The 57671-nt window shown below is 64.1% G+C and carries 33 protein-coding genes (1 of these 33 running past the window's edge); 18 read left to right on the plus strand and 15 right to left on the minus strand.

Annotated features, from left to right (window positions below; all coding sequences use genetic code 11):
• Nucleotides 1-139 precede the first annotated feature (139 nt).
• Nucleotides 140-1738: a glycoside hydrolase family 68 protein gene (locus RQH14_RS16795; RefSeq protein ID WP_311214293.1), complete on the minus strand. Its 1599-nt coding sequence runs from the start codon at nt 1736-1738 to the stop codon at nt 140-142.
• A 462-nt stretch (nt 1739-2200) separates the two neighbouring features.
• Nucleotides 2201-3001, minus strand: a complete 801-nt coding sequence (locus RQH14_RS16800) for a purine-nucleoside phosphorylase (RefSeq protein WP_311214294.1) — start codon at nt 2999-3001, stop codon at nt 2201-2203.
• Nucleotides 3002-3123: 122 nt separating this feature from the next.
• On the opposite strand from RQH14_RS16800, the gene RQH14_RS16805 reads away from it, so the two are divergent.
• The gene (locus RQH14_RS16805) at nt 3124-4533 is read left to right on the plus strand and encodes an NAD(P)H-quinone dehydrogenase (RefSeq protein WP_172322620.1); all 1410 of its coding nucleotides are present in this window, start codon (nt 3124-3126) and stop codon (nt 4531-4533) included.
• A gap of 96 nt (nt 4534-4629) precedes the next feature.
• On the opposite strand, the gene RQH14_RS16810 is transcribed toward RQH14_RS16805, so the two are convergent.
• Genes RQH14_RS16810 through RQH14_RS16825 form a run of 4 tightly spaced genes read right to left on the minus strand, consistent with a single transcriptional unit; the run spans nt 4630 to nt 10603 of the window.
• Nucleotides 4630-5361, minus strand: coding sequence for an MBL fold metallo-hydrolase (locus RQH14_RS16810; RefSeq protein WP_311214295.1), 732 nt, complete (start codon nt 5359-5361; stop codon nt 4630-4632).
• A 53-nt stretch (nt 5362-5414) separates the two neighbouring features.
• Entirely contained in the window at nt 5415-6977 is a 1563-nt protein-coding gene (locus RQH14_RS16815) for an FAD-dependent oxidoreductase (protein ID WP_311214296.1), read from the minus strand.
• Nucleotides 6974-9190: a molybdopterin oxidoreductase family protein gene (locus RQH14_RS16820; protein WP_311214297.1), complete on the minus strand. Its 2217-nt coding sequence runs from the start codon at nt 9188-9190 to the stop codon at nt 6974-6976. The genes RQH14_RS16815 and RQH14_RS16820 overlap by 4 nt, the downstream gene beginning before the upstream one ends.
• Nucleotides 9191-10603, minus strand: a complete 1413-nt coding sequence (locus RQH14_RS16825) for an MFS transporter (RefSeq protein ID WP_311214298.1) — start codon at nt 10601-10603, stop codon at nt 9191-9193.
• A gap of 293 nt (nt 10604-10896) precedes the next feature.
• Here RQH14_RS16825 and RQH14_RS16830 point away from each other — a divergent pair, with 293 nt between their 5' ends.
• A complete protein-coding gene (locus RQH14_RS16830) occupies nt 10897-12306 on the plus strand; it encodes an MFS transporter (RefSeq protein ID WP_311214299.1) in 1410 nt (469 codons plus the stop codon).
• Nucleotides 12307-12374: 68 nt separating this feature from the next.
• Here RQH14_RS16830 and RQH14_RS16835 read toward each other — a convergent pair whose 3' ends face one another.
• The 6 genes from RQH14_RS16835 to RQH14_RS16860 form a co-directional block, all read right to left on the minus strand.
• Nucleotides 12375-14246, minus strand: coding sequence for a biotin carboxylase N-terminal domain-containing protein (locus RQH14_RS16835; RefSeq protein WP_311214300.1), 1872 nt, complete (start codon nt 14244-14246; stop codon nt 12375-12377).
• Between the two features lie 60 nt (nt 14247-14306).
• Nucleotides 14307-14984 carry a nucleoside triphosphate pyrophosphatase gene (locus RQH14_RS16840; protein WP_311214301.1) on the minus strand — a complete coding sequence of 226 codons (678 nt, stop codon included), beginning with the start codon at nt 14982-14984 and terminating at the stop codon, nt 14307-14309.
• A gap of 215 nt (nt 14985-15199) precedes the next feature.
• Entirely contained in the window at nt 15200-17719 is a 2520-nt protein-coding gene (locus RQH14_RS16845) for an MMPL family transporter (RefSeq protein WP_311214302.1), read from the minus strand.
• A gap of 1 nt (nt 17720) precedes the next feature.
• Nucleotides 17721-18443, minus strand: a complete 723-nt coding sequence (locus RQH14_RS16850; protein ID WP_311214303.1) for a TetR family transcriptional regulator — start codon at nt 18441-18443, stop codon at nt 17721-17723.
• Nucleotides 18444-18580: 137 nt separating this feature from the next.
• Complete coding sequence (locus tag RQH14_RS16855) at nt 18581-19012, minus strand: YbjQ family protein (protein ID WP_311214304.1); 432 nt, start codon at nt 19010-19012, stop codon at nt 18581-18583.
• A 92-nt stretch (nt 19013-19104) separates the two neighbouring features.
• On the minus strand, nt 19105-20538 hold the full coding sequence (locus tag RQH14_RS16860) for a dicarboxylate/amino acid:cation symporter (protein ID WP_311214305.1): 1434 nt from the start codon (nt 20536-20538) through the stop codon (nt 19105-19107).
• A 388-nt stretch (nt 20539-20926) separates the two neighbouring features.
• On the opposite strand from RQH14_RS16860, the gene RQH14_RS16865 reads away from it, so the two are divergent.
• A complete protein-coding gene (locus tag RQH14_RS16865) occupies nt 20927-21262 on the plus strand; it encodes a hypothetical protein (protein WP_311214306.1) in 336 nt (111 codons plus the stop codon).
• Nucleotides 21263-21320: 58 nt separating this feature from the next.
• On the opposite strand, the gene RQH14_RS16870 is transcribed toward RQH14_RS16865, so the two are convergent.
• The 3 genes from RQH14_RS16870 to RQH14_RS16880 form a co-directional block, all read right to left on the minus strand.
• Entirely contained in the window at nt 21321-23003 is a 1683-nt protein-coding gene (locus RQH14_RS16870; RefSeq protein ID WP_311214307.1) for a DUF885 domain-containing protein, read from the minus strand.
• 66 nt (nt 23004-23069) lie between these two features.
• A complete protein-coding gene (locus RQH14_RS16875; protein WP_311214369.1) occupies nt 23070-23309 on the minus strand; it encodes an acyl-CoA carboxylase subunit epsilon in 240 nt (79 codons plus the stop codon).
• Between the two features lie 2 nt (nt 23310-23311).
• Nucleotides 23312-24895: an acyl-CoA carboxylase subunit beta gene (locus RQH14_RS16880; protein ID WP_105693983.1), complete on the minus strand. Its 1584-nt coding sequence runs from the start codon at nt 24893-24895 to the stop codon at nt 23312-23314.
• 212 nt (nt 24896-25107) lie between these two features.
• Between RQH14_RS16880 and RQH14_RS16885 the strand changes: the two genes are divergently transcribed.
• The 15 genes from RQH14_RS16885 to RQH14_RS16955 form a co-directional block, all read left to right on the plus strand.
• Complete coding sequence (locus RQH14_RS16885; protein ID WP_311214308.1) at nt 25108-25986, plus strand: NAD(P)-dependent oxidoreductase; 879 nt, start codon at nt 25108-25110, stop codon at nt 25984-25986.
• 68 nt (nt 25987-26054) lie between these two features.
• Entirely contained in the window at nt 26055-26978 is a 924-nt protein-coding gene (locus tag RQH14_RS16890; protein WP_311214309.1) for a biotin--[acetyl-CoA-carboxylase] ligase, read from the plus strand.
• Nucleotides 26971-27564, plus strand: coding sequence for a PH domain-containing protein (locus tag RQH14_RS16895; RefSeq protein WP_311214310.1), 594 nt, complete (start codon nt 26971-26973; stop codon nt 27562-27564). The genes RQH14_RS16890 and RQH14_RS16895 overlap by 8 nt, the downstream gene beginning before the upstream one ends.
• Complete coding sequence (locus RQH14_RS16900) at nt 27554-28732, plus strand: adenylate/guanylate cyclase domain-containing protein (RefSeq protein WP_311214311.1); 1179 nt, start codon at nt 27554-27556, stop codon at nt 28730-28732. Before RQH14_RS16895 ends, RQH14_RS16900 begins: the two co-directional genes overlap by 11 nt.
• Before the next feature lie 296 nt (nt 28733-29028).
• A complete protein-coding gene (locus RQH14_RS16905; RefSeq protein WP_311214312.1) occupies nt 29029-35145 on the plus strand; it encodes an Ig-like domain-containing protein in 6117 nt (2038 codons plus the stop codon).
• A 157-nt stretch (nt 35146-35302) separates the two neighbouring features.
• A complete protein-coding gene (locus RQH14_RS16910; protein WP_311214313.1) occupies nt 35303-41500 on the plus strand; it encodes an Ig-like domain-containing protein in 6198 nt (2065 codons plus the stop codon).
• A 57-nt stretch (nt 41501-41557) separates the two neighbouring features.
• Nucleotides 41558-42529: a MoxR family ATPase gene (locus tag RQH14_RS16915; protein WP_089594270.1), complete on the plus strand. Its 972-nt coding sequence runs from the start codon at nt 41558-41560 to the stop codon at nt 42527-42529.
• A 72-nt stretch (nt 42530-42601) separates the two neighbouring features.
• Nucleotides 42602-44005: a DUF58 domain-containing protein gene (locus RQH14_RS16920; protein ID WP_311214314.1), complete on the plus strand. Its 1404-nt coding sequence runs from the start codon at nt 42602-42604 to the stop codon at nt 44003-44005.
• Nucleotides 44002-46494 carry a transglutaminase domain-containing protein gene (locus RQH14_RS16925; protein WP_311214315.1) on the plus strand — a complete coding sequence of 831 codons (2493 nt, stop codon included), beginning with the start codon at nt 44002-44004 and terminating at the stop codon, nt 46492-46494. The genes RQH14_RS16920 and RQH14_RS16925 overlap by 4 nt, the downstream gene beginning before the upstream one ends.
• On the plus strand, nt 46487-48073 hold the full coding sequence (locus tag RQH14_RS16930; RefSeq protein WP_311214316.1) for an RDD family protein: 1587 nt from the start codon (nt 46487-46489) through the stop codon (nt 48071-48073). Before RQH14_RS16925 ends, RQH14_RS16930 begins: the two co-directional genes overlap by 8 nt.
• Nucleotides 48070-48996, plus strand: coding sequence for a protein phosphatase 2C domain-containing protein (locus RQH14_RS16935; protein WP_311214317.1), 927 nt, complete (start codon nt 48070-48072; stop codon nt 48994-48996). The genes RQH14_RS16930 and RQH14_RS16935 overlap by 4 nt, the downstream gene beginning before the upstream one ends.
• Nucleotides 48983-50944, plus strand: coding sequence for a hypothetical protein (locus tag RQH14_RS16940; protein ID WP_311214318.1), 1962 nt, complete (start codon nt 48983-48985; stop codon nt 50942-50944). Before RQH14_RS16935 ends, RQH14_RS16940 begins: the two co-directional genes overlap by 14 nt.
• The gene (locus tag RQH14_RS16945) at nt 50941-52662 is read left to right on the plus strand and encodes a serine/threonine-protein kinase (protein ID WP_311214319.1); all 1722 of its coding nucleotides are present in this window, start codon (nt 50941-50943) and stop codon (nt 52660-52662) included. The genes RQH14_RS16940 and RQH14_RS16945 overlap by 4 nt, the downstream gene beginning before the upstream one ends.
• A gap of 45 nt (nt 52663-52707) precedes the next feature.
• Complete coding sequence (locus tag RQH14_RS16950; RefSeq protein WP_311214320.1) at nt 52708-53412, plus strand: hypothetical protein; 705 nt, start codon at nt 52708-52710, stop codon at nt 53410-53412.
• Nucleotides 53409-57671: the 5' portion of an FtsK/SpoIIIE domain-containing protein gene (locus RQH14_RS16955; RefSeq protein WP_311214321.1), read on the plus strand. Its footprint extends 192 nt past the window's final position; 4263 of the gene's 4455 nt are visible here — the first part of the coding sequence; the start codon lies at nt 53409-53411; its stop codon lies off the right edge, out of view. Before RQH14_RS16950 ends, RQH14_RS16955 begins: the two co-directional genes overlap by 4 nt.

Genomic DNA, 57671 nt, shown 5'->3' on the forward strand with positions numbered 1-57671 from the left:
CCCCCCCTTTTTTTTTTAATGATACGGCGACCACCGAGATCTACACCTACAAGATATCGTCGGCAGCGTCAGATGGTATAAAGAGACAGCTTCTGGAGCCGGCACCCTTGCCGTGGCCTGAGGGCCGGGGTGTTGCGGCCTACTTGTAGTGGCCTTCGCCGCCAACGCGGACGTTGGTGGGCAGGTAGCCAAACGGGCCAAGGCCGTTCTTGCCGAAGCTGCGGTCAACCTGCGTCACGCCGGCCTTGAAGTTCATCTTCACGGTGGGCGACAGGGAACCGCCGCGGACGCCGTCCACGTTGTCGATGAAGGACTGGACGAGCCCGCCGGGCTGCACGTAGTGCGAGTACGCCTGGAACTGCCGGCCGTTTTGGCGCGGGTCCGGACCTTCCGGAGCGTTGGCCTGCATGTTCAGGTCCGTAGGGGAGCCAAGGGCCAAGCCGCTGTTGTTGACCGGCTGGTAGTCGGAGCGGACGCCGTTGCCGACGAAACCGTAGACGCCGTCAGGGCCGCGCATGCCATCCGCGTACGTGAACTGGTGGCTGATGGTGAACAGGTAGTACTTGTTCTTGCCGTTCTCGTTCTGGATGAAGATCTGCGGACGCTCAGTCTGGTCGTTGACGCAGTTGGCGGACAAGATCGGCGGGAGGAAGCTCCACTTGGTCAGGTCCTTGTTGTCTGCGACTGCCAAGCCCACGTTCGCGGTCTGGTACCAAGCGCCGGTGCTGTTGACCTGGGCCAGAGTCTCCGCGTTGGGGTCGCCGGCCGCGTAGCCAAGGTCTTCCTGCTTGCACTTGTAGGAGCCGCGGGTGCCGCCGGTGTTTCCTTCGAAGACCATGAAGGTCTTGCCGGGGTGTGCCGGGTCGGCGAAGGTGTACGGGTCACGGAACGCGAAGCCGGGGTTCTGCGCCTTGTTCTGGTAGAGCTTTCCGTCCGGTTCCAGGAGCTTGGTGTGCTGGAAACCGTCGAAGGTCACGCCGTTCTGGTTGGCGTGGATGTTACCCAGGGCCTTGGCGATTGCGGCGTCGGGAGCGATGCCGCCGCCGCCTGCGTTCCGCTCGGCCACATCGTAGAACGTGGTGGCCGTGTAGAAGACGTTGATCTTGTTGCCCTGCATGAGGCGGGTGGAACCGGACCACTCCGTGTTGCCGATGGACGTGTTGTCCAGGAACAGGTGTCCGCCGTAGTTCCACTTGTCCTTGGCAGGATTGGCGTTGGTCTTGCGGAAGAAGTAGCCGATTCTGGCATTCCAGTGGCGCTGGTCGAAGCCGTAGCCCTCATGCCGGTCAGCCACCAAGGAGAAGACGACGTCCCAGCCCTTGTAGCTGATCTGGTTGGCATTCTCGTCGGTGAGGGACCAGGTGTCCCACACCCAGACGTCGTCGTTCATGGCCGGGAAGTCCTTGGGGATTTCCGGCATGGTGACGTTCGGGCTCATCGAGTTCTGGCCGGGCGCAACGTTGGGATTGCTCTGGGCCATGATCTGTTTGGCGTCGGCCCTCGTCCACTTGGACGTGAAGTCCGCCGCGGGATCGTACGCCTGCTGTGTGTGATTGGTAGGCAACGGGAAGCCGGGCGTGGGTGCCGGCATGGTGCTCGACGGCGGATCAGCCGGCAGGTTCGCCTGCGCGGCCGGCGTCACCAGCAGGATGCTGCCGGCCACGCTGGCTGCGGCTGCGAGGGCTACTGCCTGTCGCAGCCGGCGGCGCGGCCTTTGAGGGGTTGAGTGCGTGTTCATGCTTACTCTTCTCGCGGAGTGTTGGACTTCGTGGAGTGGGGCTCATGCCCTGACCCCCGGTTGGGGGTTCTCTACAACTGGGGCGTCCATCGATCCGCTGGAGGCATCACCGAGGGACGCCATCGTTTCGAGGTGCGGCGGAGCCTCGTGGGCCTCCACCGCGGTGGTACCGGCACGTCGACTTGCCGGGACACTTTCCACGCTAGACACGTGTTAGGTCGGACATCAAACGGTGTTGAGCGTGCGATTTGAGCTACCGGCGGGTATTTGCGCAAGCGTTTACATTGCCAACGGGCGCGCGTGCCACATGCTGGGGCGCGGGATCAAATGTTGCGCCATAAAACATATTTATCCTGAGAATTTGCTGTGCGTTTACTTCCGGTCCGGAATTGTTAGCGCGCACCCTCTTAATCAGCAAAGCGGGGCCACCATGGATGGTGGCCCCGCTTCCCGGTGACGCAGTCAGAGCTTGGCGATGATGTCCGCCAGGAGCTTGGAGATCCGCTTGCCGGCTGCCTGCCCGGCTTCCAGAACTTCGGCGTGGCTCAAAGGAACCGGGCTGATGCCGGCTGCAAGGTTGGTGACCAAGGAGATCCCGAAAACTTCCATTCCTGCATGGCGGCCGGCGATTGCTTCCAGCGCCGTGGACATGCCCACCAGGTCTGCGCCGATCCGCTTGGCGTACTGGACCTCTGCCGGTGTTTCGTAGTGCGGGCCGGTGAATTGTGCGTACACGCCTTCCTGCAGGGAAGCGTCCACTTCGCGGGCGAGGTCCCGGATGCGCGAGGAGTAGAGATCGGTGAGGTCAACAAATGTGGCGCCCTCAAGTGGTGAGGTAGCGGTGAGGTTGATGTGGTCGCTGATGAGGACGGGGGTGCCCGGTGTCCAGTCTTCGTTCAGCCCGCCGCAACCGTTGGTGAGTACCAATGTCTTGCAGCCGGCTGCGGCTGCGGTGCGCACGCCGTGGACCACGGACCGTACGCCGCGGCCTTCGTAGTAGTGGGTCCGCGCCCCGAGGACGAGCGCGCGCTTGCCCTCCTTGGTGAGGACGGAGCGGATGGTGCCAATATGGCCCACCACCGCCGGTTTGTGGAAACCGGGGACCTCCGAGGCGTTCAGGGTGGCGGTGGTTTCGCCGATGAGGTCGGCGGCCTCCGCCCAACCGGATCCGAGCACCAGGGCTACGTCATGGGACTCGATGCCGGTCTCCGCGGCGATGAAGTCTGCGGCGGCCTTCGCGGCCTCAAAGGGGTCTGTGTTCATCAGCTCAGTGTTACTCACTGGTACAAGCTACCCTGCAGCCGCAGGACTTTGGTAGGGACCCCTGCGCGGGTGAGGGTGGGCTGAGTGGCAGCCGACGCTGCAATGAGCGAGAATCGAGGATTGTGACCACCCAAGTTGACTTCAGTGCCCCCCGTATCGCGATCCTGGGAGGTGGTCCCGGCGGATATGAAGCTGCCATGGTGGCCGCCTCACTCGGCGCCCACGTCACCATTGTTGAGCGGGCGGGCCTTGGCGGCTCTGCCGTGCTGACCGACGTCGTGCCTTCCAAGACCCTCATTGCCACCGCCGACCTCATGACCCGCGTCGGTGAGGCGGACGAGTTGGGAGTGAAGTTCGACGGCGACGGCACGGCCTCGAAGCCCCGCGCCGACCTCAAGCACATCAACGACCGCGTGCTCAACCTTGCCCACGGACAGTCCGAGGACATCCGTGCCGGCCTGGAGCGCCTGGGCGTGGAAATCGTCATTGGGTCCGGCAAGCTGCTGGACAACAACACCATCGAGGTCCTGACCCTCGAAGGCACCCGCACCATTGATGCTGACGCCATCCTGCTGGCCGTCGGCGCCCACCCGCGCGAACTCCCCACTGCCAAGCCCGACGGTGAACGCATCCTCAACTGGGCTCAGATCTACAACCTGGACGAGCTCCCGGAAGAACTGATCGTGGTGGGATCCGGTGTTACCGGCGCCGAGTTCGCCTCCGCCTACAACGGACTGGGCTCCAAGGTCACGCTGATTTCCAGCCGGGACCAAGTTCTCCCGGGCGAGGACACTGATGCCGCCAAGCTGCTGGAAGGCGTCTTCGAACGTCGTGGCGTGAACGTTTTGTCCAAGTCACGCGCCAACGCAGTGGAGCGAACGGACGACGGCGTCAAGGTCACCTTGGGTGACGGATCGATTGTCACGGGTACGCACTGCTTGGTGTGTGTTGGTTCCATCCCGAACACGGCGGGCGTCGGCCTTGAGGAAGCCGGTGTGACCCTCACGGAGTCCGGCCACATCAAGGTTGACGGCGTTTCCCGCACTACCGCCCCCAACATCTATGCTGCCGGTGACTGCACAGGCGTGTTCGCCCTCGCATCCGTTGCGGCCATGCAGGGCCGTATCGCGATTGCCCACTTCATGGGCGACGGCGTGAAGCCGCTGAAGCTCAACCAGGTGGCGTCGAACATTTTCACCTCCCCTGAAATTGCCTCAGTGGGTGTGTCCGAGGCCGACCTCGCGTCCGGGAAGTACCAGGGCGACGTTGTGATGCTGTCCTTGCTCAGCAATGCCCGCGCCAAGATGCGCAACACCAAGGACGGCTTCGTCAAGATCATTGCCCGCAAGGGTTCCGGCACCGTGATCGGTGGCGTGGTGGTGGGCCCGAACGCGTCGGAGCTCATCTTCCCCATCTCCGTGGCCGTCACGCAGAAGCTCCACGTGGACGACGTCGCAAGCGCGTTCACGGTGTACCCGTCCCTCACGGGATCCATCTCGGAGGCCGCACGGCGCCTGCACGTGCACATGTAGTTTCGACGCCTACGCCCGTTTCGACGGTCCGCTGCACACCAGACGGTTCCTACCGTCTAACATGCAGCGAGCCATCGAAACGGGCGTTTCTGCTGTCTAGGCTTGCAGAGCGGCGACGGCTTCAGCCAACGGCAGGTGCAGGGCAGGACCATGGCCGGGCAGGATGACGTTGGCTTGGACACCCTCCAACTGCCGGGCAGAGGCCAACGCGGCAACAGGGTCAGAGTGGTACATCCGGTGCAGCATCTGGGGGCCGGATGTACTGCTGATCGGGTGGCCGGTGACGAAGGAGTCGCCCACGGCAATCGCTCCGGTGTCGGGCAGCAACAATGCGACATTGCCCGGGGTGTGCCCAGGGAGCGGGATTGCCTGGGGGTGGCCCGGCAGGCTATGGAGCTTCTCCGGCATCCAAGCTTCGGCGCGGGTGGCCGGCTCTGCCCGGAGGGCCTTGGCCTTGATGACGTGGAGCATCCACCGGAAAACGCGGGGACGCCATGCCCGGACCAGGACCTGGCCAAACGTGACCTGATGCTTCTCCTTGCCCTGAACGTGGGGTAATTCCCCGGGAGAGCAGAGGATGGGCGTGCCGAACGTCCGCGAGAAGTACGCCGCGGATCCTGTGTGGTCCACGTGCCCGTGCGTGATGAGCATGGCCTTCGCATCGGCAGGCTCCAAGCCCAGCCCTCTGATGGACTCGAGGACCAGGTCACGGTCGGCGGGGTAACCGCCGTCGATCACAATAAACCCGCCATCGTCACGGACAATGAGCCAATTGGACGCCGGTCCTTCCACGAAAAAGATCCCTGGAGCCTGCTCGGAGATGTTCACGTGAGAATTCTAAGTGCCCGCTTCGGAGCGGCAAGCCAAAAAACTACGCGGCGTCAGGCGGCAGCCGCTTGGAAGTGTTTTTCGATGATCCCCTTGATGTCCCCATGGCAGCCCCCGCAGCCCGTTCCGGCGCGGGTGGCTTTGGAAACCTCGCCCACGGTGCTGCAGCCGTCCAGGACTGAATCCTCGATGCTGGCCGCGCTGACCCCTGCGCAACGGCACACGGTCCGCTGGGGATCGTTGCTGGTGGCGCCGGTGTCCAGTTGGTCGGGCCCATCGAGCCGGAGCAGGAGTGAGCGGTCGGCGGGCAGTTCCGAGGAGCGTTCGAAGAGCACCACCAGTTCAGCAGCCGTCCGGGGCATGCCCACGGCAACGAGGCCTTCCAGCACCCCGCCGCGGGTGGTCATCTTTACGTAGCGGCCGTGTTCGGGATCGGCCCACTGGGAGATCTGCCGGCGGGCACGTCCCGAAGCAGCACCGGCTGCCAGCAATTCTTCATCCCACGGATCGGCTTGGTTGTCGCCCGCCACAGCGAGGTTGATGCCCCTTGCTTTCAGGACCACCACCCCGGGCTTCTCCACGGGCAGCGCTTCCACCGCATCCGCGGCGGCCTGGCCGTCCCGGGCAAGGACCACGAGGTATTCGGCCAACCACTCAGCCTGACGCCACCCCGGGCCCACCAAGCCGGAGGGGCCACCGGCTGTGCGGCATTCAACACAGGAGCCATCCGGGCAGCGCACTTCAGCACAGTCGCCGATCGCGAACATGTGGGGCTCATGATAAGTCCGGAGGTGGTGGTCCACCAGGATGCCGGCACCGGTAGGAAGTCCACAGCCCTCGGCCAGTTCGATCCGGGGGCGGACACCACACGACAAGACCAGCAGGTCGCCGTCGATCGCTGAGCCGTCATCCAGCAGCAGCGCCGAGAAGCTGCCGTCAGGACCGGAGGTTTCAATGCCGGTGGAACGGGCATTGCCGGCCATCCGGACGCCGCCCGCCCGCAGGCTGTTGGTAAGGACGGAGCCACTGCCGCGGTCAATGCTGCGGCCCAGCGGGAACGGTCCGTTGTGGACCACCGTGGTTTGGGCGCCTTCTTCAGAGGCCGCCAGCGCGGTTTCCAAACCCAGCACCCCGCCACCCAGGACCACCACGCGCTTGCCGCCGGCTACCGCGGCGCGAAGCACGGCAGCATCCCTCAGATCACGCAAAGCTGTAACTCCGGCCGGAAGCACGGGCCGGGAGGGATCGGGGTTGAGTCCGGTGAGGTTGGGAATGACCGGACGCGAGCCAGTGGCAAACACCAGGCGGTCGTAGTGTTCAGAGGTGCCGTCTGAAAGGACTACCTGCTGGCGGGCGCGGTCGATCCTTTTGACCTTGGTGCCCAGGCGGACGTCAACGCCGTCGGACGTCAACTCGGACGCATCGGCCATCGCCAACGCCTCGGCCGTGGTGCGCCCCACGCCGAGCTCAGCAACCATGACCCTGTTGTAGGCAGCCTCGGTCTCCTGACCCACCACCAGCAGTTGAACCAGCCCAGTGCGGACGGAGGGGAGCAGTTCGTCAATAAGCCGTGCTGCCACAGGCCCGAATCCAACTACAACAATGCGCTCGCTCATGATGCCTCCTTGACGTGCAGTGGCAGCCGCGTCCCGGCCGGGACGGTGTACGAGGGCAGGTCCTGGGTTGAGACTGCCCGCCGGACCCATACCCGGCTGGTCTTGAATTCCGGCATGCCGGAGATGGGATCTGTGGCCGCTTCGGTGAGGCGGTTGGCGTTTTCCTGGCCGGGGAAGTGGAACGGCAGGAAGACAGTGTCCTGTCGGACTGTGGTGCTGAGTTCGGCGCGGCAAAGTACTTCGCCGCGCTCGTTCGTGACGGTGGCGTAGTCGCCATCGGCGATACCGCGGGCAGCTGCTGTGCCTGGGTGGATGAGGAGCCGGGCCTGCGGCTGGGATGCCAGCAGCTCGCTCACACGGCGCGTCTGGGCGCCGGACTGGTAATGCTCCAGGAGCCGGCCCGTGGCCAGCGCCAGGGAATCGTCCGCGAACGAACGGACAGCCCGTTTGGAGGGAGTGACCGGAACCATGACGGCGCGGCCATCAGCGTGGGCGAAGCCGTCGGCGAACAGACGCGGAGTTCCGGTGCTGCCCACAGGGTAGGGCCAGTAGGCAGCCTCGCCGCGGTCCAGCATGGCGTAATCGATGCCCGAGTAATCAGCCAAACCACCAGCGGAAGCCAGGCGCAGCTCTTCAAAGACGGTCTCGGGATCGTCGCTGAACGTTGACGGGGCCTCAAGGAGTTCAGCCAGCCGCGCCATGAGCCACAACTCGCTGCGTACCCCAGGGGGAGGAGTCAGTGCCCGGCGACGCCGGATCACGCGGCCCTCGAGGTTGGTGAGGGTGCCTTCTTCCTCGGCCCATTGCGTAACGGGCAATACGAGGTCAGCCTCGGCGGCGGTCTCAGACATGAAGAAGTCGCAGACCACCAGGAAGTCCAGGCTGCGAAGACCCTTGATCACTGCGTTGGTGTCCGGCGCCGAGACCACCACGTTGGCACCGTGCACGAAAAGGCACCTGACGCCGTCGGGCTGTCCAAGAGACTTAAGAAGTTCGACGGCGGGCATGCCGGGGCCGGGGATGAGCGACTCGTCGACGCCCCACACTCCGGCGACGTGGGCGCGCGCGGCGGGATCGGTGATCTTGCGGTAGCCCGGGAGCTGGTCGGCTTTCTGCCCGTGTTCGCGGCCGCCCTGGCCGTTGCCCTGGCCGGTGAGCGTGCCGTAGCCGCTGCGCGCAGAGCCGGGCAGGCCCAACAGGAGGCTGAGGTTGATCGCAGCAGTTGCCGTGTCCGTGCCGTCCACGTGCTGCTCCACGCCGCGGCCGCTAAGGATGTAGCTGCCGCCGGTGCGGGCGCCTTGTGCCAAGCGCCGGGCGGTTTCGCGGATCAGGGTGGCGGGGACACCGGTGATGGACTGGACCCGTTCCGGCCAGTACGCAGAAAGGCTCCGCACCACAGCCGCGTTGCCGCTGGTGTTGGCCTCGATGTATCCGGCGTCGGCCAGGCCTTCGTGAACCACTACGTGGCTGATGCCCAGGAGGAGGGCCAAATCGGTTCCGGGCGTCGGCTGCAGGTGGAGGCCGCCGCCGTCGGAGGTGAACGCAGCAGTCGCCGAGCGGCGGGGGTCCACCACGATCAAGCCGCCGGCGTCCCGTGCGCCCTGCAGGTGCTGGACGAACGGAGGCATGGTCTCGGCAACGTTGGAACCGAGCATGAGGATCACGGACGCGGTATCGAGGTCCGTGACCGGGAAGGGCAGCCCGCGGTCCACGCCAAAGGCGCGGTTACCGGCGGCAGCTGCAGAGGACATGCAGAACCGGCCGTTGTAATCGATGCGCGAGGTACGGAGGGCCAGCCGGGCGAACTTGCCCAGCAGATATGCCTTCTCGTTGGTGAGGCCGCCGCCGCCGAAAACACCCACGGCGTCATTCCCGTACTGCTGCTGGGTGTCCTTCACCGCTGCGGTGACGAGCATGAGCGCCTGGTCCCAGGAGATGGGCTGGTGGACGCCGTCCGATCCTTTGAGCATGGGTTCAGTGACGCGCCCGTTGTGATGCAACAACGACGCCGATGTCCAGCCTTTGCGGCACAGCCCGCCCCGGTTGGTGGGGAAGTCGCGCCCGGATACTTCCAGGGGAGCGTCAGGCTTGGCCGGTTCTGCGAGGGGTGCGGCCGCTGCCGCTGTCCCTTGTGCTGCCGAAGCAGCCGGGGTCAGCGTCATGGCGCACTGGAGCGCGCAGTAGGGGCAGTGGGTATCGGCGCCGTTGGGCATCTAGATGTGTCCGATCGTGTTGCGCTTCTGGGCAGGGCGGATGTAGAAGACCCAGCAGACGATGAGCATCAGGACGTAGGCTCCAACGAATCCGTAGAACGCCGGGGTGTAAGAGCCGGTGGCCGTGTTGGAGGCGTTGAGCACCTGGGGGATCACGAACCCGCCGTATGCGCCTATCGCGGAGATCAGGCCCAGCGAGGAAGAAGCGAGCCGCGCCGTGGTGGTGCTCGGGGCTCCTGCGCGGGCGGCCCGGCTGGAGGTTGCGAAGATGACCGGGATCATGCGGTAAGTGGCACCGTTTCCGAACCCGCTGGCCAGGAAGAGCAGCAGGAACAAGGTGAGGAAGAGCCAGAAGTTCTTCAACGGCAGCGTCCAGATCATGGTCAAGGTGATCACAGCCATGGAGGCGAACGAGGCGATGGTCATCCGGGCGCCACCCATGCGGTCGGCCATGCGTCCGCCGTAGGGGCGGGCCAGGGATCCAACCAGCGGGCCGAGGAAGGCCAGGGAGAGTGCCACTGCGCCAACATGGATGGAAGAGAAGTCCGGGAAGTAGTCCTTGATCAGCTTGGGGAAGACGCCCGCGAAGCCGATGAACGAGCCGAACGTTCCGATGTACAGGAACGCCATGATCCACAGGTGCGGTTCCTTGAGGGCGGCCAGTGAACCGGCCACGTCACCCTTGGCGCTGGTGAGGTTGTTCATGTACTTGTAAGCGCCGAAGGCGGCGATGATGATCAGCGGAATCCAGATGATGCCTGCCATCGGCAGGTTGACGGTTCCGGCGGCCAGGAGCGTGATGGCGATCGGGACGACAAGCTGGGCGACGGCGGCACCGAGGTTTCCGCCGGCGGCGTTCAGGCCCAGCGCCCAACCCTTTTCGCGGGCGGGGTAGAAGAAGGTGATGTTGGCCATCGAGCTGGCGAAGTTGCCGCCACCAAAGCCGGCGAGGCCAGCCATGAGGAGCATGACGCCGAACGGCGTTTCCGGGTTGGAGACGCAGATAGCCAGGCCCGTGGTGGGGATCAGCAGGAGCAGCGCCGAGACGATGGTCCAGTTCCGGCCACCAAACTTGGGAACCATGAAGGTGTAGGGAATGCGAAGCGTGGCGCCTACCAGGCTGGGGATGGAGATGAGCCAGAAGATCTGGTTGGTATCAAAGGTAAAACCGGCCGCGGGGAGCTGGACCACCACGATGGACCAGAGCTGCCAGACGACGAAACCGAGGAATTCGGCAAAGATGGACCAGTAGAGATTGCGCTTGGCGATGGACCGGCCTTCGGCTTCCCACTGGCCCTTGTCCTCGGCATCCCAGTTGGCAATCCAACGGCCGGGGCGGTGTTCAAGGGCGGGGGCGGCGGTGGCAGTGGACTGGACAGGGGCCAGTTCTTCTGCGGAGCGGTCAACAGTCACGGAGTGCCTCCTTGGTGGGGGACGTTGTTATTCCAAGGTAGGTTTCGCGCATTTCGTGGACTGGCTCCGTTTGTAAACGTGCTGTGACATTTCCCTATCGGCGGGGTCACCGGCGCGTGAGGCGATGGTGAGGTAGTGTGGCGCGGACCACAGGGTGAGATTTTCCTGTGCGTCCGCATGTTGGACTTGGTTGTCCAGTCAATGGACAGCGGGAACTATTATTGAACTCTCGAATATTCCTTCGCCGGGAGCCTCTCGGGGCTTCGGCCGGCGTGAAAGAAAGCTGCACATACATGTCTTCCACCGCACCATCCAAGGAAGGCGAGTCCACTAAGCCAGTGAACTCGCGGGGCAAGGTGATCTTCGCGAGCCTGATCGGCACGACGATCGAGTTCTACGACTTCTACGCCTATGCCACCGCGTCGGTACTCGTCTTCCCGAAGCTCTTCTTCCCCGACGCCACTGACATCAATGCGCTGCTCAGTGCGTTCGCCATTTTTGGCGTTGCCTTCTTCGCGCGGCCTATCGGTGCCGTGGTCTTCGGCCACTTTGGTGACAAGATCGGCCGCAAGGGCACCCTGGTGGCGTCGTTGCTGACCATGGGTATCGCCACGTTCCTCATCGGTCTCCTGCCCACGGCCTCCATGCCGGGTTGGGCCATCCTTGCCCCGATCATGCTGGTCATCCTGCGGTTCTTCCAAGGCCTGGCTCTGGGCGGCGAATGGTCCGGCGCAGCATTGCTGGCCACGGAGAACGCACCCGAGGGAAAGCGTGCCATCTACGGAACGTTCCCGCAGCTGGGCGCCCCCATCGGCTTCATCATCGCCAACGTCATCTTCATCTGGATGAACGTATCGCTGAGTGCCGAAGAATTCCTGGCTTGGGGCTGGAGGGTTCCGTTCATCCTCAGCGCCGTCCTGGTGATCGTGGGCCTCTATGTCCGTTTGAAGCTGGTGGAAAGCGCGTCCTTCACCAAGGTGATCGAGCAGGACAAGGTGCAGAAGCTGCCTCTCGCAGCCACCCTCAAGAGCCACTGGCGTCCGGTGGTGGCCGGTACGTTCATCATGTTTGCCACGTACGTGCTCTTCTACATCATGACCACGTTCACCCTCTCCTACGGCACCAAGCCCACCCTGGCCGGTGCACAGGCAGCGGCTGAAAAAGCGGGCAAGCCCATGACGGCAGATCAGATTGCCGCGTTCGTCCCCGGCCTGGGAATCACCCGGTCCGACTTCCTCTGGATGCTGATCATCGGCGTCGTCTTCTTCGGCATCTTCACCGTGGTCTCCGGGCCGCTCGCTGAGAAGTGGGGCCGGCGAAAGTTCCTGCTGGGCGTCACCGCCGGCATCTTCGTGTTCGGCGCGCTCTGGTTCACCATGTTCGGTCCCGGCCAGGCAGCGGCCATGGTTGGCCTCATTGTGGGCTTCACGCTCATGGGCCTGACCTTCGGGCCCATGGCAGCGATCCTTCCCGAATTGTTCCCGGCCAACGTTCGCTACACCGGATCCGCCGTGGCGTACAACCTGTCCTCCATGATCGGTGCAGCTCCTGCCTCGTTCGTGGCCATTGCGCTCTGGTCTGCAGCGAACGGCAGCACGTGGCTGGTGGGCGCCTACATGGCCGCCGCCGCAGTGGTGACCTTCATCGCGCTCTGGCTGACGCGCGAGACCAAGGACATGGACTACGAAAACAACGTGTCCTAAGCAGCCCAATAACGACGGCGGCTCCGCACCATTGGTGCGGAGCCGCCGTCGTTAACGGGTACTTTGCGTTAGTCCTCGATGGTGGCGATGACTGCGCCGGCGGCGACAGTCTCGCCGGCCGTGGCAGCGAGGCCACGGACGGTACCGGCCTTGTGGGCGGTGAGGGGCTGCTCCATCTTCATGGCTTCGAGAACCACGATCAGGTCGCCTTCGGCCACAACATCGCCTTCAGCAGCTGCCACCTTGACGATGGTGCCCTGCATGGGGGAAGTCAGTGCATTTCCGCCGGCTGCAGCAGCCGTGGCGCCAGCCGAACGGGAGCGCTTCTTGGACTTGCCGGACTTGGTGCCCGAACCGCTGGAAACTGCCGCGACACCGCCACCCAGACCGGAAGGAAGAACGACCTCAAGCCGCTTGCCGCCCACCTCGACGACGACGCGCTGGCGCTCACCGGCGTCGGGCGCCTCAGCGCCTGCTGCGTTGGCAGACCATGCCGGGATGCTGTTGACGAACTCGGTCTCGATCCAGCGTGTGTGGACCTTGAACGGGCCTTCCGCCGGTGCGAATGCGGGATCGGTGACCACGGCGAGGTCGAAGGGGATGACAGTGGGGATGCCCTCGACCACCATCTCCTCCAGCGCCCGGCGTGAACGCTGGAGAGCTTGTTCGCGGGTGGCACCGGTGATGATCAGTTTGGAGAGCATGGAGTCGAAGTTGCCGCTGATGACGTCGCCCTGCTCCACGCCGGAATCGATCCGGATGCCGGGGCCCGTGGGGTTCTTCAGGGTGGTGATGGTGCCGGGGGCGGGCATGAAGTTGCGGCCCGGATCCTCGCCGGTGATGCGGAACTCGAAGGAGTGGCCACGGACCTCGGGGTCGTCATAGCCCAGGGCTTCGCCGCGGGCGATGCGGAACTGCTCGCGGACGAGGTCGATTCCCGTGACTTCCTCTGACACGCAGTGCTCCACCTGGAGGCGGGTGTTCACTTCGAGGAAGGAAATGGTGCCGTCCTGGCCCACCAGGAACTCGCAAGTGCCGGCACCGAGGTAGTTTGCTTCCTTGAGGATGGCCTTGGAAGACTCGTAGAGGCGCTTGTTCTGCTCTTCGCTGAGGTACGGAGCAGGTGCTTCTTCAACAAGTTTCTGGTTGCGGCGCTGCAGTGAGCAGTCGCGGGTGGAGACCACTACAACGTTGCCGAAAGCATCGGCCAAGCACTGTGTTTCCACGTGGCGCGGGGCATCGAGGAACCGCTCAATGAAGCACTCGCCGCGACCAAACGCAGCGATTGCCTCGCGGACCGCGGACTCGTAGAGCTCCGGAATCTCGTCCATGGTGCGTGCAACCTTGATGCCGCGTCCGCCGCCGCCGAAGGCAGCCTTAATGGCGACCGGGAGGCCGAATTCTTCGGCAAACTTCAGGATTTCGTCGGCCGACTCCACGGGGTCAGCCGTGCCGGGAACCAGGGGAGCGCCCACCTTTTCGGCGATGTGGCGGGCCTGGACCTTGTCGCCCAGGGCCGAGATCGCCTCGGGGGAGGGGCCAATCCAGGTGATGCCGGCGTCGATGACCTTGGCAGCGAACTCGGCGTTCTCCGCCAGGAAGCCGTAGCCGGGGTGGATGGCATCGGCGCCGGACTGCTTGGCGACGTCGATGATCTTGTCCATGACCAAGTACGACTCAGCGGCGGTGTTGCCGCCCAAGGCGTAGGCTTCGTCGGCCAAGCGGACGTGGAGGGCGTCACGGTCAGGATCGGCGTAGACCGCTACGGAGGCAATGCCTTCGTCCCGGGCGGCTCGGATGATGCGGACCGCGATTTCGCCGCGGTTGGCAATCAAGACCTTGGTAAGAGGGCTGGAAATGGGCTGCGCCGGGTTAGCTGACAAGTTGTTGACTCCTTCTGTCCTTGAGGAGCCTAGCGCGATTGTGAGGGTTCCGCCCATATTGATGGGGGATTCCGTGTGTGAGGCGATGTTCCTTTGTAGGGTTGCTACAAATGGCTTCTACTGCTCGTCGTTGTCCCACAGCTCGGTGATTCGCACGTTCGCGTGGACCAGGAGATCCCGGAGGGTGGAGATGGAAAGCCCGACGACGGCGTGCGGGTCGCCGTCCACTTTGCGGATGAACGCCCCGCCCAAGCCGTCAATGGTGAAGGACCCGGCGCAGTGGAGGGGTTCTCCGGTGGCGATGTAGGCGTCGATGTCGTAGGTGCTCATCCGGGCGAAGTGGACCTCGGCGCTGGATACGGCTCCAACTGTGGCGCCGGTGCCTTCGGGGCTGTCTGCGTCTGCCCCGGCTGCTTCATCGTCCGCGTCAGCGGCGGTGTCCCGGCAGTCCACCAGCCAGTGGCCGGTGTGCAGCACTCCCTGCGAGCCGCTCATCCGCAGCATCCGTTCCCGTGCGACATCCGCGGTGTAAGGCTTGCCGTGGGACTCGCCGTCGAACTCGAACACCGAATCGCAGCCGATCACCAACGCACCCTCAGCTTCGGGGAGGGCAGCGACGGCCTCGGCCTTGGCACGTGCCAGCAGCAGCGCGGTATCGTGTGCGTCCGTCACGCCGTACTTGGCCTGCACCGCGTCTTCGTCAACGTCCGAAACCAGGACGTCATGCCGGATACCGGCGTCCGTGAGCAGCTTGGTGCGGGCGGGGGACTGGGAGGCGAGAATCAATCGGGTCACGCCACCCAGCCTAATACGACCATCTCTCACATCCCGCGTGCTTCGGCTGAACGGTCTCCCACGTCCCGCGCGCTTCGGCCGAACGGTCTCTCACGTCCCGCGTGCTTCGGCTGAACGGTCTCTCACGTCCCGCGTGCTTAAACCGAAACGCTCGCTCACTTGCCTCAAGCAAGTGAGCGAGCGTTCATGAATATCGGCTGGTATGTGGAAGAGCGTTAGTGGACCAGTTCCTCGGTCTTCCGACGATCGGTCCGCTCCAGCTTGGCGCCTTCAACATCGACATCCGGAAGAACACGCTCCAGCCACTTGGGGAGCCACCAGGCCTTCTCGCCCAGAAGGTACATCACAGCGGGAACGATGGTCATGCGGACCACGAAGGCATCAATCAGTACACCGAACGCCATGGCGAAGCCGAGCGGCCGGACCATGGTGAGGTGGCTGAAGATGAAGCCGGAGAACACGCTGACCATGATGATCGCGGCGGCGGTGACCACGGCTGCAGCGTGGCTGAAACCGGAGCGTACCGCGTGCTTGGCAGTCTCGCCGTGCATGAACGATTCCCGCATGCCCGAGGTGATGAACACTTGGTAGTCCATGGCGAGACCGAACAGCACACCGATGAGGATGATGGGCAGGAAGCTCAGGACGGCGCCCGGGTTGGCGACGTCGAAGATCCCTCCCAGCCAGCCCCACTGGTAGACGGCAACCACGGCACCGAAAGCAGCAGCGAGGGACAGCAGGAATCCGCCGGTTGCCAGCAGGGGCACCACAACCGAGCGGAAGACCAACAGAAGCAAGAGCAAGGACAGCCCGACGACGATCGCCAAGTACGGCGGCAACGCAGCGCCGAGCTTGTTGGAAACGTCAATGTTGCCCGCGGTCTGTCCGGTCAGGCCGATTTTCACGTCAAGGTCGTCGCTGATCACAGCACCCTTGGCGCGAAGATCGGACACGACCTGGACGGTGCCGGCACTGGCCGGGCCTTCCTTCGGGATGACCTGGAACACCGCAGTGCGACGGTCTTCGCTCAAGGCGATGGGGACAGCAGCAATGACATTCTCAACACTGCGAAGTTCGTCCGCAACATCGAACTGCTTGTTCTTGGCGTCGTTTTCGCTGAGACCTTCAGGGAATTCACCGACGACGACGATCGGTCCCGTCACGCCTTCGCCGAAGCTGCTGCGGGTGAGGTCGTAGGCCTTGAAGGCCTGCGAATCGACCGGCTCGGAGCCGCCGTCGGGAAGTGCCAACCGCAACTGAGAGGCCGGCAGTGCCAAAGCGCCCAACAATACGACGCTGGCCACCAGGGCAACCCACGGATGACGCGTGACCATACCGCCCCAGCCTCCGCTGCTGCGCTTCTCCTCGCGTTCACGGTCGGCCGCTTCGTGGCCGGGCTCAGCGTTGTGCCTGGCAGCCTTGGCCCAAGCGCGCTTGGAGATGAGTCGGCGCCCAATCAGGGCCAGCACAGCGGGTGTCAAGGTCAAAGCTACGACGACGGCGACAGCAACTGTCGCTGCGGCCGCAACACCCATCACGGCGAGGAAGGGAAGTCCCGGAACCACCAGTGCAGCCAAGGCGATGATCACGGTGAGACCGGCGAACAACACGGCGTTACCCGAAGTACCCGTAGCCAATGCAGCGGATTCCTCCGCGTCCATGCCGGCCAGCAGCTGGGTGCGGTGGCGGTTGACGATAAACAGGGAGTAGTCGATGCCCACCGCGAGGCCGAGCATCAGGGCAAGCATCGGGGAGATGGAGCTCATGTCGATGACGCTGGTGAGGGCAAACGTTCCGCCCACACCTACAGCTACGCCGATCAGGGCCATCAGGAGAGGAAGCCCGGCTGCGATGAGGGTTCCGAGCATCAGGATCAGGACCATGGCCGCGACTGCGACGCCCACGATTTCAGCAACCCCGAAAATCTCGGAGACGTCCTCGGTGATTTCCTTGCTGGCGTAGGCCGTGACGCCGGCCGATGAGACGCCGTGGACGATCTCCTGGACCTCTTCACGGACGGCGGGGTCAACGGCGTTGATGGAGGTTTTGAACTGGACCTGGGCTACTGCGGCTTTGTTGTCGCTGGAGACAAAACGGAGGCCTTCGGAGGCTTCGAGCTGTCGCTTGCCCAGAGCCAATGCGGCGGCGCCGTCGGCAGCTTCCTTGGTTCCGGCGTCGAGCTTTTCTTTGTTGGCGGCGAGTTCGGCGCGCTGCGGAGCCAGCTGGGCTTCGATCTGTGCGGGTGTGAGGCCTGAGGCAGCCAGCTGCTGTTCCGCCCCGGCGAGTTGGGTCTCGCCCGCTTCCAGCTGTGCGCGGGAGGCATCAAGCAGCGCCTTGCCTTCGGCGGCCTTGGCTTCACCGGCTGCGATCTCGCCGGCTGACTTGTCCAGCTGCTCCTGCGTGGTGAACGGGTTCACCGTTCCTTGAATGTCAGGCATGGCTTCAAGCTTGGTCAGCGCAGCGGCCACTGCGTCCTTCTTGGCTTGGTCGAATCCGCCGTCCCCGGCATCGAAGACCACGCTGGCGGAGCCTCCCGAAGAATCAGGGAGCGCTTCCTTGAGCTTGTCCGCCATCTGCTGGGTTTCGGTGCCCGGGATGGTGAAGTTGTTGGACATGGTGCCGTGGAACGCTGCGGCCGAGCCGCCCACTGCCACCATGACGGCCAGCCAGATGGAGATGACCAGCCAGCGGCGCCGATACGAAAACTTGCCGAGACGGTAGAGGAACGAGGCCATGTCAGAACCGATCTGTGGTGGTTGGAACGGAGGGGGAGGCAGCTGAGGCGTGGAAAGAAGCGTCCGACGGCGGCGCGAAGCCGGCGCCAAGGAGCCCCATCGCATCGATGAGGTGCTGGCGAAGAACCGCCAGGGACTCCGCCGAGAGATCCGGGCCGCGAGCGGCGAACCAGACGGTCATGGCGGCCTTGCCGCAAGAGATGACTGAACCAGCCAGAGCATGGACATAGAGCTCACTGATGCCGGCGCCGAGCCTGCTGCGGGCGGCGTCAATGATCTGCTCGGTGCAGTGCTCCCAGGCTTCAAGTTCGGAGCGGGCCAGTTGGCGGTTGTCGTGGGTCAGGCTGAAGAGTTCGGCCATGGGTGCCACGGACATGGGATCGGCTAGCGCCATGAGGGCTGCTTGCGCGGATTCGAGAATCGACTCATCTGCCGGACGCAGCCGAAACTGCTCCAAGGCGTGGTCCATGAAGCCGTCGGCTACGGATGCCAAGGCGGCCTCGAGGCTGGGGAAGTAGTTGAAGAAGGTTCGCCGTGAGACTCCGGCGCTGGCTGCGATGTCTTCCACGGTGAAATTGCCGGACCCGTTGCTACGCAAAAGGTCCAAGGCTGCGGAAGCGATGGAGCTGCGGGTGGCCGCCTTGTTGAGTTCGCGCCGCGAAGGGGCGGCGGGCTCGGAAGGGGACGGTTCCGCAGCGGCTTCCTGGGTGCTGGTTTGAGTCACATCATTACACTAAGTGCAAGTTTGCACTCTGCGCAATTTGAGCCGAGTGGGCATGTGAAAAGTCCCGCCCTTGTTCGTCACTGCCACCCTTTGAACGGGGAGGAGGGCGAACCAGAGCGGGACTCGGAAACGTGAGCCTAGAACTGAGCCGGGGGCGCGGGCGGAGCGGGGGGAGTCGGCTGGCTCTGCTGCTGCGCGGCCGATTTGGTCAGGTAGACAGACTGGCCCGTGGCTCCAGGCTCGCCCTCTCCCAACGGCAGGACGTACACGGCGGTTCCGTATGCACAGACTTCGGTCCAGTTGGTCCCCATCTCAGAGGTGTCGAACCGCATGGCGACGATGGCATTGGCGCCACGTTGCTGCGCTTCATTGACCATGCGTGCCATAACTTCCTGGCGGCTTTCATAGAGTGCCTTGGTCATTTCGGGCAGTTCGCCGCCGCCGAGGGAGCGGAAGCCGGCCAGCATTTGCGAGCCGATGTCCCGTGAGCGGACGGTGAGGCCCATGACTTCGCCGAAGACGGCGTCGATCCGGTGGCCCGGGATTTCATTGGAAGTGACGATCAACATGGTCCGAGCCTATCCAGAGTTGGCCCCTTTAACGGGGAAATCCCCCGGGGAGAACTCCCCGGGGGATTTGCGCCGTTCCAAAGAGACGGAAACTAGGCCTTGGACTCGGCCAGTTCGCGCTCGTTGCTTTCAGCTGCTGCCTTGTCCGCTGCGTACTCATCGGCGAACACAGCACCGTTGCGGGGTGCGTTGTACAGTGACTCGTCCAGGATGCCCTGACGCTTCGCGACGATTGCGGGGACCAATGCCTGGCCAGCCACGTTGACGGCGGTGCGGCCCATATCCAGAATGGGGTCGATAGCCAGCAGAAGGCCGACGCCGGCCAGCGGCAGTCCCAACGTGGACAGGGTCAGCGTGAGCATGACGACGGCGCCGGTGGTACCTGCCGTAGCGGCCGAACCCAGGACCGAGACCAGAACGATCAGCAGGTACTGGCTGAAGTCCAGGTTGATGCCGAAGAACTGTGCCACGAAGATGGCTGCAATGGCCGGGTAGATTGCTGCGCAACCGTCCATCTTGGTGGTGGCGCCCAGCGGCACGGCGAAGGAAGCATAGCCGGAAGGGACGCCGAGGTTCCGTTCAGTGACGCGCTGCGTGAGCGGCAGCGTGCCGATCGAAGAACGGGAAACGAACGCCAGCTGCACGGCCGGCCACACGCCGGAGAAGTACTGCTTGATGGACAGGCCGTGAATGCGGACCAGTATGGGGTAGAGGACGAACAGCACCAGAGCCAGCCCGATGTAGATGGCGGCGGTGAACTTGCCCAAAGAGCCGATGGTGTCCCAGCCGTAGATGGCCACGGCGTTACCGATCAGGCCTACCGTGCCCAGCGGAGCAAGGCGGATGATCCACCACAGGACCTTCTGGATGACGGCCAGAGCTGAAGCGTTGAACGTCAGGAAGGCCTCAGCCTGCTTGCCAACCTTGAGTGCGGCAACGCCGACGGCGATCGCGACCACCAGGATCTGGAGCACGTTGAAGTTGACCGCGGTGCTGACGGTGGTGGCAGCATTGGCGCTCTCGGTCACAGTGGAGCTGGCGCCAAGTCCCAGGAAGTTCTTCGGGAAGAGGCCGATCAGGAACGCCCACCAGTCACCGGTCTTGCCGGCGTACTTGGCTTCTTCGGTGATGCCGGTTGCCGCGCCCGGCTGCAGGAGCACGCCCAGGCCGATGCCGATCAGCACCGATACCAGTGAGGTGATGGCGAACCAGAGCAGTGTGTTCCATGCGAGGCGCGCGGCGTTGGACACCTGGCGCAGGTTGGCGATGGAGCTCACCACGGCGGTGAAAATCAAAGGAACGACGGCGGTCTGCAGCAAGGAGACGTAGCTGGAGCCGATCGTCTGGAGAGTAGCCCCCAGGCCGTTTGGGGCGGCCTTGGTGCTGCCCGTGTACTTGGCGATGAGGCCGAGGATGAGGCCCACAATGAGGGCTGCGATGATCTGGACGCCGAAGGAACCGGCCCACTTGGGGAGCCGGAAGCCGCTCTTGCCAGCTGCTGGGGAAGTGTTGGTTGAGGTGCTCACCGGAACACGTTAGGTGCATGGCCAATAACATAGCGAACGGACGTTGAGAAATGTTACGTGCGCAAAAGTTATTCCCGCAGCTTTGTGACGTTGGTCTCACGGGGTGCTTGGGGGGCTTGCGTGCCACCGACAGTAAGTCGTGCGCGAGGAAGGTTGCCCATGATCTACCAGTGCTCAGGAGGTTCGGGTTCCGTCCGTCTCGCGAGGTCTCGCAGTAACCCTCCGGGCGGCCAACCCGGTTTTCCACAATCATTTCTCTGTTTGTTGGATTTATTGGTTGGTGTTGGTAGTTCGGGGGCAGTTGAGGCAGCTCCTTCGCCATATGAAATGAACTGTAGAGTCTGTTCGAGAATTCAGATGTGATTGAGAGCCGCTCGGAGGAAAACCATTGACGGAGAATCTTGCATTGCCAGTTCTCTATGACCGCATGATCGAGCGTGGCATGGTGGATCTGGAACCTTGGGAACTTCTACGCCGAGCAAAGCAGGCGCAGCGAATGAAACACGCAGACGAGGTTTTCCCTGGCTGGAACCTGATTCCTTTTGCCTGCAAGTCCGATAACGATGATGTGGCCTGCTGGACCGGAAAGAACGTCGTGGTCGTCGATGACTACGACGTGATGCGGGACGCAACTGGGGCGGCCGTACGGCACCAGGCAGCGGAATACCATTCGATGGACGAGTGGCTGATTGCGGCAGTACGGGATTTCATAGAGTTTGACTGAACCACCGTCGCGGCACACCGAGTGCCCCCAGCCTCTGGCCGGAGGCACTCAAGCCGAGTCAGCCCAGCAACGCCCGGCGCAGCACGTCCAAACCAACCGAGCCGATGTTGAGCGCCTTGCTGTGGAAGGACTTGAGATCGAAGCCTTCACGGGACTCCAGCTCGGCACGGATCTGCTCCCACAGACGCTGCCCCACCTTGTAGGACGGAGCTTGTCCCGGCCAGCCCAGGTAGCGGGTGAATTCGAACTGAAGCTGGCCTTCGCTGATGTCGAGGTTGGCTTTGAGGAAGTCGAAGCCCTTCTCCGGTGTCCAAGTGCCGGTGCCCCAGCGTTCGGCGACGGGCAGTTCCAAGTGCACGCCGATGTCGAACACTACGCGGGCTGCCCGCATTCGCTGGCCATCCAGCATGCCCATGTGGTCGCCCGGGTCCTTGAGGTAGCCCAGTTCCAGCATGAGCTGCTCCGCGTAGAGCGCCCAGCCTTCACCGTGGCCGGAGACCCAGCAGACATTGCGGCGCCAGTTGTTCAAGAGTTCCCGGCGGTAGGTTGCCGTGGCGACTTGGAGGTGGTGGCCGGGCACGCCTTCGTGGAAAACGGTGGTGGTTTCGGACCACGTGGTGAAGGTGTCTTCGCCTGCCGGCACTGACCACCACATACGTCCAGGTCGGGAGAAGTCGTCGGAAGGGCCGGTGTAGTAGATGCCGCCTTCGTCGGTGGGGGCGATCATGCACTCAAGAGTCTTCATGACGTCAGGGATGTCGAAGTGGACATCGGCCAGTTCGGACACGGCCCGGTCGGAGAGTTCCTGCATCCAGGCTTTCAAGGCGTCTGTGCCCTTGATCTGGCGTGCGGGATCGTTGTTGAGGATGCTCTTGGCTTCTTCGATCGATGCACCGGGTTTGATCTGGTTGGCGATCTTCTCCTGCTCGCCGATGAGCCTCTCGAGCTCCTGGACGCCCCAAGCGTAGGTCTCTTCCAGATCTACTTCGGCGCCAACGAATGAACGCGAGGCCAGCGCGTAGCGTTCGCGCCCGACTGCGTCCTTCTCCGGTGCCAGGGGCAGGAGTTCGTCCCGAAGGAATCCACCCAAGGCGCTGTACGCAGAACGCGCGGCCGCAGACCCGGCGTCGAGCTTTGACTGAACCTCGGACGGCAGCGGCGAGCCATCAAGCGCAGCGTTGGCGGCCATTTTGGCGAAGAAACCATCCTCAGCGGCGTAGCGGCCGGTCTGCTCGATGACGATCCGGACTTGGCGGGCGGCGGCGACTTTTCCGTCGGCAGCAGCGGACCGAAGGGATGCGATGTAGCCCTCAACAGCCCCGGGAACATTGGCCGCGCGGCCGGCGATGTGCTCCCAGTGCTCCACAGTATCGGTGGGCATGAGGTCAAAAATGGCGCGAATGTCCTGGGCGGGGGAGGCAATGTTGTTCAGATCGGCGAGGTCCCAACCCGACTCGTGGATCTCAAGTTCCAGGCCGAGCCGCTCGCGCATGGCGTCGAGGGTAACGGCGTCCACATCATCAGACGGCTCAAGACCTGCCAGGGCATCCAAGGCCAACTTTGTGGCCTCCGCATGGGCCTCAGCGCCGGCAGGGGAGTAGTCCTGGTATTCGGTTTCGTGTCCCGGCAGGCCCAGCGTGGTGGCGAAGCTGGGATTGAGTTCGATCAACTTTTCTGTGTACGCATCAGCGACGGCATCGATGGCGGACTTCGGGCGTACAGGAGTGTTTGCAGTAGTCACCCACAGAGCCTAGCCGCGACCCCGCTTACGTGAAAGGGTTGTTGAACTTTTCTACGTGAGCGAAAACTAGCCGCGGCTGCGCTTCCAGGCACCCGGACCCGGGGACGGGTCCAGCCGCAGCTGCTGGCGACGCACCCAATGCCGGACGTTCGGCTTGGCTGCGTCAGCCTCCTGCTGCGTACCGAGCGAAACCACGACGGCGGCAATCGCCGCGAGCTCTTCCGCTGTCGGTTCGCCCTTGACCACCGAGAACAGCGGCTCAATGGGCGCGGCGTCCGGCGCCGAATCGGCGCGGTGCTTCGGCATGCTCACAGCGGGATGTTTCCGTGCTTCTTGGTGGGCAGGCTTGCGCGCTTGTCGCGGAGGGCCCGGAGGCCCCGGATGATCTGGAGGCGAGTGTCGGACGGAGCGATGACTGCGTCCACGTAGCCCAGCTGCGCTGCCTGGTACGGGTTGAGGAGTTCTTCCTCGTAACCCTGGATGATCTCGGCGCGCTTGGCCTCGACATCACCGCCGGCTTCGGCAACAGCAGCGAGATCGCGACGGTAAAGGATATTCACGGCGCCCTGGGCGCCCATGACGCCGATCTGGGCGGTGGGCCAGGCGAGGTTCAGGTCTGCGCCCAACTTCTTGGAGCCCATCACGATGTACGCGCCACCGTAGGCCTTGCGGGTGATCACGGTGAGCTTGGGGACCGTTGCTTCGGCGTAGGCGTACAGGAGCTTCGCGCCACGGCGGATGATGCCCTGGAACTCCTGGTCCTTGCCGGGCAGGAAGCCGGGGACGTCCACCAGCGTGATGATGGGAACGTTGAACGCGTCGCAATGGCGTACAAAGCGGGCTGCCTTTTCAGAGGCGGAGATGTCCAGGGTTCCGGCAAACTGCATGGGCTGGTTGGCCACGATGCCCACGGTGTGTCCCTCAACGCGGCCGTAGCCGATCATCACGTTGGGGGCGTACAGGGACTGCATTTCCAGGAAGTGCGCGTCGTCCACGATCTGCTCAATGACTTTGCGCATGTCGTACGGCTGGTTGGCGGAATCGGGAATCAGCCCGTCCAAGGCGAGGTCGTCGTCGTTGAGTTCCAGTTCCTGGTCGTGCTCCACTACGGGGGCCTCGGACAGGTTGTTGGAGGGGAGGAAGTCCAGGAGTTCGCGGACGAATTCGATCGCGTCTGCTTCGTCGGAGGCAAGGTAGGTGGATGTTCCGGTGGTGGCATTGTGCTGGCGGGCACCACCAAGGGTCTCCATGTCCACATCTTCGCCAGTGACAGTCTTGATGACGTCCGGGCCGGTGATGAACATGTGGGACGTCTTGTCCACCATCACCACATAATCGGTCAGTGCGGGTGAGTAGGCGGCGCCGCCGGCGCACGGACCCATGATGAGGGAGATCTGCGGGACCACACCGGATGCGTGGACGTTGTTGCGGAAAATGTCCGCGAACATGGCCAGGGAAGCGACGCCTTCCTGGATACGCGCGCCGCCGCCGTCGTTGATGCCGACAACGGGGCAGCCGTTGCGGAGGGCAAACTCCTGGACCTTGACGATCTTCTCGCCGTTGACCTGGCTCAGGGAGCCGCCATAGACGCTGAAGTCCTGGCTGTAGATCGCGATGAGGCGGCCATCCACGGTTCCGTATCCGGAGACCACGCCGTCACCGAGCGGCTTCTTCTTTTCCATGCCAAAGGCCGTGGAGCGGTGCACTGCCAGGGCGTCGAACTCGACGAACGATCCGGGATCAACCAAGAGGTCGATGCGTTCGCGGGCCGTGTTCTTGCCCCGTGCGTGCTGCTTCTCTATCGCTTCCGGGCCGGAAGGTTGCTCTGCACGGGCCTGGCGGTCGCGGAAGTCGGCAATCTTTCCCGCTGTCGTTGTCAGATCGTGGCTCATCAAGTGTCTCCGGCTCTGTAGCTGATTTTCGCTGGCGCAGTTCGGTGTTGTTCCCGAAGCTTAAGTAGCTTCCGTACAAAGAACAGGCCCCGCAAGCCAGTCTAGTGACGCCTTTGCGGCGAACCGCTGTAGAAACCCTACAATTTTCCGCGTCCAAGCCAAAGCCATCACTATGTTACCCGCCAGTAACATAGTTGCGTTAGAGTGTCCCCATGACTTCAAGCAACGACGCTTCCCGCGCACTTTCGCAGGCTGATACTCCCTACGTGGCCGCCGGTTCGCTCATGGGCCGGACCATCCTCATGTCCGGCGGCAGCCGGGGCATCGGCTTGGCCATCGCCACCCGCGCGGCCCGCGATGGTGCCAATATCGTGCTCATGGCCAAGACGGGGGACCCCCATCCCAAACTCGAAGGCACAGTTTTCAGCGCAGCGGATCAACTGGTCGCAGCCGGCGGCCAGGCGCTGCCGCTCGTCGGGGACGTCCGCAATGATGACGACGTCGCCGCGGCTGTAGCCGCCGCCGTCGAGCGCTTCGGAGGGATCGACGTCGTGGTCAACAACGCCTCGGCGATTGATTTGTCCCGCACCGATGCCGTTGACATGAAGCGCTACGACCTCATGCAGGACATCAACGTCCGTGGAACGTTCCTGCTTTCCAAGCTCGCGTTGCCGGCGCTCAGGGAATCCAGCCACGCCCACATCCTCACGCTGTCTCCGCCGCTGAACCTGGACCCCAAATGGGCCGGCATGCATCTGGCCTACACCATGGCCAAGTACGGGATGAGCCTGACCACCCTGGGGCTGGCCGAAGAGCTCAAGAACGACGGCGTGTCGGTCAACTCGCTCTGGCCCTGCACGCTCATCGACACTGCCGCGATCCGGAACATGCCCGGCGGGCAGCAAATAGTGCAGGCAGCACGCGGCCCCGAAATCATGGCCGACGCAGCGCATGCTGTCCTGACAGGTACGGGGGCAACGGGCAAGTTCTTCACCGATGAAGAGGTCCTGCGCGCAGCTGGTGTTTCGGACTTTTCGCCGTACAGCCTGGGCGCGCCCGAAGACCGCCTGGTTCCGGACATTTTTCTCTAGGCGGATTCCCAGCCGCTTTTCTGGGCCGTGGGCCATACCGGACCGCCGCAACTGGATAGGATTCAGCTATGGATGCCGAACAGCCAGACAGCAGCGAACCCCACCTCCCAGCCGCCGGTGCTGAGCGGCCTGCCTTGGACCGTGAATCGTTGCTGCAGCCGGACTTCTTGTCGGCCACAGGCATTTCGCAGTTGACCGTCGTCCAGTCCACCGGGTCCACCAACCAGGACCTGGTCCGGGCAGTCAGCGTTGAGCCCAAAAAGTGGTCTGACCTTTCCGTTCTCACCGCCGAACACCAAACGGCGGCGCGTGGACGGCTGGACCGGCACTGGGAATCGCCCGAACGATCCGCGGTATCGGTATCCATGGTCCTCCGCCCTGTTACAGCGGAGGGCATGCCGGTGCCCACACAGAGTTATTCGTGGCTGTCCCTTCTTGCTGCGGTCGCCTTGCGCGAGGCTTTGCAGGAAACAGCCGGGGTGACAGCCGATATCAAGTGGCCCAACGACGTCCTGGTCAACGGCCGCAAGATCGCGGGCATCCTCGCGCAGATGACTGCCGTTGGCGATGGCTCAGTTCCCGCGGTGGTCCTCGGCGTGGGCCTCAACGTGACGTTGGCCGAGGAAGAGCTGCCGGTCAAGACCGCAACGTCACTGGCCTTGGAAGGGGCCACGACGACGGACCGCACCGCGCTGCTGAAAAGCTACCTGTCCCGCTTCGCGCGGCTTTACCGCAGCTTCTGCAATTCCGAAGGGGACCCGGCCGCAGGGTTGGCCGGGGGACCCTCACTGCACAAGCGGGTGGAATCAGCCATGGTCACGCTTGGCCGGGAAGTACGGGCTCACTTGCCCGGAGATCACGAGCTTGTGGGCCACGCTTCGAGGCTGGACGAGCACGGCTCCTTGCTGGTGGTGGACCACGGCGGCAGGGAACATGTTGTGACGGCTGGTGATGTGGTGCACCTTCGCGCCACAGAAAGCGGTTATGCGTAAAGAGCTGCTTCCGGGGGAGCAGGTCATCACCATCACGCGCCAACAGGCCCGCTCACTGTTCTTTCCGGTGCTTGCCTTCCTGGTAGCACCGGCCCTCACGGGCTATGCCTGCGCCTGGCTTGTGAAAGGAAATGCCCAGCGCGTGGCACCGTTCATTACAGTGGAATGGACGCCATGGCTGATTGGCCTGTGTTTGGTACTCGCAGCATGGTTGTTGCTGGCTTACAGTCTGCGCCGGGTCATGCGCTGGAACTCCGTCCGCTACATCCTGACGAGCAGGCGGATACTTGCCAAATACGGAATGTTTCGACGCCGGGACTGGCAGGTGTCGCTCATGGCGGTCCGCAATGTGGGAGTCCATCAGAGCATGCTCCAACGGACATTGCGCTCCGGGAATATATCCTTGGATACCGGGCACTCCGGAACGGCCATCTTGGCGGATGTTCCGGACGTCGCGAAATTCCGGGGGTTCATTCTTGACGCGATGGACGAACTCCCGCAAGGTGAGGTTTTTGAGGGCCAAGTATTGACGGACTATGACCAGTTGCCGTGGGAGCTGAGAGAAGGTGGAAGAGATGAGCGTTGAGGATCAGCAGTCCGGCGAGGACTTGGACCAGGAGTTCGACGCCGTCCCCGAACCTTCAGTGGACGAGGACACCGATGCGGGGCCTGCTCCGGTTGCGGTGCAGGCCGGCCCGCCCACCGGCGTCTTGTCCGCCGAGCGCCTGGCCATCAAAGCATTGGAATCAAAGCTGCTGGGCGGCGAACGTAAGCTTCGTCGTCGTGAAGTTGCCGCAGGGGCAGGCGTATCCATTCTGTCCGCCCGCAAAATCTGGCGTGCCCTGGGATTCCCGAACTTCGGCGACGAAGACGTTGCCTTTACGGAACGGGATCAAGCGGCCCTGTCCACCATCCTGGACCTTGTCCGGGCCGGAGTCCTGACCGAGGAAGCCGCCATTTCCGTCACCCGGTCCATCGGGCAGATGACAGACCGCATGGTGGTCTGGCAGATCGAAGCCTTGGTGGAAGACATGGTGTCGGAGCAGGGTATTCCGGATGCAGTGGCCCGTAAGCAACTGGTAGGGCAGCTGCCCGGCCTGGTGGACTCGCTCGAAGAGATCCTGGTCTACTCCTACCGCCGTCAACTCAACGCAGGTGTGCAACGCCTGGCGGTTCGCGCCGAAGCCGGGTTGCAGGCCAGTGAGGAAGGCCGCGAGGGCGACGAAGACGATTCGCCGTTGCCCCTGGCCCGGGCCGTGGGCTTCGCCGACCTCGTCTCGTACACCAGCCTCTCGCGCCGCATGAATGAGAAGACCCTCGCGCAGTTGGTACAGCGCTTTGAGAACAAGTGCGCAGAAATTATCTCCGTGGGCGGCGGCCGGCTGGTCAAGACGGTGGGAGACGAAGTCCTCTACATCGCCGAGACACCCGCAGCCGGGGCCGAGATCTCCTTGGCGTTGGCCCAAGCCTTCACCGAGGACGAGATTCTGCCGCAATGCCGCGTCTCCATGGTTTGGGGCCGCATCCTGTCCAGGCTCGGCGACATTTACGGACCCACCGTCAACCTCGCTGCCAGGCTGACCACCCTGGCCCAGCCCGGCACGGTTCTGGTGGATGCCATGACCGCCGCTGCGCTGGGGCAAGATGACAGGTTCGTCCTGGTTCCGCAGAAGTCGGAGAATGTTCGCGGCTTCGGCGAAATCCATCCCGTGATGCTGGCCCGTGGCCGCGGCAAGGGACTGGTGCTGGACTAGGACTCTGCAGTCCTCTGCAGTCCTCTGCAGGCCTCCGCTGACAGCCCGCCTTCCAAGGCGCACGCTCTCTCACATCCCTCGGGCTAAAGCCGAACGCTCGCTCACTTTCTTCAGGAAAGTGAGCGAGCGTTCGGCTTTAAGGGGTGTTACGTGAGCGGGCGTTCGGGGTGCGATTCACGTCACGACTTAGCTAATCGATGGAGTAACCCGGTAGGCTGTGGGGTGATTGTGTCGTGTTTCGCCGTGGGGGTCGGCGCCGGCTGCTTCGTGCTGCCTGAACTGTGGGGGAATGTGGGATGGCTCTGCCTGATGGGTCCGGAAAACGCCGTGCCAACAACCGCCGGCGTAAGGTCATCGCTGCTACTGCCTTCACTGCCGCAGCGGCTGTCCTGGTAACAGGTGCCATCATCTACCCGGGGTTCAAGACCACCGAGGTGGAACTGAACGACGGCGGCGTCTGGGTGGTCAGTAAGACCAAGAATGCGGCCGGCCGCCTGAATTACCCTTCCAAATCGTTGGACGGCGCAGTGACTCCAGCCAGCACCAACTTCGACATCCTTCAGCAGGCCGGCGATATTTTCATCGATGACGCGGATGGCGGGACCATCAACCCCATCAGCGCCGCCAACATGCGCCTGGGTGGCGACCAAAAACTTCCGGGCTCCGCAGAGGTGAGCTTCGGCAACAAAGTACTGGCTGTCACTGACCCGTCCAAGGGCAAGGTCTGGGCCGTTTCGCCCACCTCCATCGGCGGTTTCAGCGACGAATCGGAACCCTTGTTCGAGCAGTCGCCCGGCGTTGTTTCGGTGGTGGGTGTTGATGACACCATCCACACACTGGACCCGAAAACAGGAACACTGACGGCAACAAAGGTGGACCTCGACGGGAAGGCCGTAGATTCACAGGTCCGGAGCGACGACGCTTTGAAGGCCGACGGCGAAGTCCAGTTGGCAACCGTGGGCGACAAAGCAGTGGTACTGAACGCAACCACCGGCGACATCGTGCTGCCCGGGGGCAACAGAGTACACCTGGACGACGCACGCGAAGCCAAGCTGCAGCAGAGCGGCCCGGCCGCCGACTTCATTGCCATCGCCACACCGAAGGCACTGCTCCTGCAGCCCCTCGACGGCGGAACCGCCAAGACAGTCCAAACGGACGGCCAGGGTATTCCGGCGGCGCCGGTCCATCTGGGATCCTGCACGTACGCCGCGTGGTCCGGTGCCAACAAGTACGTCCGGGAATGCACCAACGAGGCAGATAACAGGCGCTCCGACGTTCCCAAGGCGAGTGCGTCGCCGTCGTACGTTTTCCGTGTCAACCGCGATCTCGTGGTGCTGAACGACGTCAACTCCGGCAACGTCTGGATGGTCAACCAGAACATGCAGTTGGTCAACAACTGGGATGACGTCATCCCGCCCCAACAGACCTCGGACGACGCCGAGAAGGACTCTGCGGACGAAGTCCAGCAGACAGTCCTTCCGGACCGCAGCAAACCCAACACCGTGCCGGTGGCCAAACCCGATGCCTTCGGGGTCAGGGCCGGAAAGACGACTGTCCTGCCCGTCCTGGACAACGACGCCGATGCCGACGGCGACGTCCTCACGGTCAGCGCCAGCGAGCCACTGAAATCCGGCGCATTGTCCGCCGTCTACGGCGGCACCGGCTTCCAGGTCGCAGTCCCCGTCGGAACCACGGGCTCAGAAACCTTCAAGTATTCGGTGGACGACGGCCGTGGCGGTACGGGCGGCGCGGACGTCGATCTGCGGGTCGTGCCCGCAGAGGAAAACAACGCGCCGCAGCCCAAGCCCAACCGGAACAACGCCTTGGTGGTCCAGTCCGGGAAGATCGCCAGCCAGTTTGTCCTCACCGATTGGTTGGACCCCGACGGCGATGACATCTTCGCCGTCGCCGTCTCTAGCAGCGATCCCGCGGACCAGGTCCGGGTCCGGCCGGACGGCTTGCTCACCTTCCAGGACTCGGGAGCGGGACCGGGCCGCAAAACCCTGACTGTCAGTGTCTCGGACGGGTCGCTGACCACCCAAGGGCAGATCAGCGTTGATGTTCGTGCTCCCGGCGCGTTGCCGCCTATCGCGAACGCTGACCACGTGGTTGCGGTGGCGGGCCAGGATACGGTGATCGCGCCGCTCAAAAACGACACCGACCCCCAGGGCGGCACTTTGAGGCTTGCGCAGGCACAGCCGGATCCGCAGTCAACCGCTGTGGTGGGTCCGGACCAGCAGACGTTCATTTTCAACTCGACGTCGGTGGGTCCTCACTATGTGACGTACATGGTGACCAACGGACCGGCGAGTGCCCAGCAACTGGTGCGGGTGGACGTCGTGTCCGGAAACAGCGACGGCGCACCGGTGGCGGTCCGCGATATTGCGCTCCTCCCCAGCGGCGGCAGCACCGTGGTTGACGTGTTGGGCAACGACTCGGACCCCAGTGGGGGCGTCCTGGTGGTCCAATCGGTTACGGCGGCTGACGGGCTCCCGGTATCGGTCGCGGTCCTTGACCATTCGGTCATCAAGATCACCGACATCCGGGCCCAAGGGCAGCTCTCGTTGAAATACACCATTTCCAATGGCAAGGCGTCGGCAACCGGGGATATTTCAGTCCAGGTTGTGCCGGCGCCCACCAAACTTCAGGCACCCCAGGCCAAGCCGGACGAGGTATCCGTGCGTGCCGGCGACGTCGTGACCATCCCGGTCCTGGACAACGACACGGACCCCAATAGCGGAGAGCTCACCCTCGACCCCGTCCTGGCGCAGCAGCCGGACGAGGCCGCCGGCAGGATCTTCAGTGCGGGGAACACCCTGCGCTATATCGCGGGCGAGGAACCCGCCACCGTCTACGCGATCTACAAGGTCAGCAACGCCTCGGGCCAAACTGACTCGCAGCAGGTCACCATCCGCATCCGCGCCCGCGACGACGCCACCAACACCCGGCCCGAGCCGCGGAACCTGACAGCCCGGGTAGTTGCCGGGATGACGGTGAAAATTCCTGTTCCACTGGACGGCATCGACGCCGATGGCGACTCAGTGCAGCTCATCGGAATCGACAAAGCTCCCGAGCTGGGGACAGCCATCCTGCGGGACGGATATTTGGAGTTCACAGCCGGGGGCACGTCCGCCGGTACCGACACTTTCAGCTACCGCGTGCGGGACCGCATCGGTGCTGAGAACACCGGCACTGTGATCGTGGGCATTGCGCCGGCCGAAGCCGATAACCAGAAACCCATCGCCGTGGACGACGTCATTGATGTCCGGCCCGGCCGACGGGTCGCCGTGAACGCGCTGAAAAACGACTCAGACCCCGACGGCGACCCCATCGGTTTAGTGGCGACGTTCGAGGCCAACCCGGAACTCCAGGTTGAAGCGGCCGCAGGAAAGGTGGTGCTGACGGCCCCAGGTGTTACCGGGACGGAAAGCATCAGCTACCGGATCCAGGACGATAAGACGGCAGAAGCTGCCGCTGTCATCCGCGTCCAGACCAGTCCGACGGCGCCGCTGCACGCTCCTGTGGCGGTGGACGATCGGATCACGCTCGCGGAGACCCTGGGCAAGACGGCCGTTGACGTTCCGGTGCTGAAAAACGACTCAGATCCCGACGGCGTTGCCGAAGACCTCACCATCTCCCTGCCGGACGCAAACCCGAATGCGCGAGTGGGGACTGCCGGCAACGTGGTGGTGACGCTGCTGCCCCAAGACCAGTTGATTCCCTACACCGTCACGGACATCGATGGGCAGTCAGCCACCGCGGTCATGTGGATTCCCGGTCAGGGACTCCAGTACCCCACGCTTTCCACCACGGACATTGTGGAGGTCACCGCGGGGGAGGAGATCACGCTGGCCCTCCAGGATCATGTCAAGGTCAGGGATGGCCGCCAGCCCCGCATCACGGTCGCGGACAAGATCCGCGTCCTGGGTGGCGACTCCTCCAATGTCATTGTGGGCGACGGTACCGCGCTGAGGTATGCGGCCCAGCCTGAGTACGTGGGGCCCGGGTCCATCACCTTCGAAGTGACCGACGGCAGTGGTCCGGACGATGCCGAAGGCTTGAAGTCCACTCTGACCATCCAGACCAAGGTGCTCCCGAACCCCAATGCCAATCACGCCCCCACCTTCAGCGGTGCTGCGATTGATGCCCCCAAGGGGGACACGACGGAGCTGGATCTGGCCAATCTCGCCGCAGACGTTGATGAACAGGACCAAGGTAAACTCACCTTCAGCGTGGACGGTGACCTGCCCGGCGGATTCGACGCGCGGGTGGAGGGCACGGTCCTGAAAATCACCCCTGGCGGTTCACTCAATCCCGGAGCCCGAGGCACCGTCCCGCTCAAGGTCACCGACGGCCGCTCCGAGCCGGTGAAGGCAGCCGTCACAGTCTCGGTGGTCTCCTCCAACCGGCCGAAACCGGCAGCCAACGACGACGTGGTGGACAAAGCAAACGCCGGCAAGCCCGAAACCATCAACGTGTTGGGCAACGACTTCAATCCCTTCAGCGAACCCTTGACCGTGGTGTCTGCTGTGGTCGAAACAGGTTCCGCGTCAGGTGAGCCGGCCATTGGCGGCGACTCCATTACGGTGACGCCCGCCGACGGCTTCAAGGGGGTCCTGGTAGTCAGATACACCATCAAGGACAAGACCGATGATCCCAGCCGCCAAGCCGTGGGCCGCGTCCGGATCACCGTGCGGGACAAGCCCGACGCTCCTTCGGCGCCAGTGGCTACCGACGTCCGCAGCAAGACAGCCGTGCTCAAGTGGGCGCCGCCGTCGGACAATGGCGCGGCCATCACCAAGTACACCGTGAAGGCTGCCGGGTTCCAGCAGGAATGCCCCACCACCACCTGCACCCTCACCGGGCTCACCAACAACGTCAAGTACGTTTTCACCGTGGTTGCCACCAACGAGGTAGGCGAATCCCAGCCCTCCGTGCCCTCCAATGAGATCACTCCGGATGAAAAGCCGTCGCCCCCTGACGTCCCGACGGTCAAGGCCGGCGACAAGGACCTGGCGATCACGTGGACCCCTGCCAAAACCGAGGGTTCACCGGTGAAGCACTACAACCTGGAGATCTCCCCGCCGCCGGCCAACGGAATCGCGGTCAAGAACGAGGTCACTGGCCTCAGCTACACCTGGCCCGGCCTGACCAACGGTGTGAAGTACAAGGTCCGCGCCCAAGCCGTCAATGACCTTGGCCCTTCAGATTGGGGGCTGTATTCAGCCGAGGACCACCCTGCCGGTATCCCCGCAACACCGGCGCCGCCGAGCACCACTGTGGTGTCAGCTGTTGGTTCGCAGAACCAGCTCCGCGTCGACTGGGCAGAACCGGACATCAATGGCGACCCCATCAAGAATTACTACGTCACCATGAGCGGCGGCAGCGGGGCTACCCAGACGCAAACCATTCCCGGGAACGTCCGGACGGCCACCTTCAAGGTGTCCACCAACGAATCGGCGTACACGTTCACCGTCCAGGCCGAGAACAAAGCAGGCAAGGGCCTGGTCAGCGCGGCTTCACCGCCGCGCAGGGCCACGGGAAAGCTGGGTACCGTCCAAAACGTCAGCGCGACGCCGGCCAATACCGGCGCCGCTGGTGGCCAGCTCACCATTAACTTCAGTGCGCTCGGCGACACCCAGCGCAACGGTTCCAAGGCCAACGAAGTCAGCTACACCTACTCCGCAGGTGGACGCTCCGGTGCCATCCAGCCCGGGCAGACGGTAGGAGGCTTCGCCAACGGCCAGGCCACAAGCGTTACGGTCACGGCGCACTCCACAGTGGCGCCCAGTTCTGATGCCAGTGCCGCCGCTACCGCGACGCCGTTCGGGTCACCGGGGACGCCGTCGGCGTCGGGGTCCAACGGTGCCGTGAACCAGAAATCGGTGACCTTCAATTGGTCGTCACCATCGGCAACCACCAATGACGTCAAGACAACGAAGATCAGTATCGACAACGGTGGCTGGGAGACCGTGGGTGCCTCCGGCAGCCGGACCATCAATACGGCCGGCTGGGAAGAGACGCACAGCATCGCCGTGCAGACCTTCAACTCGCTGGGAACCGGGGGCCCCGTGGCGTCGGCCAGCGCTAAGTCGGGACGCCAGGGGGAGTGGACCACCACTATGAACCCTGGAGCGGTTGTGCGGTCGTGCAGTTATGCCTTGGGCAGCGCGAGTTACAGGGAATCGGACAGAACCTGCGACGGCAAGGGTGGCAACCAGCCACCTTGGTTCTACTCGGCTGATCAAGGACCGCTGGTTGTGCGTTGTTACATTGACCAGTCGGATCATGTCGTTGGCATGTTCCGTTGGTGGCGGATCGAATCGGGTTCTTACCGCAACGTTGGCCGGTACATCATCGCAGGTCACACCAACCTTCCAGACCCCGCGGGCATCGGAGCGCCCCCGTGCTGACCGTTGCAAAGGTTAAGCGCGGGGCACTTCTCCCCATCGCGCGGGCAGTGCTTAAGGCCGTAGTCTGTCAAAGCCAATGGATAGCCCGGTCTCGGGTTTCCTCGATTGGACGTGGGGTGCGTGGGATAGTCTTAGGGACTGAAAATTCCGCCGCCGTATGGGGGTACTGCGGAATGCACGGCTGCCGGCATGTGTCGGTCGGCCCGGACGCCGCTGGGGGGCGGCTGTATATCAAGGGAATTTTGGGGCTGTGAGAAATTTCTTCGGCAAGATGAGGCTGACAAGGCGTCAAAACAAAAAGTTCATAGCGGGAACTGCTGCCACCGCAGCGGGTGCGTTGTTGATCACCGGGGCTGTGCTGTACCCGGGATTCAAGACCACCGAGGTGGACTTGAACGACGGCGGCGTCTGGGTTGTGAGCAAAACCAAGAACGCCGTGGGCCGGTTGAACTACCCGTCGCGTGTTCTCGATGGTGCTGTGACTCCGGCAACCACCACCTTTGATGTCCTGCAGCATGACGGCAACGTCTTTGTCGACGACGAATCCGGTTCCACCATCAACCAGGTCTCTGCAGCGAACCTGAAGCTCGGCGGCGATAAGCAACTGCCGTCGTCGTCGCAAGTCAGCTATGGTTCCACCGTCCTTTCGGTGACCGACCCCGCCCGCGGCAAGGTGTGGGCGTTGTCGCCCTCCACGGTCAACGGGTTCGATGAAGAAGGTACCGAGCCTGTCCTGACAGGGGACCAAGGCATGGTCTCCGCAGTAGGCGCCGACAACCGCATCTACACAGCGGATCCGGGCAAGGGCGAGATCACCGTCACCACGGTGGACGCCAATGGTGAGCGGACAGACTCCCAGGTCACCAAGGTGGATGAGCTCAAAGGCGCCGGCGACCTTCAGATCGCCGTCGTGGGGGACAAGCCTGTTGTCCTTGATGCGGGTTCCGGCAACCTGTTCCTGCCCGGCGGACGCAAGCTCCAGTTGCAGGACGCCCGTGAAGCCAAGCTCCAGCAGAGCGGCGAGGACAGCAGCTTTGTTGCCATCGCCACCCGCAAGGCCCTCCTGAAGCAGCCCCTGGACGGATCCACCGCCGCAACAGTCAATGCCGACGGCGAAGGCGTCCCCGCCGCACCTGTGCAGGTCAGCAAGTGCGTCCACGCTGCCTGGTCCGGTGCCAACAAGTACGTCCGCGACTGCGAGAACGACGCGGACGACAAGAAGAACGACGTCCCCAAAGCCAGTGCCTCGCCCAGTTATGTCTTCCGCGTCAACCGCGACCTCGTAGTCCTCAACGACGTGAACTCGGGAAGCGTGTGGCTGGTCAACCAGAACATGCAGCTTGTCAACAACTGGGACGATGTTGTCCCGCCCAAGAACCAGTCCGATGACCAAGACCAGGAGTCCGCGGACAATAACACCATCAATGTCCTTCCGGACCGCACCAAGCCCAACCGTGCGCCGGAAACCAAGCCCGACGAGTTCGGTGTCCGGCCGGGCCGGACCTCCATCCTCAGCATCCTGGACAATGATTCAGACCCCGACGGCGATGTCCTCACCGCTGCGGTAGGCGCCAACGGACCCAAATCCGGGGCGCTGGAGAACATCTACGGTGGTTCAGCGTTCCAGATCAAGGTCCCCGCTGACGCCAAGCCGGGCACGGAAACCTTCGACTACAACGCCTCGGACGGACGCGGCTTGTCCGCCGGCGGACAGGTCACGCTGCGCGTCGTGGCTCCGGAGGAAAACAAGCCTCCCTTCTTCAAACGCGGCGAGCCCACCACCATGCTGGTGGAGCAGGGCAAGTCCGTCAGCCAGAACATCCTGACCGACTGGATGGATCCTGACGGCGACGACCTCGTCCTCCTGGACGCCAAGACGGACAACGACCAGGACCAGGTCAAGGTCCGTCGCGATGGCCTGCTCACGTACCAGGACTCTGGTGCAGCACCGGGCAAGAAAAACGTCACCATCACGGTGTGGGATGGCCGTGCCACCACCACAGGCCGGATCGTGGTCAACGTCCAGCCGCCCGGAGCGCTTGCCCCCGTAGTCAACGCAGACCATGTCACAGCGGTGGTTGGCCAGGACCTGGTCATCGCACCGTTGAAGAACGACGTCGACCCCAATGGCGGTGCCCTGCGGGTAGCGCACGTCGAGGCCGCAGGACCGGCGGAGCTGGGTCCAGTGACCGACGGCGGTACGTTCACCTTCCGGAGCACCACACCGGGCCCGATCTACTTGACATACATCGCCAGCAACGGCCCGCAAAGCAGCCAGGGCCTCATCCGCGTGGACGTGGAATCCGGCAAGGACGCTGGAGCGCCCGTTGCGGTCCACGACGTCGCACTGCTCCCTGTGGGTGGCAGCGTGCTGGTTGATCCCTTGGCAAACGACTCCGATCCTTCCGGCGGCGTGCTGGTCCTCCAGTCCGTCACCGTCCCGGACGGCTCGTCCGCTTCGGTCAGCGTGATCGACCACAGCGTACTGCGCGTTACCGACGTGCTCGGTGCGAAAGAGCCGTTCGTTTTCAGCTACACCATGTCCAACGGCCGCGGCTCGGCCACAGGCACCGTGGGCGTCGTCCCGGTGCCGGCCCCCGCCGTCGTCGAGGCCCCCCAGCCGAAACCCGACGAAGTTAATGTCCGCGTCAACGACGTCGTGACCATTCCGGTCCTTGACAACGACACGCACCCGCAGGGTGAAGAACTGTCTGTGGATCCCGTTTTGGCGCAGAGCATCCCTGAAGAAGACGGCAAGGCCTTCGTCTCCGAGAAGACCCTGCGCTTCATCGCCGGCCCCACACCCAAGACCGTCCGTGCCATCTACAACGCGGTGGACCCGCAGGGCCAGAAGAGCGCCGCGGCCGTCACCATCCACATCCTGCCGCTGGAAGGCGCGCAGAACTCACGTCCGCAGCCGCAGAACCTGACCGCACGCGTGGTGGCCGGCGGCAGTGTCCGGATCCCGGTGCCGCTGGACGGCATCGACCCCGACGGCGACTCGGTCCAGCTCACCGGCATCGACAGCACACCCACCATGGGAACCGCGACGGCGGGCAGCAGCTTCATCGATTTCGTCGCCGCTGGTGATGGTGCGGGAACCGACACGTTCCGCTACAAGGTGATCGACCGTCAAGGTGCGGTCAACACCGGAACGGTGACTGTCGGCGTCGCGCCCCGTGGTGAAGACAACCAGAAGCCTGCCCCGGTGGACGACGAAGTGCAGGTCCGTCCTGGACGTCAGATCGCCGTGGATGCTACCGCCAATGACACCGATCCCGACGGCGACATCATCCGCATCCTGACGGACAGCATCGAAGCCGACGCAGGCCTCGAAGCCCAGGTCAGCAAGACCAGCGGACGCGTCCTGGTCACCGCTCCGGCCGCCGAGGGTACGGTCAACGTCCGTTACTCCGTGGCTGACGACAGGGACGCCGTGGGCCAAGCCAGCATCAGGGTGAACGTCAAGAACGACATTCCCCTGCAAGCTCCCATCGCCCGCGATGACCGCGTTACGTCAGCCCAAACGCTGGGCAAGACCGCCGTGGACGTTCCAGTCCTCAAAAACGACGAGGATCCTGACGGCGTGGGGGAGAACCTCAAGGTCACCACGGGCCTGGAAACGGCCCGTCCGGGCTCTGAAGGCAACGTCGTGGTGGACCTCACCGAGCAGCCGCAACTTGTGCCCTACACCGTTGAGGATGTGGACGGCCAGAAGTCCACGGCCATCATCTGGGTTCCGGGCATCGGGCAGCAGGTTCCGACGCTCGCCAAGGATGAAGTGGTGGAGATGGTTTCAGGCCAGTCCGTCACCGTTAACCTGGCCGAATGGGTCAAGGTCCGCGAGGGTAAGTCGCCGCGGCTGACCCAGGCGGACCGCATCAAACTCATCGGTGCCGACGGCAGCGACCCCGTAGCCGGCAATGGAACGGCCCTGAAATACACGGCCGGCGCTGAATACGTTGGTCCCGGTTCCATCAGCTTCGAAGTCACTGACGGAAGCGGACCCGACGACCCCAACGGACTGAAGTCGACACTGAGCATCCGGACCAAGGTGCTGCCGGATCCGAACAAGAACAACCCGCCGGTGCTGCTGGGCAGCGACGTGGACGTTCCCAAGGGTGACTCGGCCAGCCTGGACTTGGAAAAGCTCGCGTCCGATCCCGATTCCGATGACGTCCAGAACATGAAGTACGAGTTGGCCGGCGCAGCACCTGGTGGATTCAAGGTGAGCATCGACGGCAAGACCCTGAAGGTCTCCGCCGAGGACTCGGTGCAGATCGGACAAGGCGGCACGGTCCAAGTGAAGGCGAAGGATCCCCGTGGACTTGAAGCGGTTGCGACCTACAAACTCTCACTGACCGCCTCCAACCGACCCAAACCGGTGGCCAACGACGACCTTGAACCGGATGCCGAATCAGGGAAGCCGGTCACCGTCAATGCGTTGGCGAACGACTCCAACCCGTTCCCGGATACGCCGCTGAAGATCATCTCAGCGGTAACAGAGACGGGCGAAGGCACGGCAGAGGCAAGCGGCGGAAACGTGACCGTCACGCCGTCGTCGGGCTTCACCGGGACCATGGTTGTCGCCTACGTCGTAGGCGATAAGACGGGCGAAACCTCCCGCTACGCCACGGCCCGCATCCGCCTCACCGTCAAGGACAAGCCCGCCGCGCCCACCACGCCTCTGGCTCAAAGCGTGGGCGACCAGACAGCGTTGCTGACGTGGAACGCGCCGGCTGATCGTGGCTCACCCATCACCAAGTACACGGTGTACGGGGAGAACGGCTTCAAGCAGGACTGCCCCGCGAATACGTGTACGTTGACCGGGCTGACCAACAACGTGAAGTACCACTTTGCCGTCACCGCCACCAATGCGATCAATGAATCCGAGCGTTCTCCGGTGTCCGCCGAGGTGCGTCCGGACGTCAAGCCTGATACCCCGATTGCTCCCACACTGAAGTTTGGTGACAAGCAACTTTCGGTTGCCTGGGTTCCCCCGGCCAGCAAGGGCTCGCCCATCAAGTCCTACGATCTTGAGATCTCGCCGGCTCCGGCCGGGCAGAATCCCCAGATCCAGAACCTGACGGGGAACAGCCACGTGTGGACCGGGCTTACGAACGGCGTGGCCTACAAGGTCCGCGTCCTGGCCCGGAACGACGCCAAGGAACCGTCCGAATGGAGCCCCTACTCTGCGGCGGAAACTCCCGCTGGTGTGCCGGCGACGCCTGCCGCGCCTTCGGTGTCCGGCGCTGGGTCGGTTGGTGACCAAAGCCAACTCCAGGTCAGCTGGGCCGCGCCGAACAACAACGGCGACGCCGTGTCCGCCTACACGTTGACCACATATCGGGGCGGGGCCGTGGTGACCACGCAGTCAGTGGGGGCAACCTCGCAAAACGTCACGGTTGCCAACAGTGAAGCTGACTACACCTTTACTGTCGCGGCAACGAACAAGGCCGGCGTCAGCGGTGTCAGCCAGCAGTCAGCGGCCATCCGCGCTGCGGGCAAGCCAGGCATCGTAGCTGCGCCCACGGCAGCCCTGATGGAGACCAACGCGGCCGGTGGCAAGATCCGCGTGGCCTTCAACCCGCTGTCACAGAAGGAACGCAACGGGGCCAACGCCAACGAGATCAGCTACCGGTATGCCCTGACGTCCGGCGCCAGCAGCGGAGCGATCCCCGCCGGCGGTGGCGTTATCGCGGCACCGAACGGCCAGGACACGGCCGTGGTGGTGTGGGCAGTATCTTCACGAAACCCCACACCTGGCGACAGGAGTGCCGCATCAAACACCGTGAACCCCTATGGGCTTGCGGCGGCGCCGACTGTTACCGGAAGCAAGAGCAGCGGAGTCGGCGACAAGACGGTGTCCTGGACGTGGAACCAGCCCAGCGGCAACGGCAGGCCGGTTACGGGCTACCAGTACAGCTTCGAGGGCGGTGCGTGGACTGACACCGGGCAGCGGAGTTTCTCCACGACCGTGGGCTTCAGCGAAACAAAAACGCTGAGAGTCCGCGCCATCAGTGGTGGCCAGGCGGGCAACGTCGGAAGCGACACGTCCCGGAGCGGATCTGCGCCACCGCCGCCGGAGCCGACGTCACAGATACAGGTGGATGCCGGCAGCGTGCGGACATGCCCCGGTAAGCCCGGTCAGACGGACAGCTACACACCCGGCAGCCCTGCGAAATGTGGTGTGGGCTGGGTGGAACGCTCCTGGGGCAAGATCACCGTCAACTGCACCAAGGACATCTACGGTAACGGCACCCCGTGGTACAGGCTCCAGGGTTCGGCCAAGGATGGCTGGTACGTGAAGTCCACCACTGTGGATCTCTACGGACCGCGTCCCGGAGGCTGCTAGGCCCATGCCAACAACAACGTCAAACCACTACCGATACATAAGGAACAGGATCAACCCATGACCATGACAAACGAGCAGGCCGCGTGGTTTGCAGAAACGTTCGAGAAGCTCGTGGCCAATGTGGGCAAGGCGGTGCTCGGCAAGGAGCACGTCATCCGGCTGACCTTCACGGCGATGCTGGCCGAGGGCCACATCCTGTTTGAAGATGCGCCGGGCACGGGTAAGACCTCGTTGGCCCGCGCCCTGGCTGCAACGGTCCAGGGCTCGCACAACCGTATCCAGTTCACGCCTGACCTCCTGCCGTCCGACGTGACAGGTGTGACCATCTACGACCAAAAGACCCAGAAGTTTGAATTCCACAAGGGCCCGGTGTTCAACAACATCGTCCTTGCTGATGAAATCAACCGTGCGTCGCCGAAGACCCAGTCTGCGCTGCTGGAAGTCATGGAAGAATCCCGGGTGACCGTGGATGGAACCACCTATGAGGCAGGCCGTCCGTTCATGGTGCTGGCAACCCAGAACCCGATCGAGCAGGCAGGCACCTATCGCCTGCCGGAAGCACAGCTGGACCGCTTCCTGATTAAGACGTCCATCGGCTACCCGGACCACGCCTCCACGGTGCGGTTGCTGGGCGGGGCCAACCTGAAGGACCGTTCCAAGGAGCTCACTGCGCTCATCACCACGCAGGCAGTGGCCGATATGGCAGACCTTGCGGCCACCACCCACGTGGACACGGCCGTGCTGGAGTACATTTCCCGCCTGTGCGAGGAGACCCGCAACGCCTCCGAGACCCGCCTTGGTGTGTCGGTGCGCGGTGCACTTGCCATGGTTCGTGCCGCCAAGGTGTGGGCCGCGGGCCAGGGCCGCAACTTCGTGCTTCCGGATGACATCAAGGAACTGGCACCCGTGGTGTGGACCCACCGTTTGGTGATGGATCCTGAGGCCGAATTCTCCGGTGCAACGCCTGACGTTGTCCTCACCCGCGTTCTCGCCGACGTCGCCGCCCCGCAGCAACGCGCCACCGCTTAGTCCGCGGCACCGCACAAGCCAGTTCGGCTCATCGCACCCCACCTGCACCCCAGTTCAAACAAAGGCCTCCACATGTCCTCCAGCACACCCCTGACCAGGGCTGCTGACTCGTTCAAGCGCGCAACGGCCGCTGTGAGCGGCAAGATTCGCGGCGCCCGTACATCCCGCAACGAACCAGGCAGCCGCCCTGGCCGTCCCGGGAAAGCGCGCAAACCCAGCTCCCTGCACCCGGCCGCTGTATGGGCCGAAGCCGCGGGAACAGCAGGCGAGTTCCTCTCACCCGCTTGGCGCAACGTCCGGGCAGTCTGGCTGAAGTTCGTGTGGCCGGTCCTCGCCGTGGTGAGCCTGCTGGGCTGGGTGGTCCTTGCTGCCGCAATTGGGCTCTGGTGGGCAGGACAGGCCTGGGGCTGGCAGGAAGCGAAGTCCGCGGCGATGGTGGCTTTCCTGCTGTTTCTCCTGGCCATTGCGTTCATTGTGGGCCGCTCGGCATACGGTGTGGTCCTGGACCTCGCCCGCACGCGCGTCGCTGTGGGTGACGACGCCGTGGGCAGCATTGCCGTGTCCAACGTCTCCACCAGGCCGTTGTTGCCCGCAGCACTGGAGCTTCCTGTGGGATCCAACACCGCGGTGTTCCACCTGCCGCGCATGAAGCCGGCGCAGGTGCATGAGGACCTGTTCACCATCCCCACGGCCCGGCGCGCCGTGATCGTGGTTGGTCCGGTTCGCTCGGTCCGCGCCGACCCCCTCCACCTTCTCCGCCGCCGCGTGATGTGGACCGAACCTGTGGACCTGTTCGTCCATCCCCGCACGGTGTCCTTGGGCAGCTCGGCCGCAGGCTTCATCCGCGACCTTGAAGGCATGCCCACCACGGAGCTGTCCAGCGCCGATGTCTCTTTCCACGCCCTGCGTGATTATGTGCCCGGTGATGATCGGCGCCACATCCATTGGAAGACCACAGCGCGTACCAACAAGCTCATGGTCCGCCAATTTGAAGAAACCCGTCGTGCACACCTCGCCATTGCACTCTCCATCAACACTGACGAATACGACTCGGAACCAGAGTTCGAAATGGCCATCTCAGTGGCGGCGTCCATTGGCCGCCAGGCCATCAGTGAACAGCGCGATTTGGACGTCCTGACCCAAAAGGGACCGCTCCGCTGCGAAACCGGCCGCAACCTGCTGGACGACGCCACCCGGATTGCCGGGGCGCCGATGCGGAAGACCGCCGTCGACCTCGCCCGGAACCTGTCCGACGCCGTCCCGAACGCCTCCGTGGTGTTCTTCGTCGTGGGCAGTCACGTCACTGCCACCCAGCTCCGTACCTGTGCGGCGTCGGTGCCTCCCGGAGTCCGCAGCCTGGCGGTGCGTGTCCAACCCGGTGCGGCGCCGACGAGAGCCAACATTGCAGACCTGACGGTCCTCACTGTCGGCGACCTGGACGATCTGGCCATTGTTCTTCGAAAGGCGGCAGCATGAGCACCGCACCGAATCTCCGCGTGCGTCCCCGTGCCGCCAAAGGATCCAGGTCAACAGGCCGCGCCAACCGCGGAGGAGGGTCGATCTTTGCCGATGGCCGCCCGCTGTGGCACTTCGCCGTGGACTGCGGTGCCTTGGTGGTGTTGCTGTTCCTGGGAGTCCTCGGATTCAGCCTGAGTTTCGGGGGAGACCCCCACTATCTGATGGCCGGCTTGGGCGGTGTGCTGCTTGGACTGGGCATCGCGGTCCTGAACGCCCATCTTCGCCTCGGCCTGCTGATTACGGCCGCCGTGACCTTCGGCGCCTACATGCTGTTTGGCTCCGCCTTGGCCGTCCCCGATTCAGCGGTCTTCGGCGTCCTCCCCAGCCTCGATTCGTTGCGGACACTGCTGCTGGGCGTGGTGTTTGCCTGGAAGGACATGCTGACGGTCGGCGTTCCCGTGGGCACGGCCAACGGCATGCTCATTGTGCCGTTCCTCAGTTCGCTGCTGACCGCCTTGGTCGCCGGCCTGCTGACCTGGCGGCTGAAGAGCCCGTACTGGCCGTTGCTGCCTGTGCTGGCATTGTTTGTGACGGGCATCGCCTTCAGCACCAGCGCAGGATTCCTCAACGTGGAGCGCGGCGTCTCCCTGACCATTGTCTCGATCGTGTGGGCGACGTTCCGCCGCGATGTCCTTCGTCAGCGGAGCACCAAGACGGTTTCGGCCAACAGGCCGGATTCCGACGCCGGCACAGCGCGCCGCGGCCAGCTCCGCCGGTTGGGGACTGCTGCAGCCGTGATCGCCGTCGCCGTCGGCGTCACCGCCATCGCGTCGCCGATTGTCACCGCCAGCGACGACCGGAAGGTGCTGCGCAACACGATCGTCCCGCCGTTCGATCCCCGCGACTACATCACTCCTTTGGCGAGCTTCCGGAACTTCGTCAAGGACGAGAAGGACAGCACGCTGTTCACGGTTAAGGGCTTGCCCAAGGACGCTCGTGTGCGCCTGGCCGCGCTGGATGCCTTCAACGGCCTGAACTACACCATGGATCCCAACAGCTCCGGCAACTTCAGCAAGGTGGGAGACGCCCGCTCGCTCAATACGCTGGCTGACACCGGGAGCCCGGTGAAAGGCACCAACTACACGTTGGACATCACTGTTGAGGACTACCAAGGCTATTTCGTTCCGGGTGGCCGGCACACCACGGGCATGAGTTTCGCGGATACGTCCGGCGCGGCGTCGGGTCTCTACTTCAACGCCGGCACGGACACCGCGGTCACCACCAAGGGCCTGGCCAAGGGCGAGAACTACACCGTCCAGGTCTCCGACCCCGGCACCCTGGAACACGGCCAGCTGACGCAGTACGACTTCGCGAAGCTGACGCTGCCCGAGGCGCAGGAAGTGCCGCCGATCATTGCCTCGCAGGCCAATGAACTGTCCGCCGATGCGCCGACAGCCATTGACCGCGTGCGGCAGATCGAAGCGCATTTCCAGAAGAGCGGTGCGTTCAGCAACGGCCTGGTGACGGAGGGACAGCTTCCGAGCCTCCCCGGCCACAGCGCCGCACGTGTCCGCAACATGCTCTCCGCCAAGCAGATGCTGGGCGACGACGAACAGTACGCCGTCTCCATGTCCCTCATGCTCCGGCACCTCGGCATCCCCTCGCGGGTGGTGATGGGCTTCTACCCGGATCCCAAGAGCCCCGAAAACGGTGCCGGCGACATCAAGATCACCGGCAAGGACGTCCACGCCTGGGTCGAGGTGGCCTTTGACCGCGTCGGTTGGGTTGCGTTCGACCCCACCCCGCCCAAGGACAATGTGCCCATCCCGCCGGACCCGGAGAACAAGTCCAAGCCCAAGCCGCAGGTGCTGCAGCCGCCGCCCCCGCCGCAGGAGCCCGCGGACCTGCCGCCGGACTCCACGCCGGATGCCCTGGACGCTGACGAGAAGAAGAACAACCCCTGGCTGTTCTGGGGACCGCTGTTGGCAGCCATCGGTGTTGCGCTGATCCCCTTGGGGATACTCGCCTTGCCGCTGCTGCTCATCCTTCTGCTGAAAGCACGACGCCGGAAGGCACGTTTCCGTGATGGCCACCCTGCCCAGCGGGTCGGCGGTGGATGGAACGAAGTGATCAGCCTGGCCACCGACATGGGCGCCTCGATCGACACCAAGTCAACGCGGCGTGAATCGGCCACCGTCATCTCGGAGGCGTTCCCGAACGCCGGCGGCACCACCACGATGCTGGCCCACCGCGCCGACGCCGCAGTCTTTGGCGCCGGCCAACCGAGCGAGGACGAGGTCAAGCACTATTGGGAGATCGTCGATTCGTCCTTGACCGACATCACGGGAAGCGTCGGTTTCTGGAAGCGCCAGCAGGCCCGGTTCTCGCCGCGATCCTTGCTGTCGGACGGGCGGGCTGCCCTCCGGCGCCAGAACCAGGCAACCTCCGCCCCCTCGACGCGCCGTCGCTTCACCTTGCCGTTCAAGAAGGACACCACGAATGAATAATGAGGCCGAACTCTGCCCGGCCTGCAGGCATGCGGTCCTTCCCGGGGCGACGTTCTGCACGCAGTGCGGATCCCCGCTGAGCAACCGTGGAGCCCGCAGGGAAGGGAACATCAACCACGCCCAAAGGGCGGCATTGGAGTTCGCGACCCGGCAGGGCCCGCCCGATCCCGGTAGTATCGCGGTAGTGTCGGCGCCGGCGTCGCCGACTCGCCTGGCGCCTCCGGGAACCACCACGGCGCCGGACCGTATCACTGGGCCAGGGGGAGGGACCACCATGACCACCAAGCTTCACTTGGTGCCCGCATCTGCAGGCAAGAGGCTGGGCGCTGCCGTGCTGGACTGGCTTGGTCCCATTGCAGTCTTGGCCACCACCTTCGCCATCGGCATCGCGGGGATCACGCAAACCCGGAGGAACGGCTTCATTGTCTACGACACGGGCCTGCTGGTCCTCCTGGGCAGCATCGGCCTGGGGGTGACGGTGGTCTACATCTTCGTGCTGCTGGCACTCGAGGCCAAGTCCGGCAACACCGTTGGCAACCAGCTCATGGGAATCCGCAGCTCAGACGCTGAGGGGTACGCGCCCGGTGCCGGTGCCGTTTTTGTGCGGGGCATCATCACCGGCGGCGTCCTGCTCCTCGGCGGGATCACCTCGGTGGTTCTTTCTGCCCTTGGCCTGATCACCCTGGTGCTGTGGATCGGGCTTCCCCTGATGCTCCTGGGTGTTGTGTGGGCCATCCTCGTGGTGGTCTCCAATGCCTGGGACAAGGACGGCAAGCTGCGCGGCTGGCAGGACAAAGCCGCGAAGTCTTTGGTGTTCGACGTCCATGCAGGACGCAACCCCGTGGCCACGGGTGGCATCCAAGGCCCCTACAGTTTCGCGCCCATGGATCTGCCGCCCGTGCAGCCGGTGGCTTCTCCAGTGCCCACCGGCGCAAGGACTGGTGCCACGGCATCCGGTGTCACTCCATCTGCTGCCGCTTCCCCTGCTGTCACTCCTGCCGGCTTTGGACAGTCCGCGCCTGCGAAGGTGACCCCTGAGGTGCCGGCAGCCCAGCAGCCCTCCCATGACCCCAACCAGTGGCGTCCGCCGTCGGCACCGCGGCCAACGACGACTGCACAACAGTTGGCTCCCGTGACGCCGCAGCCGCAGGTCATCCAGCAACCGTCAGCGCCGGCTGCCGGCTTTGCCGGCCACCCCGACGACGACGTGGAGCGCACCCAGATGCGCCCCGGCACGGCGCGGGCACAAGCGGTCCTGCGGATCCGGATAGATGACGGCCAGGACGTCCAGCTCGGCGGTTCAGTCCTGCTTGGGAGGAACCCGGCTGCGCAGCCAGGGGAAGCGGTGGAGCAACTGTTGCCGGTTGCCGATCCCGGCCGGTCCATCTCCAAAACCCACCTGCATCTGCGGGTGGATGGCGATGGCGTCTGGGTCACTGACCGAAACTCCACCAACGGCAGCGCCGTCACCACGCCCGACGGTCTCCAGACGCGGCTCCATCCGGGCCAGGCAGTATTGGTCCGTCCCGGTTCCACCGTTCACTTTGGGGACCGTTCCTTCCACCTAGGACAAGCATGAATTCACAGCCGGCCACCCCTGCCAACGCCGAAGCCGGCGCCCCTTCAGGCGGGTCATCCTTTGGCCTGAACTACGGCTACGGGACGGACCGCGGCCTGCGCCGTGAACTGAACGAGGATTCGTTCATCGCTGCAGACCCCGTCTTTGCGGTAGCAGACGGCATGGGCGGACATGAGGCCGGCGAAATTGCCAGCGGCATGTGCGTCCGGGCCTTGGGCAGCGCCCCCGAACTTGCTGCTGGTGTACGAACCGCATCTGCAGCGGATTTGCAGGCCTGCCTGTTGAGGGCTGACGCAGCCATCCGCAACGCCACGGGAGCGCGCGCGGGAACCACGTTGTCCGGCGCGGTGGTGGTGGAACAGATGGGGCTGCCCTATTGGCTGGTGATGAACATCGGTGATTCCAGGACCTACCGCCTCAGCCAAGGGGAGTTCACGCAGGTCAGCGTGGACCACTCCGAGGTGCAGGAACTGGTGGATTCCGGGGACATCACCGCGGAGCAGGCAACCGTTCATCCCCGCCGCCACGTAGTGACCCGTGCCCTGGGCACCGGCGATGAGACCGAGGCCGATTTCTGGTTGCTTCCCATCCAGGAAGGTGACCGGATCATGATCTGCTCCGACGGCCTCAATGGTGAACTGGGCGATGACCACATGTTCCGCATCCTCAGCACCGTCGCCCATCCACAGGATGCCGTGGATGCCCTGATCCAGGCTGCCCTGCGAAGCGGTGGCCGGGACAACGTCACTGTCATCGTGGTGGACGCCAAGAACGTCATGAACGACGCCGGCATCGCCACCACGGCGCCCCGGCCCGAGGTTGCCTCCGAGGTTGAAGAGGACACCCTCCCACGGGCCTGGGTGAATGGCACGGACGTTGTATCCGGGGCGGACCAGGAGGAAGGCGTCGATGGTAAGCAGTAACCTTTCGCTGACCCGGTACCAGCAAGGTGACTGGTTCGGCGTTGTGCGGAACGGAACCGTGGTTCTCCTCGGACCGGATACACCGCACGCGCTGATCGATACCGTCTGGGAGTTGCTGGCATCCGCTCCCGAGGCCCACGAGGTCCTTCACGAGGTGACGGACGCCTTTGGTGTTTCGTTGAGCCGTATCCCTCCGTTCGGGATCATCGACGCCAAGGATGCGCTCCGCGTCTTCCTCCGTGGAGATCTCGAATTGCTGGTCGAGTTGGAATCGGGCGCCGAACAGCTCACCGGCCGTGACGTCACCACCTGGACGGAGCGCAGGATCGCGGGCGCAACTTCCTACAGCCTCCGGATCGGGGGCGGTTCCGCCTCCGGCATGCCGTTGAACAGTCTGCCCCTGACGGAGGGCGTGGTGCTGTTGTCAGTACTCGAAGCCGCTCCCGGCGAACCCGGCCCCGCCGCGGGTCCCGTGATCCATGCAGCAGTCGTTCCGTTGGAAGAGCCGGCCAACGACGGAAACCAGCATGCCGTCCCGGACAAGGTTTCCGACGAAACCATGATCGGTTATACGGAGACGGACCTTGGCCTGACCATCGCTCCGGGCCACTTGGGGCTGGGGACGGAGTCAGCTCCCGGCGATGAACCTTCCGGTGAACCTGCGGCTTCTGGGAGTGCCGGAGAACCTGATTTCGGAGAAGAGTCCTCAGCCGAGTCCGCCGCTGACGAGCCCGCCGCCGGCCTGCCTTCGGCGGATGGAGATGCTTCACCGGCGCCTGCTTCGGCGGGAGAGACCTCTTCAGATCCAAGCGAGCAGAATGCAATCGCGACGGAGGCTCTCGAAGAGCCCGGGGAACCCGTCCACACCAGCACCACAGATCCGCTGGTCCCCACGCTGGAAAACACCACCAACTACGATCACCTGTGGGATAAGACGGTGATGCGCACCATCGAAGATGCTGCCGTCCGGGCGGAGGACGACTCCGACGACCATGATGCCCCAGTGTCAAAAACGCCGGGTGCTTCGGTGGCTCCGGCGCCCATGCCCGCAGCACCTGCTGAAGAACCGCAGGGTCCGGGACCTTCAGTTCCGGCACAACAGACCCCTGTGCCATTAGCGCAACCTCCAGCCATGCAATCTCCAGCAGGGCATCTCCCGGCCGCCCCAGGGACGGGTCTGATCGATTCCGTACCCTGGCTGCGGAGCAGCCCCACAGCAGCGGATTCAGGCAGTGCAGCACCGGCGCCTTCGAGCATGCCCGCTGCTCCGTCCATAGGGTCCGTGCCGTCCACAGGCCCGGCCCCGTCACAGCCCAGCGCGGACCCTGCCCCGCAGCTTCCGGGCGCCTGGCCCCCTGCAGCGTCCGCAGGCGTCGTCGACGAAGATTCAGACCATGACGGCCAGACCATCATGAAGAGCAGCCTGGCTGCCGGGAACAAGGACGCGGCCAAACCGGCATTAGCTGCCCCGGACGCTGCGGTTGCCAATGGGCCAAGCGTGTTGGCACGGGTGTGTGCTCAAGGACACGCGAATCCCCCCACGTATCCGCAGTGTTCTGTCTGCGGCACGGCACTATCCGGCGATGCTGAGCAGGTCCAACGTCCGCGTCTTGGCCGCATGCGTCTTTCCACGGGCGAGCTGATCGATCTTGACCAGTCGCTGATCATTGGACGGCAACCTTCCGTTTCCCGTGTCCAAGGCGGCACCATGCCCAGGTTGGTGCAGGTGGAGAGTCCCGGAGGGGACATCTCCCGTTCCCACGTCGAGGTCAGGCTGGAGGGTTGGCACGTCATGTTGTGCGACCTGAAGGCAACCAACGGAACAGTGTTGATCAGGGAAGGCCAGGCCCCCCGCCGACTTGCCCAAAACGAAATGGCCATTCTGCTGGACGGCGATATCGCCGAGTTGGGTGACGACATTTCATTGCGTTTCGAGGAGATTCTTTGAGTTCCAAGAGGCCCCCCGCGCCGCCTCCACCCATTCCGGGATTCCAGTACGTCAGCCTGCTGGGCTCTGGTGGATTCTCGGATGTTTACCTGTATGAGCAAGACCGGCCCCGTCGTAAAGTGGCCGTCAAAGTGCTGCTGTCAGACCTGAAGACCGAGGGCGCACGCCGGCGCTTCGAGTCCGAGGCGAACCTGATGGCGCAGTTGTCGTCGCACCCTTACATCGTGACGATCTTCGAAGCCGAGATTACGGAGAGCGGCCACTCGTACCTCGCCATGGAGTACTGCTCCAGGCCAAGCCTCGATGTCCGGTACCGCCGTCAGCGCTTCAGCGTGGACGAGGTCCTGGCCGTCGGCATCCAGGTGGCGTCCGCCGTCGAGACCGCGCACCGGGCCGGCATCGTCCACCGTGACATCAAACCGGCCAACATCCTGGTCACCGACTACAACCGTCCCGCGCTGACGGACTTTGGTATTTCCGGCACCATCGGCGCCGACACCGAGGACGACGCCGGCATGTCCATTCCTTGGTCGCCGCCCGAGCAGTTCCGGGGTGGCGCGGTGGACGGGGTTCCCGTGGACATTTGGGCCTTGGGCGCCACACTTTATACCCTGCTGGCCGGTCGTTCACCGTTCGTGCTGCCCGGGCAGGACAACTCGCAGCGGGAACTGATTTCCCGTATCACCAACTCGCCGTTGCCCAGGCTCGGCCGGGCCGATGTCCCGGAATCCCTGGAGTTGGTCCTGGCCACGTCCATGGCCAAGTCTCCTGAATCGCGCTACTCGTCGGCGCATGCTTTCGCGCTGGCGCTCCAGCGGATCCAGACCGAGCTGAACTTGTCGGTAACGCCCTTCGAAGTCCTCGAAGAACCCGGCCACGGCGATGAGCAGCACCCGGACGACAACTTCGAGGAAACCCGGGTTCGGAGCATCGCGGCGATCGACCCCGATGCTTCCGGTACGGCCACAACCGGTTCGGCCCCCACCTTCCCGGCCCGGACGTTTCCCTCCACCGTTCCGGGCACCACATCGACACCGACGCAGCCCGCGCCTACGACGCAGCCGGCCCAGCCCCCGCAGGCCGCCCCGCCGCTGTTCCACGCGCCGCCCCAAGGACCGTACTTTGCCCCGGCGGGCCCGGCTCCAGTAGAACAGGACACGGGGGAGTCCACCGTCCTGCGCGGCTGGCAATCCACCACTGCACAGGACGACTCCGGCGCTACGGTCAGGCGCTCCAATGCTCCCGCTTCGCAGGATTCGCAGGATGGCGCTCCCGCCGACCACAGCAAGCGCAATCTCTGGCTCGCCGCAACAGGTGCGGTGGTCCTGGTAGTCGCCATCGTGGTGGGCGTGGTTTTGGGCGCCCAGGCGCAGCCTAAGGTGGCACCCACCGAATCAGCGAGCAAGCCGCCTGCTGATGCTCTGAGCGACGGCAGTGTTCCTGACGTACAGGGGCTTCACCCTGAAGTGCAGACCGGCGGTACTGGTCCGCCCCTGATCTTCTTCCGGTGGGACTACGTGGAGCTCAAGCCGGGTGACACTTTCAAGTGGCGCACAAAGTCTGCAAAGTCCGAGGGTCCGTATGAGTCGACCCTGGCCAGCTGGGCGCTCCTTTCCAGCACCACCGAGAAGCCAATCTGCGTGCAGGTCATCATCGTCAGGGCTGACGGCTCGGCATCACCCGGCGGTCCGGATTCCATCGCCTGCCTGGAAGAGTAGCCGGCATATGACACTTACTTATTGCCGACTGAGGAGGCACAGATCATGGGGGATCTAGCAATAGATTTCTGTGGGGAATGGTACGAACCATCCGACGAAGACGTCTTTGACATTGGTCGCGAAGGCGACCTGGAGGTCGACGACAACCCGTACCTTCACCGACGCTTCCTGCAGATCGCCCGTTACGACGGCATGTGGTGGCTCAGCAATGTGGGCAGCATGTTGTCTGCCACCATCGCGGATGGTTCGGGCGGCATGCAGGCCTGGCTTGCGCCCGGTGCCAGGATCCCGTTGGTCTTCAGCCACACTAACGTGATCTTCACGGCCGGGCCCACGACGTATGAGTTCGCCGTCCACTTGAAGACGCCGTCGTTCCGGCATGAGGCCCGCGAAGAGGACCAGGCGGGGGACACCACTATTGGCCCTGTGGTCTTCACGGACTCGCAGAAGGCCCTGATCGTTGCCTTGGCTGAACCAATGCTGCGACGTGATGGCACTGGTTTCAGCGCCATTCCGTCGTCGGCGGAGGCCGCCAAACGGCTGGGTTGGGCCCTGACACGGTTCAACCGCAAGCTGGATAACGTGTGCGACAAACTGGACCGCGTGGGAGTGGTTGGTTTGCGCGGTGGTGCCGGGAAACTCGCCACCAACCGCCGTGCCCGCCTGGTGGAGCACGCAGTGACCTCGCATCTGGTGACCCCGGCCGATTTGCACCTCCTTGAAAAAATGACTGGAGTCGACGAAGGATGAAGTTTCGCCTGACCTTGCGGCGCGATCCTGCAGAAGCAAAGGACCTCGCCGTGACGGTGGATGGTCGTGCCACCGTTGCTGACATCGCCACGGAGCTCTGGGCCGCCGACCCCGTACGCAAGGGGACCGAACCGCCGTCGAACCTGTCCATCAGCGTGGACGAAGCGTTTGTTGGCGGTGGCCTGTCCGGACACGTCCTGCGGCCCACCGACAACTTGCTGGAGTCCGGCTTGCGGCCCGGTTCCAAGGTCTCGCTCGCGCAGGTCAGTGAACAGTTTGCCTCGAACGGCCACGCCAACGGCGGTAACAGGGGACCGGCAGCGGCGACGTTGCGCGTCATGTCAGGGCCCGACGTCGGGCGCGAATTTTCGCTGCCTTTCGGCACCAGCTACATCGGCCGGGACAGGGACGCCGACATCAGGCTTTCCGACCCCCTGACGTCCAAGCGTCACGCCCGCGTCACCGTGGGCGAGACCGTGGAGATCGTGGATACGAACTCTGCCAACGGGCTGCTCATGGACGGGTTGCCCGTCACGCGGGCGACGCTGCAATCCTCGGACACGGTCACTTTGGGCGACACCAGCGTTGGTGTGGTGGCATTGTCCCGGAACCACAGCGGTGGTCCGTCGTCGCCGTTGGTGGACTTCAACCGGTCACCGCGGGTCCTGCCGAGGTTCGAATCGCCCAAACGCGTGCCGCCGGCGGGTCCGAAGCGCCCCGAGCACCAGCCGTTCCCCTACATCATGCTGGTGGCGCCGCTGCTGATGGGCGGCGTGCTCTTTGCCGTCACCCAGAACCTGCTCTCTGTTCTCTTCATGGCCATGATGCCGCTGTTCATCGTGGGGCATTACGTAGACCACAAGATGCAGAGCAAGCGCCAGGCCAAGGAAGGCCACAAGCAGTTCAAGGCCGCCATGCTGGCATTCCGTGAGGACATCGACCGGCAACAGAACATCGAGCGCGCCGTCAGGCTCCAGGAAGCGCCCTCCGTCAGCGATACCGTGGACGCGATCTACAAACTTGGCCCCTTGCTGTGGACCAACCGTCCCGAGCACCAGCACTTCCTGGGCGTCCGTTTCGGGCTGGGCTCCGCGCCGTCGCGCATCCCCTTCGACGAGCCGGGCGCCAACGAAACCGAACCGCAGTACATGCGGGAAATCCAGGAATGCCTTCAGCAGGTCCGGGTCATCGAGGGCGTGCCCATTGTTTCCCAACTGCGGACCTCCGGATCGTTCGGCGTGGCAGGGGACCGCAGCGTGGTGGATGATGTTGCCCGCGGGATGGTGCTCCAACTGGTAGGTCTCCACTCGCCGGCAGAAGTGGTCCTGACCTCGCTGACCTCGGCGCGCTCCCGTGAACGTTGGGACTGGCTGCAATGGCTCCCGCACGTCGGTTCAGGCCACAGCCCGTTATCCGGCGACCACCTCGCCGCAGGCCCTGGCGCTGGTGCTGCCCTGTTGTCCCGCTTGGAAAGCCTCGTGGAAGAGCGCGAGTCCATGGCCAAGGAACCGGGTCCGCAGCATCGCCCCGGGCTCAAGAACGAGCACGAAGAAATCCCGGCCCCTGTTGTGCCCGCTGTCCTGGTGATCGTCGAAGACGATGCCCCCGTGGACCGCGGACGCCTCACGCGCTTGGTGGAACGCGGACCGGACTACGGCGTGCACATCATGTGGGTGGCCGCCAACGTGCAGTCCCTCCCCGCGGCGTGCCGCGACTTCCTTTCCGTCGACGGCGATCACGGCACCACCACAGGCCAGGTCCGCCTGGGCCGCCACACCTATCCCGTGAGCTGCGAAAGCCTCGATGCGGACCTCGCCACCCAGCTGGCCCGCATGATGTCGCCGCTGGTGGACGTCGGAAACCCGCTCGACGACGACTCCGACCTCCCGCGTGCCGTTTCCTACGCCACGTTGATCGGCAAGGAATTGATGGACAACCCGCAGGCTGTGGCCGAGCGATGGCAGGAAAACAACTCGGTCCACGCCTCGTCCGTGCCCAACCGCAAGGACAGCGGCAGCCTCCGGGCTTTGGTTGGTTCCAAGGGTGTGGAACCGTTTTACCTCGACCTGAAGAACGAGGGACCCCACGCGCTGGTGGGCGGAACCACCGGTGCCGGCAAGTCCGAATTCCTCCAGTCCTGGGTGATGGGCATGGCCGCGGCATACAGCCCGGACCGTGTCAGCTTCCTGTTCGTGGACTACAAGGGCGGCGCAGCATTCGCGGACTGCCTCCACCTGCCCCACACCGTGGGCCTGGTCACGGACTTGTCCCCGCATCTGGTCCGCCGTGCGCTGACCTCCCTGCGTGCCGAACTGCACTATCGGGAACGGCTCCTGAACCGCAAGAAAGCCAAGGACCTGCTGGCGTTGCAACGCGAAGCCGATCCCGAGGCCCCACCGTACCTGATCATCATCGTGGACGAATTTGCGGCGCTGGCTACGGAAGTTCCCGAGTTCGTGGACGGCGTGGTGGACGTCGCTGCCCGTGGCCGTTCCCTGGGCCTGCACCTGATCCTTGCCACCCAGCGGCCCGCCGGTGTCATCAAAGACAACCTGCGTGCCAACACCAACCTCCGCGTCGCTTTGCGCATGGCCGATGAAGTGGATGCCGTGGACATTCTTGGTGTTCCCACTGCCGCCTATTTCGACCCCTCCATTCCGGGCCGTGGCGCCGCGAAGACCGGCCCCGGGCGGATCCAAGGCTTCCAGACCGGATATGCCGGTGGCTGGACCACCGAGAAACCCCAGCGTCCGCGAATCGACATCGTGGAGATGGCCTTCGGGTCCGGGCCCACCTGGGAACCGCCGTTGGTGGCCCAAGTAGAGGAAGAACCCGCGGGGCCGAACGACATCGCCCGGATGACGGAAAACATCATCCGTGCCGCGGACGTCCTCTCCATCGAGCCTCCCCGGAAGCCGTGGCTCAACGAACTGGCCACCACCTACGACTTCTCCAAGCTCCCGAATCCGCGGACGGATGAGCGGCTCCTGTTGGGCGTCGCGGACGATCCCGCCCACCAGGACCAGCCCACCGTGTTCTACGAACCGGACAAGGACGGCAACATGGCCGTCTACGGTACGGGTGGATCCGGAAAATCGGCTGCGCTGCGCAGTATTGCCATCGCTGCCGCAGTCACACCCCGCGGTGGCCCGGTGCATGTTTACGGCATCGACTGCGGTTCCTCCGGCCTGAAGATGCTGGACGGGCTCCCGCACGTTGGTGAAATCATCAACGGCGACGACGTCGAACGCGTTGGCCGCCTGCTCCGCTGGCTCAAGGAAGTAGCCGACGACCGCGCTGCCCGGTTCGCCGAAGTCAGGGCCTCCACGATCGTGGAGTACCGGCAGTTGGCCAACCGACCGGACGAGAAGCGCATCTTCATCCTGGTCGATGGCATGTCCTCCTTCCGGGAAGGATACGAGTACAGCAAGCTGTCCGCTCTGTGGGACATCTTCCTGACACTGGCCACCGACGGACGTCCCCTGGGCATCCACCTGGTCGTCAGCGGTGACCGCACCAACTCTGTCCCGGCGTCGCTCCTTGCTTCCATCCAGAAGCGGTTGGTCCTGCGCCTCAGCTCCGAAGACGACTACATGACCCTGGACGTCCCCAAGGATGTCCTCAACGCCGCATCTCCTCCCGGGCGTGGGTTGCTGGACGGACTCGAAGTCCAGCTGGCCGTGCTGGGTGGCAACTCAAACCTGGCACTGCAGGCGCGCGAAGTGGCCAAGCTCAGCCAGGCCATGGTCCGTCAAGGACTCGAGCAAGCACCGCAAATCCAGCGCCTCCCGGAGCTGGTGGACCTGGACATCCTGCCCACCGGCTCTCCGGACAACCCCGTTATTGGTGTCGACGACGAGACATTGGGTTCTGCGGCCATCGCCGCCAAGGGCTCGCTCCTCCTCGCGGGCCCTCCGGGTGCCGGACGTTCGGTGGCGCTGGTGACCCTGGCGTACGCCTTGCGCCGCTCCAACCCGCGGACAGACCTGATCTACATCGGCTCGCGCCGTTCCGCTGTTGCATCCCTGAACATTTGGAGCCGTTCGCTGGTAGGCCCGGACGAGGTTTCCGATGTCGTGGATGACCTGATCGACAAAGCCTCGGACAACCCGGGCAGCATGGCCATTTTCATCGAGGGCCTGACCGAGTTCACGGATACATTGGCAGAATCAGGGGTTGGCCGCCTGGTCACGGCGGCCATCAAGGCCGATCAATGGGTGGTGGGCGAGTCTGAAACGTCCACCTGGTCCCAGGCCTGG

Origin of the sequence: Arthrobacter sp. WCS2018Hpa-7 (genome assembly GCF_031843805.1) — a bacterium.
In the GTDB taxonomy this organism is placed as follows: domain Bacteria; phylum Actinomycetota; class Actinomycetes; order Actinomycetales; family Micrococcaceae; genus Arthrobacter.

What these genes read in the sequence shown, in the direction of transcription:
- RQH14_RS16795 (WP_311214293.1), bottom strand. Translation starts at nt 1,738, where the DNA reads ATGAACACGCACTCAACCCCTCAAAGGCCGCGCCGCCGGCTGCGACAG.
- RQH14_RS16800 (WP_311214294.1), bottom strand. Translation starts at nt 3,001, where the DNA reads ATGAACACAGACCCCTTTGAGGCCGCGAAGGCCGCCGCAGACTTCATC.
- RQH14_RS16815 (WP_311214296.1), bottom strand. Translation starts at nt 6,977, where the DNA reads ATGAGCGAGCGCATTGTTGTAGTTGGATTCGGGCCTGTGGCAGCACGG.
- RQH14_RS16820 (WP_311214297.1), bottom strand. Translation starts at nt 9,190, where the DNA reads ATGCCCAACGGCGCCGATACCCACTGCCCCTACTGCGCGCTCCAGTGC.
- RQH14_RS16830 (WP_311214299.1), top strand. Translation starts at nt 10,897, where the DNA reads ATGTCTTCCACCGCACCATCCAAGGAAGGCGAGTCCACTAAGCCAGTG.
- RQH14_RS16835 (WP_311214300.1), bottom strand. Translation starts at nt 14,246, where the DNA reads ATGGGCGGAACCCTCACAATCGCGCTAGGCTCCTCAAGGACAGAAGGA.
- RQH14_RS16845 (WP_311214302.1), bottom strand. Translation starts at nt 17,719, where the DNA reads ATGGCCTCGTTCCTCTACCGTCTCGGCAAGTTTTCGTATCGGCGCCGC.
- RQH14_RS16855 (WP_311214304.1), bottom strand. Translation starts at nt 19,012, where the DNA reads ATGTTGATCGTCACTTCCAATGAAATCCCGGGCCACCGGATCGACGCC.
- RQH14_RS16875 (WP_311214369.1), bottom strand. Translation starts at nt 23,309, where the DNA reads ATGCCGAAGCACCGCGCCGATTCGGCGCCGGACGCCGCGCCCATTGAG.
- RQH14_RS16880 (WP_105693983.1), bottom strand. Translation starts at nt 24,895, where the DNA reads ATGAGCCACGATCTGACAACGACAGCGGGAAAGATTGCCGACTTCCGC.
- RQH14_RS16885 (WP_311214308.1), top strand. Translation starts at nt 25,108, where the DNA reads ATGACTTCAAGCAACGACGCTTCCCGCGCACTTTCGCAGGCTGATACT.
- RQH14_RS16890 (WP_311214309.1), top strand. Translation starts at nt 26,055, where the DNA reads ATGGATGCCGAACAGCCAGACAGCAGCGAACCCCACCTCCCAGCCGCC.
- RQH14_RS16895 (WP_311214310.1), top strand. Translation starts at nt 26,971, where the DNA reads ATGCGTAAAGAGCTGCTTCCGGGGGAGCAGGTCATCACCATCACGCGC.
- RQH14_RS16900 (WP_311214311.1), top strand. Translation starts at nt 27,554, where the DNA reads ATGAGCGTTGAGGATCAGCAGTCCGGCGAGGACTTGGACCAGGAGTTC.
- RQH14_RS16905 (WP_311214312.1), top strand. Translation starts at nt 29,029, where the DNA reads ATGGCTCTGCCTGATGGGTCCGGAAAACGCCGTGCCAACAACCGCCGG.
- RQH14_RS16910 (WP_311214313.1), top strand. Translation starts at nt 35,303, where the DNA reads ATGGGGGTACTGCGGAATGCACGGCTGCCGGCATGTGTCGGTCGGCCC.
- RQH14_RS16915 (WP_089594270.1), top strand. Translation starts at nt 41,558, where the DNA reads ATGACCATGACAAACGAGCAGGCCGCGTGGTTTGCAGAAACGTTCGAG.
- RQH14_RS16920 (WP_311214314.1), top strand. Translation starts at nt 42,602, where the DNA reads ATGTCCTCCAGCACACCCCTGACCAGGGCTGCTGACTCGTTCAAGCGC.
- RQH14_RS16925 (WP_311214315.1), top strand. Translation starts at nt 44,002, where the DNA reads ATGAGCACCGCACCGAATCTCCGCGTGCGTCCCCGTGCCGCCAAAGGA.
- RQH14_RS16930 (WP_311214316.1), top strand. Translation starts at nt 46,487, where the DNA reads ATGAATAATGAGGCCGAACTCTGCCCGGCCTGCAGGCATGCGGTCCTT.
- RQH14_RS16935 (WP_311214317.1), top strand. Translation starts at nt 48,070, where the DNA reads ATGAATTCACAGCCGGCCACCCCTGCCAACGCCGAAGCCGGCGCCCCT.
- RQH14_RS16940 (WP_311214318.1), top strand. Translation starts at nt 48,983, where the DNA reads ATGGTAAGCAGTAACCTTTCGCTGACCCGGTACCAGCAAGGTGACTGG.
- RQH14_RS16950 (WP_311214320.1), top strand. Translation starts at nt 52,708, where the DNA reads ATGGGGGATCTAGCAATAGATTTCTGTGGGGAATGGTACGAACCATCC.